Origin of the sequence: Aliivibrio sp. S3MY1, from assembly GCF_028765575.1 — a bacterium.
Taxonomy (GTDB): Bacteria; Pseudomonadota; Gammaproteobacteria; order Enterobacterales; family Vibrionaceae; genus Aliivibrio.
Genome location: NZ_JARACO010000013.1, coordinates 57672 through 105074, shown reverse-complemented (window position 1 = coordinate 105074; position 47403 = coordinate 57672). Strand labels below are relative to the sequence as shown.

The following is a 47403-nucleotide window of genomic DNA, read 5'->3' as shown; positions in this document are numbered from 1 at the left end:
GCCCTTGTTGCCATTACCAGTAACGTTATAATTAACTAGTGAGATAGCCGCAACACCATAAGCTTCTACAGTAAAGTCAGAGTTAATACCCACTTCTTTTGCTGTAACACCTGCAGATGCCAAAGCAACCGCAGCCCCTAATAACGTTGTTTTAAAAAATTTGTTTTCCATGGAATAAAACTCCTAAAAATGGATATCGCTGTATTGGTTATTTATTGGCTTTAAGTTGGCCGCCGAAAGCAATAAATAACTCTCCTAATTCACACAATTTTTAAATAAGAAAAATTCAAAAATCGTAATTACCTTATATTTTTCCCTGCATACACCAAGTGCATCCATGTAATTAAGACTAAACAGATCAAAAAAAACATAAAACAAAAACTTAATTTTCTATAAAAAAAATATGAGCGAGCGCAAACTTCTTTCGTGTTAGTGATTAAGATCAAATTAAACAGATTAATAATCATAAAAAAACATCTTTAAAAGCTAAATCAATACGTTATAAATATAAAAAAAGACTCAATGCGACGAGAATCTCGTTATTTTGAAAACGGTTGATTATCCTCTATAAATAGTTACAACCAGTATCGGTACAAAGATTTAAGTTATACCGACCAATAAAAACCATTAGTTTCAGAGATAAAAAAAAGGAGCTCTACGCTCCTTTTTTATTTAATGAATGGCTGTTTTATTGTTAATTTAGTAACTCAATTAACTGTTCTTCATTCATTACTTCTACTCCAAGCTCTTCCGCTTTGGTTAATTTAGACCCTGCAGCCTCACCCGCAAAAAGAATGTCGGTCTTTTTAGATACGCTGCCTGTTACTTTTGCACCTAATTCCTGTAGTGCTGCTTTAGCCTCATTACGTTTTAATTTATGAAGTGTCCCTGTAAGCACCACCACTTTTCCTGCTAATGGTTGCGGAACAGATTCATCAAGCGCTTTAATTTCAGGCCAGTGAATGCCCATTGCTTGTAAATCGTCAATAACTGTTTGGTTGTGTGGTTCTGCAAAGAAGTTTAAAACATGTTTGGCAACAACATCACCGACATCACTTACTTCGATTAATTGCTCAAGTGTCGCCGCCTGAACCGCCTCTAACGTGGCGAAATGTAGAGCTAAATTTGCAGCAGTGGCTTCACCCACTTCTCTGATACCTAAAGAGTATAAAAATCGAGGTAAGGTCGTTGCTTTGGCTTTATTTAAGGCATCAACCACATTTTGAGCTGATTTAGGTCCCATACGCTCTAGTACGGTTAAAATACCTGCTGATAATTTAAATAAATCAGCGGGAGTTTCGACCATTTCTTTATCAACTAACTGCTCGACTACCTTGTCGCCTAAACCATCAACATCAAGCGCTTTACGAGAGACAAAATGCTTTAGTGCTTCTTTACGTTGAGCAGGACAGACTAAACCTGCACCACAGCGAGTAACCACTTCGCCTTCGACTCTTTCAAGCTTAGAATCACAGGCTGGGCAGTTTGTAGGATAAATAATGGCTTTACTGTCTTCTGGGCGACGAGCTTCAACAACCGAAACAATTTGTGGGATCACATCCCCCGCTCGACGAATGATAACAGTATCGCCAATATGGACACCTAAGCGTGCGATTTCATCTGCATTATGCAGTGTTGCATTACTTACTGTGACGCCACCTACGAATACAGGTTCAAGTTTTGCGACCGGAGTAATAGCCCCGGTACGCCCTACTTGAAACTCGACATCATTAAGAACCGTCAGCTCTTCTTGTGCTGGAAACTTATAAGCAATCGCCCAGCGAGGTGCTCTCGCTACAAAACCTAGTTGTTCTTGAAGCTCAATATCATCAACTTTAATTACCACGCCGTCGATTTCGTATTTCAATGCATCTCGGCGCTCAAGAATGTCTTTATAGTAAGCTTTTACTTCTGCTAAAGAGCCGCATTGTTTGGTCTCTTCACACATAGGTAATCCCCAGCCTTTAAGCTGAACAAAACGCTGATAATGGCTTGCCTCTAATTCACCGCCTTCAATCACACCGACGCTATAAGCATAAAAACTCAGTGGACGTGTTGCGGTGATCTTTGAATCTAATTGACGTAAACTGCCTGCCGCCGCATTTCGTGGGTTAGCAAATGGCTTTTCTCCGCGTTTTAACGCTCGTTCATTTAAAGCATCAAAGCCCGCTTTTGGCATAAAGACTTCACCACGCACTTCTAATCGTGTTGGCCAACCTTCTCCTTGCAGCGTTAACGGAATACAACGGATCGTTCTTACGTTTTCAGTGATATTCTCTCCCGTTGAACCATCACCACGAGTTCCTGCTTGTATTAATTTACCATTTACATAGAGCAGACTAACCGCAAGACCATCCAACTTAGGCTCACAACAGAATAGAGAAACAGGTTTAGCAATAAGACGATCGTTCATTCTTTTTTCAAAGGCTTCTAACTCTTCGTCACTAAATGCATTATCAAGAGAAAGCATTGGGATCTCATGCTGAACTTGAGTAAAACCATTCAACGCCTCCCCACCCACACGTTGACTAGGTGAGTCAACGCTCACCAACTCTGGATGTTCAGACTCTATAGATAGCAATTGCTGCATCATGCGGTCATATTCTGCATCAGGCAGCTCAGGGCTATCTTCTACATAATAACGATAAGCGTGGTAATTCAGTTGTTGTTTTAGCTCATCTAAGGTCTGTTCAATACTCATGATTCATCAACTTCTTGTTCTGTTTTCTAAAAATAAAAAAAAGGCTCAAAAAGAGCCTTTCTCATTAATACTAATTCTATAGTAGATAATCTATTTACGGCAAAAAACTTTCGCTCTTCCCTTATATTCATCTATTTTATTTGGTGTCAGCATGGCTCTTTTTTCATCGAGAACATTACCACCAAGCTCTGAGCTTACTAACTGAGCCGTCTGTAACATCAGTTTAAAGTTATGTTCAGCATCACCAAAACACGGTAATGGTAAGAAGAATGAAATACCTGGTGTTGAAAACGCTTCACCTTCTGGTACTTGAAAATGCCCAGGCGAAACCATATTCGCAGCACTAAATAACACTTTTCCAGTTCCTGAAAGATCCGAATGGCGATGATAGATCCCCATATCACCAAACACTAATCCATTTTGCTCAAGACTATTGAACAAACGATTTCCGTTAAAGCGCTCTGTTCCCATTCCATGAACATTAATTACAATAACGTCTTCTTTCGGCTCAGGCTCAGATTCTGGTTCTGGCTTTGTTTCTATAATAGGCGCAACCACCGGCTCTTCTACTATTATTGGCTTTTCAATATGCAGTTCTGGCTGAGGCTGTTTTTCTTGAACGATAACGGTATCATCAATTGCCGAAAAGGAGATCATTGGCTCTTCTTCGATGATTATCTGTTCTTTTACCGGTATCTCATTAACGACGGCCTCTTGTATTTCAACAGGCTGCTCTTTAATCACTGCAATAGGCTCTTCAAGCGTATTTTCTTTATGCTCAAAATCAAAAAGAGGATCCGTTGAAAAAGCCGGTTCTTCACGTGTAAATGCAGGCTCTTTTCTCTCTGTTTGCGTATTAGCTTCTTCTTTTGCTTGATCAAAACCACGCATAGGAGCGACTTCGTCATCATCAATGTCTGAATCAAAATCGATGTCTACTTTTTTCCCAAATTTTGAGTTTGTTTCTTTTCGACTTGTCCATAAGCCATGAAACAATAACGCCGCAATGGCCAATGCCCCAACAAGTATCAACACTAATCGCAATTCTTGCATCGCTAACTCTCTGCTCTTCTGCTTTATTGAGCTTCCCTCTCTTATTGATTAAAAGAAAGAAGCTAACTTTAACTACTATATTAAAGTAGTTTAACTAATCACGTTAATCTACCACTACTTCCTGATAATGTACCAAATAATAGCCCCATTGTTGAATAACAAAATGAAAGTGGTGACATAAATCTTACATTTGAACAATTTAGACCGACTTTATTTACTCTAATTCCATTTATTTGTGCTTATTTTTGAGTATAGTGAATACATGATACACAACCGTAAATTTTGATTATGAATTCATTGAAACAAACTCAATCTGGTGTTCAGTACTTTTTTACTGGCATATCACTCGCTATGACGCCGGGTATTCGTCGCTTTGTGTTTATCCCTCTACTGATAAATTTTGTACTTTTAGGGGGATCGTTCTTTTATCTCTTCAATCAAATTGGCGGTTGGATTGAACAGATATTAGCTCAAATTCCAAGTTGGTTAAATTGGCTCTCTTATATACTCTGGCCACTTATTGTTATCAGTATTCTTGCCGTCTTTTCTTACTTCTTTAGTACCATTGCAAACTGGATAGCAGCCCCATTCAATGGGTTATTAGCGGAGCACTTAGAAGCAAAATTAACCAATCAACCAGCTCCGAATGGCGGAGTTCTTGATGCACTGAAAGACTTGCCACGGATCTTTACAAGAGAATGGCAAAAACTAAAATATTACCTACCAAAAGCATTAGGGTTATTTATTTTATTTTTTATTCCTGCGATTGGTCAAAGTATCGCTCCTGTTTTATGGTTTTTGTTTACCGCCTGGATGATGGCCATTCAATATTGCGATTATCCATTTGATAATCACAAAGTTCCATTTGAAACCATGCGAGACGATTTAAAAACTAATCGTGGAAAATGCTTATCTTTTGGTTCTTTAGTTACTCTGTTTACTATGACTCCAATTTTAAACCTATTTGTAATGCCTATTGCTGTTTGTGGTGCGACCGCTATGTGGGTCGACGTGTATCGTAATAAGCATACAAACCGTTAATCCATAACTTATAACCTTTTGATCCTTTCTCATTTGAGTAACTCTTCGTATTCTAAATAGGTAGAGTGACTCAAAAGAGTACAGACATCATAACCCATACAATCACGCTTACCGTGTAATGAAGGAACAGATCATGACAAAGATTTACGAAGATAATTCTCAAACGATTGGTAACACACCGCTAGTTCGCCTTAATCGTGTAAGTAAAGGGAACGTATTAGCAAAAGTTGAAGCTCGTAACCCAAGCTTTAGTGTTAAGTGTCGTATTGGCGCTAACATGATTTGGGAAGCAGAAAAAGCAGGCACGTTAAAAGAAGGTATTGAGCTTGTTGAGCCAACGTCAGGTAACACTGGTATTGCACTTGCTTTTGTTGCTGCTGCTCGTGGTTATAAACTGACACTAACAATGCCTGCATCAATGAGCCTTGAGCGCCGTAAACTGCTTAAAGCACTAGGCGCAAACCTAGTATTAACAGAAGCACCTAAAGGTATGGGTGGCGCGATAGCAAAAGCGGAAGAAATTGTAGCAAGTGACCCAAGTAAGTACCTTCTGCTTCAACAGTTTAATAACCCAGCAAACCCTGAGATCCATGAAAAAACAACAGGTCCAGAGATCTGGGAAGCAACAGAAGGTAATATTGACGTATTCGTTGCAGGTGTTGGTACTGGTGGTACATTAACGGGAACAAGTCGTTTCCTTAAACACACCAAGAATAAAGCCGTACTTTCAGTTGCGGTAGAACCCGCTGAGTCTCCAGTAATCGCACAGGCGCTTGCTGGTGAAGAAATAAAACCAGCGCCACATAAGATCCAAGGTATTGGTGCAGGCTTTATTCCAGGAAACCTAGATTTAGCATTAATCGATCGTGTTGAAGCCGTCACTTCAGAAGATGCTATTGAAATGGCTCGTCGACTGATGGAAGAAGAAGGCATTTTAGCTGGTATCTCTTCTGGTGCTGCTGTGGTTGCAGCGAACCGTATTGCTGAACTTCCAGAATTTTCAGGCAAACAAATTGTGGTGGTATTACCAAGTTCAGGAGAGCGCTACCTAAGTACTGCTCTTTTTGCTGGTTTGTTTACAGAACAAGAAAACGAACAATAAATCTACGTTTTTCATGTGTTCAAATCAATTTTTCCTCCAAAAAAGCCCCTTAAGGGGTTTTTTTGTTGATTTCATTTCACTCCTTAGTAATAATCTAGCCACTTTATTTTTAGGTATAAAATAATTACAATCCAAGATAAAGTATCAACATTAGACTCGTTTAATGTTACAAAATAAGAAAGAATATATAAATTACTGTCGTTAGCCTATTTACTCTTAGATGGATTGTTTCTAAGGCTGTGATGTGCGAAAGTACATTCATAAACAGAATTGGTTAACGACATTAATTCAACATAAAATATAAATCGGGGTATACACAATGTATTCACAAGACGTAGTAATCACTGCAGAAAATGGCCTTCACACTCGTCCAGCGGCTCAGTTCGTTAAAGAAGCAAAAGGTTTTGATGCAAAAATCACAGTTACTTCTAACGGCAAAAGTGCAAGTGCTACTAGCCTTTTCAAACTTCAAACTTTAGGTCTAACTAAAGGTACTAACGTAACTATCTCTGCTGAAGGCGCTCAAGAGAAAGAAGCGGTAGATCACCTAGTTAAACTAATGGACGAGCTGCACTAATCAGCTTTTTCTTTATTATTCTCATTCTCTAATTTGATCAATGTTAAGGTAAAGCTATGATTTCAGGCATTCTAGCATCTCCAGGTATTGCTTTTGGTAAAGCATTATTACTTCAGGAAGATGAAATTGTCCTAAACAAAACTCCAATCTCTGAATCTCAAGTAGAAGCAGAAGTTAAATGTTTCTTTGACGCTAGAGCTAAGTCTTCTGAGCAATTAGAAGCGGTTAAAGCGAAAGCGCTAGCAACATTTGGCGAAGAAAAAGAAGCTATTTTTGAGGGGCATATAATGCTTCTTGAAGATGAAGAGCTAGAAGAAGAAATCTTAGCCCTTATCAAAGACGACAAGCTTGCTGCTGATTTTGCAATTTACTCTGTAATTGAAGAACAAGCGTGTGCTCTTGAATCTTTAGATGATGATTATCTAAAAGAGCGTGCTACAGATATCCGTGATATCGGTAGCCGCTTTATTAAAAATGCACTAGGCATCAACATTGTTTCGCTAAGTAATATCAATGAAGAAGTTATCCTAGTTGCTAACGATTTAACGCCTTCTGAAACAGCGCAAATCAACCTAGACTACGTTCTTGGTTTTGCTTGTGACATCGGCGGACGTACTTCTCATACTTCTATCATGGCGCGTTCTCTTGAACTTCCTGCTATCGTTGGTACTAACGATATCACTAAGCAAGTGAAAAATGGCGACATACTGATTCTTGATGCAGTTAACAACAAGATTGTTATCAACCCATCAGAAGCAGAACTAGCAGAAGCTAAGCAAATTCGTGACGCACAAATTGCAGAAAAAGAAGAGCTAGCAAAACTTAAAGACCTACCAGCTATCACTCTTGATGGCCACCAAGTTGAAGTTTGCGGTAACATCGGTACAGTTAAAGACTGTGACGGTATCATCCGTAACGGCGGTGAAGGTGTTGGTCTGTATCGTACAGAATTCCTATTCATGGATCGTGATGCACTTCCTACTGAAGAAGAGCAATATGTTGCTTATAAAGAAGTAGCAGAAGCGATGCATGGTGAGCCAGTGATCATCCGTACTATGGATATCGGTGGTGATAAAGATCTACCATACATGGATCTTCCTGAAGAGATGAACCCATTCTTAGGATGGCGTGCAATCCGTATCAGTTTAGACCGTCGTGAAATTCTACGTGACCAATTACGTGGTATTTTACGTGCATCTGCACACGGTAAACTGCGTATCATGTTCCCAATGATCATTTCTGTTGAAGAAATCCGTGAGCTGAAAAAAGCAATCGAAGAATACAAAGTAGAACTTCGAGCTGAAGGCCTAGCATTTGACGAAAGCATCGAAATCGGTGTAATGGTTGAAACGCCAGCAGCTGCTGCAATTGCACACCACTTAGCGAAAGAAGTTAGCTTCTTCTCTATCGGTACTAACGATTTAACACAATATACTCTTGCTGTTGACCGTGGTAACGAAATGATTTCTCACCTATACAATCCACTATCTCCAGCGGTTCTGCTTGTAATCAAGCAAGTAATCGACGCTTCTCACAAAGAAGGTAAATGGACGGGTATGTGTGGCGAGCTAGCGGGTGATGAGCGTGCAAGTTTACTTCTTTTAGGTATGGGTTTAGACGAATTCAGCATGAGTGGTATTTCTATCCCTCTTGTTAAGAAAATCGTTCGTAACACAAACTTTGCAGCAGTAAAAGCAATGGCAGATGAAGCTCTTCAAATGCCTACCGCAGCAGAAATTGAAGCACACGTTGAAAAATTTATCGCAGAAAATACTAAGTAATAGTATAGTTGCAAAGAATTAAATATAGCCACTAAGTTTTAGTGGCTATTTAATATAAACTTTAGGGAGCTACACAATGGGTCTGTTTGACAAAATTAAAAACGCATTTTCTTCTGAACGCGCTGACGCTGGTGCTATCGACATCATCGCACCTCTTTCTGGTGAAATTGTAAACATTGAAGATGTGCCAGACGTAGTGTTCGCTGAAAAAATCGTTGGTGACGGTATTGCTATCAAACCTGCTGGCAATAAAATGGTTGCTCCAGTAAACGGTACGATCGGTAAAATCTTTGAAACTAACCACGCTTTCTCTATCGAATCTAACGACGGCATCGAGCTTTTCGTTCACTTCGGTATCGATACTGTTGAACTTAAAGGTCAAGGCTTTACTCGTATCGCTGAAGAAGGCCAAGAAGTTAAAGCTGGCGACACTGTAATCGAATTTGACCTTGCGTACCTAGAAGAGCACGCTAAATCAACGCTTACTCCAGTTGTTATCTCTAACATGGATGAAATCAAAGAGCTTACTAAGCTTTCTGGTGCTGTTACTGTTGGTGAATCTCCAGTTCTTAAAGTAACTAAATAATCTTTCCTAATCGACTGATTTAGTTTACACAAGACATGAAAAAGGCCGCTGTTATCTCTAAGAGAAAACAGCGGCCTTTTTGTATCTACTCTAATATAAAAAATTAAGTAAATACCATTATATCTAATGGTACCTACTTTAGTTTTAACTTTAGAACAGAATTATTTAACTTTTAGCTCAGCGAACATTTCTTGTGATGGCGCGAAGAAATAACCACCAGTAACCGCGTCTGTAAAACGCAATAGTTGATCTGTTTTCCCATCGATTTCACCGTACATGCTATCCAACATAACCTGGAAGTTATGTACTGAATGACAATAAGCAATAAACAGTAAACCATGCTCGCCTGAAACCGAGCCGTATGGCAAGCTATGACGTAAAATCTTAACGCCCTTACCATCTTCTTTAATATCTACTCGACCTACGTGAGAAGCTGCAGGAACGTCTTCTAGCTCTATTGAATCAGGCTTAGTTCGACCGATAACTTTTTCTTGTGCAGATACAGATAAACGGTTCCATGCCGGGAGCTTGTGAATGAATCGTTGGCACATCATGTAACTGCCACCCGCGAATTCACCATCAGCAATTAATGCCACTTCTGCACGCGCTTCATCTTTTGGATTTTCAGTACCATCAATAAAGTCGGTCATATCACGAGAATCTAAAAAACGATAGCCCGACACTTCTTCTTTGATTTCAACATGCTCAGAGAGCACATTCATCAATTTACGCAAAATATAGAAGTGTAGATCATGGCGGTTTGAGTGGATATGAATATAAACATCGCCATGGGTTGCTGGCGCGATAATCTCACCTTTACCTAATTGCTTAAATTTAGCCAATTCAGAAGGCATAGGTGCAGATAATGTAGACCAGAAATCTGCGCCAAAAGAGATAGCGCTACTTAAATTTGCGTCTGGTTGTTCTTCATTTAGTTCAGAGATTAAAGATGGCAGTGATTGTAACTGCTCAAGAACAAGCTGAGGATTACTGTTAATATTCATCGTTACATATAATGCAAAGCGATCAGGTTCTGGCAGTAATGCGGTTTGAGGTGTATAAGACATGAACTCAGTTCCTTTCTTAGATTGGATTAACTGAGCTCATTATATGAAATAAATTTTGAAATTGTTTGATAATAAATAAGAGTTCACGAAGAAATCACTTCAACAGACAGCTTAACCGTTTCATTTGCCGAAGAATCAGAGACCATATAAGATTCTTGATTGTTTAATTTAGCAATGATAGTCGGTGCACATAATACTCTCACCCTACCTTCACTTTCTTCTTCGACAACACGAAAGGCAATTTCTACATTTTCAGCATCTATGTTCTTGATCTCAGCCCAAGCTTTAACTTGAGACTGCTTATCAATCGAATTAAACACCAATGTTTCTTCCCCCAATACCAGTGAGGAGGATGAATTTGTCATATACTGTAAATTAGGGCGATTGATCTCTAACCCAACATCCAATTGCCAATCCGCCATTGCTAGCGGACTTAGTAAAGCACTAAATAATAACGCGCTTGTTGATAAATCCATCTTTGACTCCTCTTTAAGCCAAACTAAAACATATTTTTACTCTCTTACTACGAAGTAAAAAAATTAAAAACCAACTAAGCAATAAAATAAGCATTGCGCTACTTAATTGGAACTCTCCTCGATTAACTACCACCGATTTAATTAACATTATGAGATCTATTAATACCATCATAATGGTTAGCCATCGACCTTGCTTCCAAAGGGTTAGCATAAAAGGGCGTGTGGGCTTTTTAAAGCTACTTAACCACATAAAAAACACTATGGGTAAGCTTAAATATAAACTGGTATACAAGCTTGAATGACTTGGATAAAACAGAGCCAGTAAATCTGCACCTTGCTCACGACTTGCTCCTGCCATTACAAAAACAACTACAGAGCGAATTAATAGTGCCCAACCGAACCATAACCAAACTGGTGGCTTTAACCAGCCATGTTCATCATATGCATCAAACGAGTACAGCATTTATCTACCTTTGAACATTAAACAGACGAAAGAATTAACTAATAATCTTCTCAGTAGACTTGTCCAGATTACTGAAATGATTAAAAATAACGATTGAATAAAATAAAAACTTTGAGCTAGATACATCTTTAAATTCAAAATCTATATTGCCGTCACACTTTGTATCGTTTACATTTCAACGACGTATAAAGATAAAATTAAATATGAAAAATTAAGAATGCCGTATGAAAAATAACAATAAAGCACAGATATCTATAGAATCTCAACAAGAAGCAATGGCGATAGCTAAAGCTACACAAAAACCAGCACAAACAAAAGAACAAACTAAATTGATTGCGCAAGGTATCGAAAAAGGCATTGCGCTTTACAAGAAACAGCAAAAAGAAAAATCACGAGAAGCAGATAAGCTAAAGAAAAAGACACAGCGTCAAAAACAAAGTAAACACAACCACTCTGATGCAGAAGATAAACAAGCTCAGCAAGATCACATTAATAAAGAATCAAGCAAAAATTTACCATGGATTTTACTTGCGGTAAGCTGGGCTGCCTTTATTTACTACACATTTTTAGGTATGTAATACCATTCTGGATCAGTTGTTGTTCAGATAATTGCGTAGGATACGTCGATTTTAACTTGGCACGACAAACAAGCAGATACAAAAAAAGAGATGAGTTATAAATACCCATCTCTTTTTGTTATCTACTTAGATTAAGCTAAATTATTTATTCTTTATCTGCTTTTAATGACAGTATCCAAATTGATAGCACTGCAACCGCAGCAAAACCGCCAAGGATAATGCTCGGCATTGCGATGTAACCCAACGTATGCCAAATAACAGATTCTAATGTACTCATGCTATCTCCTTACCAACCTTCAATACCAGACATGTCAGGTAGCTTATGTGCAATACCTTTATGGCAATCTACACAGGTTTTATCACCTGATGCTAATGCCGTTGAGTGTTGTTTCGCACTACGAGGCCCTTGCTCCGAGAAATCCATGTAGTTAAATTCATGACAATTACGACACTCTTGAGAGTTATTCTCTTTCATTCGATGCCATTCTCGTTCAGCTAAATGACCACGACGCTCTTTGAATTTCTCTTCAGTATCAATTGTTTTCGTTACGTAATGCGCAAACAATTCTTTTGATGCTTGAACTTTACGTACAATTTTATCTGTCCAGTTATGAGGTACATGACAATCAGAACAGATTGCACGAACCCCAGAACGGTTTGAGTAGTGAATTGTTTCTTGGATCTCTTTAACGATAGGTGCGTGACAGCCAGAACAGAATTCTTCTGTATTGGTTGCTTCCATACCGGTGTTAAATGCGCCCCAGAAAAGCAAGCCACCGATAAAGCCCATAAATAGGACGATACCTACCGCGGCTTTACTTGGTGAAGAAAAACGCTTCCAAAATGCTTTTAATAGTTTCATGTATAGCCTCTCTTAACGGTACTGGCTAGCAACTAGCGCAATGAGTCCACACGTTCAAATTCATTCTCAACTAACGGCTTAGCATCAGCTTGAGGGACGTGACATTGTAGACAGAAGTAACGGCGAGGAGACACATCTGAAAGTACAGCATCTTCACGGTTTACGTAATGAGTTACACTGATCTTAGTCGCCCCCATTTCTTTTGCGTTTTTCCAACTATGGCATGATAAACACTTATTTGCGTTTAATGACACTTCATAGTTGCGAATAGTATGAGGGACTAATGGTGGTTGGTATACGTAATCACTGTCTAATGCGTGATCACGAGGAAAACGTTTAAAATCATCCGCTGGACGCGTTGTTTCTAATTCCGATGCACCACGTAGTGACTCAACTCCACCGATGCCACCTGGATTATGAAGTTCCGCTGTTTGTTCAGTTTCCGCTTGTACTGCTCCAGCAAACAAAAACCCTGCTGACATAAGCGCTATAATGAATTTTTTCATTCTAATTTCTCCGCCTTAAGGCAAACTCTTTGAAATAGGTTATTCACTTCTTAGCCAGTAACCTATCTATTATTAATTAAGCAATTTTAGTGATCTTAACTGGACACTTCTTATAATCTGTCTGTTTAGACAGAGGATCGGTTGCATCCAAAATCAATTTGTTAATTAAGATGCGAGCATCAAAGAATGGAACAAACACTAATCCCTCTGGCGGGCGGTTACGACCACGAGTTTCAACACGAACACGTACTTCACCACGTTTATTCGAAATTAACACTTCATCACCACGGCGTAGGTTACGTTTTTTTGCATCTGCTGGGTGAATATAACAAAGCGCATCAGGAACCGCTTTATAAAGCTCAGGAACACGACGCGTCATAGTACCTGTATGCCAATGCTCAAGAACACGCCCCGTACATAACCACATATCAAACTCATCACCAGGAACTTCTGGTGGCGCTTCATATGGGGCAGAGATAATTAATGCTTTACCATCAGGTTTTCCATAGAAGTCCCAATCTGACCCTTTTTTAGCGTATGGATCTGAACCTTCTTTAAAGCGCCATAATGTTTCTTTGCCATCAACAACAGGCCAACGCAAACCACGTACATTATGGTATGTATCATATGGTGCTAAATCGTGACCATGACCACGACCAAATGCGGCATACTCTTCAAACAGACCTTTTTGAACGTAGAAACCTTGAGCTTTGGCATCATCATTCAGCTCTTGAGCTTCTGACAATGGGAAGGCATCAACATTACCGTTTTTGTAAAGTACGTCATACATTGTTTTTCCACGAAATTCAGGTGCTTTTGCAAGCAGCTCTTCGCCCCACACTTCTTCTACTGTGAAGCGTTTTGAGAATTCCATGATTTGCCATAAATCAGATTTCGCTTCGCCTTTTGCTTGTACTTGTTGGTACCAAGCTTGAGTACGACGTTCAGCATTACCATAAGCACCTTCTTTTTCTACCCACATTGCTGTTGGAAGAATAAGATCCGATGCTTGCGCTGTTGCGGTTGGGTATGGATCAGAGCATACAATGAAGTTTTCTGGGTTACGGTAACCAGGTAAACGTTCAGTGTTAATGTTTGGGCCCGCTTGCATGTTGTTATTACACATTACCCAATAAGCGTTAATCTTGCCGTCTTTAAGCATGCGGTCTTGAACAACGGCGTGTGCGCCAGGCTTGCCGTTCAATGTGCCTTCTGGTAGTTTCCAGATTTTTTCTGAAATTGCACGGTGCTTAGGATTAGCAACAACCATGTCTGCAGGTAGGCGATGTGAGAATGTACCAACTTCACGAGCCGTACCACATGCTGAAGGTTGACCTGTCAATGAGAATGGGCTGTTACCCGGCGTTGAAATTTTACCGGTTAACAAGTGAATGTTATAAACAAGGCTATTCATCCAAACACCACGAGTGTGTTGGTTCATGCCCATTGTCCATAAAGACATTACCTTTGTTTTTGGATCGGCGTATTGCTTAGCTAAAGTGATCAAGTCTTCTTCTGATACACCTGACATTTCAGAGGCTTTCTTCGCCGTATATGGAGCAACAGAGGCTTTATATTCCTCAAAACTGATTGAGCTCATCGCTCCAGAGTTGGGGTTTTCCGCTTTCATTTGTAGCGGATCTGTATCGCGAAGACCATAGCCAATGTCTGTTGTTGCTTGCTTGAAGTTCGTGTGTTTATTTACGAAGTCCCAGTTTACTGCATCGTTTTGAATGATGTAGTTAGCAATAAAGTTAGCAATGGCAAGGTCAGATTGAGGCTCAAAAATGTACCCTTTATCTGCTAATTCAAATGAACGGTGATAATAAGTAGATAATACGTTCACTTTAACGTGTGGATTACTTAAACGACGATCTGAAATACGAGTCCACAGTACAGGGTGCATTTCAGCCATGTTTGAGCCCCACAGAACAAAAGAGTCTGCGTGTTCAAAGTCATCATAACAGCCCATTGGCTCATCGATACCGAATGTACGCATAAACGCACCTACCGCTGAAGCCATACAGTGACGAGCATTTGGATCGATGTTATTTGAACGGAAACCCGCTTTCATCAGTTTAACTGCAGCATAGCCTTCCATTACAGTCCACTGACCTGAACCAAACATACCAACACCTGTTGGACCATGTTTTTTCAGAGCTGCTTTCCATTTCTCTGCCATGGTATCAAACGCGACATCCCAAGAAACAGGAGAAAAATCACCGTTCTTATCGTATTGGCCATCAGTCATACGCAGCATTGGTGTTTGAAGACGATCTTTTCCATACATGATTTTAGATAGAAAATAACCCTTAATGCAGTTAAGACCTTTATTTACAGGCGCTTCTGGATCGCCTTGAGTCGCAACTACGCGACCATTCTGTGTTCCTACAAGAACGGAACACCCAGTTCCACAAAAACGACAAGGCGCTTTATCCCATTTAATTTTTGTTTGGTCAGAACTAACGATTAAATTCGTTGCCGATGCTGGTAAAGTAATACCTGCTACGGCTGCAGCTGATGCTGCGGCGTTTGCTTTAACAAACGCACGTCTTGTCATTTTCATGATTCATCCTCACATTGCGGATCAAAGTGCTCGATTTGGTGGAAAACTAAAGCGACATTTAGAATTCCTTCGAAGTCATTTATTTTATCTATTGAATCGGTGATGTACCCTTGGTTTTCTGTTTCAAGAACAACAATCAATTTGCCCTCTTCACTTTCTCCATGGATCTCTGTATTCGGTAGCGCCAGTATTTTTTCTTTTGTTTGTTCTAAAAATTCAGGTTTAACATGAACCACTAAACTTGAAATATGAACTTCATTTTCAGGCAAATTTTCTAACATTATTTTGCGTCTTCCAGGATCATGCTAATAGCCGATGTTGGACAAGCTGCTACACAGCCACCACATCCATTACAAGCATCAAAATTAATTTTAGGTTGAGCAACACTGCCCAACGTTAATTGAAAGCGAATGGCTTGTGTTTCACACATATCGCTACAACTACGACATTCAACAGATTGCTTTGCTAAACAGCTTTCATTTATTGATATTTGATGAGAGAAAGCTGGGGCAACAGTTAAATCAAATAAGTTTTCAGGGCAACTTTGAGCACATCCTTCACAGAAAGTACACTCCCCCTTTGTAAAGTCGACAATGGGAAAACCACCATCACCTTTAACAATTATGCTCTCTTCACAAGCAGCAATACATTTTTCACATTGAGTACATTGAGAAACAAAGCTTGTTTCATTACCCACCCAAGGGAGTCGCTGCTGTATTAAAGGATGTATCTTTTTCTTATTAGAGAAACGACTAAAAAGACTACGTTTAGAATGGTCAATTGCATTTTCTTGACTCATCTATTCACATCCCCCCTATCTATTCATATTTTTATATTTATATTTAGCATATTAAGTTTTGTCATATTTATTGATATACCTCATAATGGTTAAACAATAGGTATACTTGTTCTGGATCAATTTTTAAAACAATTAAAAACAACAGAATAGGCCTAACTTGCCTTTTATTAACCATAGGCCACCTACAACAAATATGAAACATAAGAAGACCTCAATTCTAACAAAAACCATTGCTCAAGTGATGTTATGGATTGTAATAATATCAATTGTGACAACTAGCCTAGCTTTGATGACATTATCCTCCAGTATAAAAGATGCTGAGGCCGTTAATATTGCGGGGTCTTTACGTATGCAAAGCTACCGATTAGCTTTTGATATTGAAACCAACTCACCAGAACTTATAGATCATTTAGAGAAATTTTCTGAATCGATAGAATCACCATCTTTTAAAACACTAGATCAATGGTTTGTTCCTGATGATATTAAAGGTTATTACGAAGATATTCGATTACAGTGGCATTCGTTACATCCCTCGCTACTTAGTGATAATAAACAGATATACCTTAATAAAGTCTCTAACTTTGTTGATGAAATAGACCGATTTGTATTTCGTCTACAAGAATTCTCAGAACGAAAATTGCAGCTTTTATCATTCATCGGTGCACTCGGTTTATCGTTAATCGTCTGTTTAAGTGTTTTTATTATCTTTTTTACGCAACGAAAAATCGTGAGTCCACTTCATCATTTAGTTGCTGCCAGTAAAGCAATGACCAACGGCAACTACTCCGTTCAAGTCAATTTAAAAAGTGACAATGAATTAGGCCAATTAAGTGATTCATTCAACCACATGGCAAAGCAAATTGATCTTAGCTATAGAGAGCTAGAAAGCAGAGTTGAAGATAAAACCAAGAAACTGAGCCAAGCCAACCGTTCATTAACCACGCTCTATCAATGCTCTCAACAACTATCAGCGTCTCAACTTGACGAACAAGTATTTAAAAATATTTTAGATACCTTTGTAAATATCGAAGGGATTACCAGTGCTCGATTAATTGTTGAAGAAGAATCTGGTGGGGACTGGGAAATTACCAGCGGTAAATCAAACACCTCCCCCTGGAGCTTGCAAGAGCTTTCGATTGATGGAGAACAACTTGGTTATTTACTGTGGCAATTTTCTCTTCCTTGCCCAGATCAAAAACTGATCATTAATATCGCGAATATTCTTGCTCGTGGCGTTTTTTATAATCAAGTACAAAAACAAACCCACCAATTAATTCTTTTAGAAGAGCGATCAGCCATTGCTCGTGAACTTCATGACTCATTAGCGCAATCTTTATCTTATTTAAAGATTCAAACCACCTTATTGAAACGACAATTATCAGCATGCGATTGCAAAAATACAGGCAATACATTAATAGAATTAGATGAGGGACTTAAAAGTGCCTATACTCAATTAAGAGAGTTGCTTAATACCTTTAGGCTAACGATTAATAAAGCCCACTTTGGTGAGGCATTACAAGAAATAACCACCACATTATCTGCTCAAACCGATATCAATATTAGAATAAATAATGAGCTTCCATCATTGCCAATAAATGCTCAACAACATGTTCATTTATTACAATTAATTCGTGAAGCGACATTAAATGCCATCAAACACTCAAAAGCTGATAATATTATCATTACGTGTTTTCAAGAAGGTGAGCAAGGCTACATTAACATTGAAGACGATGGGGTAGGATTTGACCCTAGTAAAGAAAAAATAAATCATTATGGATTAAGAATAATGCAAGAACGCGCTACCTGTGTTCGTGGTACTTTGTCCATATCCTCTGAATTAGAACACGGTTGTACAGTGAACGTTACGTTTCCACTTAACCAATAAAAATAGAAGGTATAAATTATGTGGAATGTTGTAATCGTTGATGATCACCCGTTAATGCGTCGTGGTATTGGCCAACTACTCTCTTTTGAAGAAGAGTTTACTTTAACAGGTGAAGCAAGTAATGGTACCGATGCTGTTGCACTAATCTCTCAAGATGAACCTGACTTAGTTTTACTTGATTTAAACATGAAAGGAATGTCAGGTTTAGATACCCTTCATGCATTAAGAAATGAAGGCGTTACTTGTCCAATCGTTATCTTAACGGTTTCAGACAATAAACAAGACATCAAAACCCTAGTTAAAGCAGGTGCTGATGGCTACCTATTGAAAGACAGTGAGCCCGATGAGCTAATTTCATTATTAAAAGATGCGATGAAAGGCGGAAAAGCTTACTCTGAACAAGTAAAAGCATGTTTGGAACAAGAAAATAACGGCGATGATAAATTAGCGAATCTAACCGCTCGTGAATTAGAGATCTTACAAAATGTAGCGAAAGGAATGCGTAACAAACAAGTTGCAGACAAACTCTTTATCTCTGAAGCTACCGTTAAAGTTCACATGAAAAGTTTATTGAAAAAACTGAATGTAAAGTCACGAGTTGCCGCGACATTAATTTACTTAGACTCATAATATGAAATTACTGATGGCAGGACTGTTAAGTCTCTTCTTATTGAGTGGTTGCCAGCTTACAACTCAACCAATGAACGATAAATCCGAAACCATTGCACTTCATTACCATGATAGTGTCGCTCAAGGTTGCACGGAAGTAGGTACAGTGACAGGAAGTGAAGGTCATTGGTATACCTTCTTCTTTATATCAAATAAAGACTTAATGATCGCCGCTGTCAATGACATGAAAAACGAAGCTCAGACGTTAGGAGCCAACACCGTAGTGCTTCAAGACCCAATGGCATTTAATACATCAGTCACCTTACTAGGCTCTGCTTATACTTGCCCATAGAACTAAATCTCATTCATAGAAAGCAAAAACGCCAACAATTATGTTGGCGTTTTTATTCAATCCTCAGCACAGAGCTAATGATATAATGTTGATGCGATCTCATCTTCTCGTGAGCATACCCAATCTGGATCATACGGCCCCCAATCTGAAAGACGATAATAACCATCATTATGACGACGACCATCTTGCACAAACATTAACTCGATACCAATCCCAGGCAAAGCTTTCAATACATCTTGAATTGTACGACGAGGCCAACCTGTTAACTCAACAAGCTTAGGCACATTTGGTCTTTCTAAATTATGTACCAACAACGCTAAATATAAGCGTCTGGCAAATACTGGATTCAACTCCATTGATACCTCCTGATTTAATAAGAGTAATTATTAATCATTCAGTATTAATGATGTTGAGATTGATCAATTAATTACGAAAATATACTTACAAATCTACCAATAAATACATAATCCCGCATTTATTGTAATTAATTTTCATAAACATCATTAACTATCACCCTATAATTAACCAATATTAACTTTATCTCCTTCTTCAACTGTGCCTCCATAATCAATAGCATCCCCACTTTTTACTGTAGGATCCCATCGTCATATTCCGTTTCAATTCATCTAATAAAGTTGTAGATTTTCTCTACAAAAATAGAAATTATGGCAAAGAAAAAGACGAGTCACTTAAAATTATAACCAATAGAATACTAAATAACGCACAGCTCTGGCGTATTTGCTCAAATCTCGTTATAAATAGACCATAATTAATAAGATAATGAAGAAAGTCATGACTGCAATTTACGGAATTAAAAACTGCGATACCATTAAAAAATGCAAAAAATGGTTAGAAGCAAACGACATCGATTTTACCTATCATGATTACCGCACTGACGGTATTGATAAAGAAATGGTTACCACTTTTGTTCAACAATTAGGGTGGGAAAACGTAGTAAATAAGCGTGGCACCACTTATCGTCAACTGAGTGACGAACAAAAAAACACGTTAAATGAAGAGAATGCGATTGAACTATTATTAGAAATGCCAGCTATGATCAAACGCCCTGTTCTTATTCATAATGATACGTACCATTTAGGCTTTAAGCCTGCGCAATACGAAGCGCTATTTACCATTTAGTTTACTGTGCCATTTAACTCTATGGCCAATTTAAAAGAAGTAAAGGAATACATAATGTCAGATACCCCAACATTAGCGCTTGCTAAAGATCTATTGAGTCGCCAATCCGTCACCCCTGAAGATGCCGGCTGCCAAGAATTAATGATTAAACGCTTAGAAGCACTTGGTTTTAGCATTGAAATCATGGTTTTTGAAGACACGACCAATTTTTGGGCTCGTCGTGGCACAGAAGCGCCGCTATTTACTTTTGCAGGCCATACCGATGTAGTACCAACCGGATCACTAGATCATTGGAATACCAAGCCATTTGAGCCAACCGTTATTGATGGTATGTTGTACGCACGCGGAGCCGCTGACATGAAGGGCTCGCTGGCTTGTATGGTTGTTGCCGTTGAGCGTTTTGTTGCTGAACATCCTGATCATAAAGGGTCAATTTCTTTTTTAATCACATCCGATGAAGAAGGCCCATTCATTAATGGAACCACTCGTGTAGTAGATACACTACAAGAGCGTAATGAAATTATTGATATGTGTATTGTGGGTGAGCCTTCCAGTACTGATCATGTGGGTGATGTGGTTAAAAATGGCCGTCGTGGCTCTCTTACTGGCAACTTAACCGTTAAAGGTATTCAGGGACACGTTGCTTACCCTCACATCGCTCGAAACCCGATTCATCAAGCAATGCCTGCATTAACTGAATTAGTCATGACTGAGTGGGATAAAGGTAATGATTACTTTCCCCCAACCAGTTTTCAAATTCCAAATATGAATGGCGGTACAGGAGCATCTAATGTTATACCAGGGGATCTTGAAGTCATGTTTAACTTTCGATTCAGCACAGAATCCACCGTTGAAAGCTTACAGCAACGTGTTATTGATACATTAAATAAACACGATGTAGAGTATGACTTAAATTGGATCATCAATGGCCTGCCATTCTTAACCGATACTGGCGATCTACTCACTGCCGTTGTCGATGCTGTTGATACGGTTAATCAGCAAAAACCTCAACTATTAACCACCGGTGGCACATCTGATGGTCGTTTCATTGCACAAATGGGAGCTCAGGTTATTGAACTTGGTCCGGTTAATGCCACTATCCATAAGGTAAATGAGTGCGTAAAAGTTGATGATTTAGAAAAACTGACTGATATGTATCAAGAAGTCTTAAATAATCTACTCGCGTAATCATCGATTAGCGCTATGATGGGAGGACGCTCCTCTCATCATAGCATTGGTACTTTATGACTTATCAAGAACTGACAGGCTTATCAAGCCAACACCTTTCTTTTATTACCCCTCACCGTCAACTTCATCATGATTGTGTTTCTTCATTTAATTCATTAGAAAAAGCAGCACTGGAGGCAGGATTTTCTCTGACTATTGCCAGTAGCTTTCGTGATTTTGAACGTCAACTTATGATTTGGAATAATAAATTTAATGGTATTCGCCCTATTTCTGGCAATGATGGACTACCACTAGATACCAGCAGCATGAGTGATATAGAGAAAATTCACGCCATTATGCGTTGGTCTGCCCTTCCCGGCTCTAGCCGTCACCACTGGGGAACCGATCTTGATATCTATGCTGAGAATACGCTTCCAGAGGGCGTAAATCTTCAACTTGAACCTTGGGAGTACAATACCGGTCACCAAGCTCAATTTAGTGAGTGGTTACAAGAGAATGCCTCACAATATGGCTTCTTTTTCCCTTATAACGCAGATAGAAAAGGCGTAGCTATCGAACCTTGGCATATTAGCCATAAAGAAAAAGGGACAGAATTAATGGCAATGTTAACGCCCGATATTCTGTTGCAAGCGTGGAAAGACGTCGACTTAGCAGGAAAAGACACTATCATTAAACATATTGATACACTATTTGTACGCTACGTTACTAATATCAATAAGGAGTGAATATGGAATGGTTAATGAACCCTTGGGTTATCATCGTGATTGTTTTAAGTGTGGTCATTGGTAATCTTGCTGCTTTAAAAGCAACGGCAAATATGAAATTTAAGCACACAAAAAAAACAGCCACTCCTCAAGAAAAAGAGGGGAAATCAGAGCAAGAAGCGACCATTCAGCATAAGATAAAAGATGAAAAAAAAGACGCCCAGTAAAATGAGCGCCTTTTGCTGATAACTTAACGGGTAAATTTACTCTTCAGACTTTTCTTCTTTCGGCATCTTATTTGATTTTTCAATCATAGCCGCTAGAACAGGAACCACGGAATCAAGGGTAGCTTCATCTACAGGTTTTCCTCCTGCATCTGTTACGTTAATTGAAGTACGGTTGCCTAAGTCACCTAATAAAAGATTATAAGTACGGCCTTCAAAAGAAAGTGGTTTTGTACCAATTTCTTCCCAGAACTCATCATCAGGCTCTTTATATTTAACTTCAATCGTACCTTGAGAGCGGTTTCTGTCTTCAATGGTTAATCCCATCATAGGCAATAGCTCACCTAGGCGCTCCCAGAAGATATTATATGGTGCACGAGCAATAATGATTGGTAAACCACTGCGATCAAGGCCCATAGAAATAGGAATTCGCTTCACTAACTCTTCCGCACGAATACGGGCTTCTTCTCGTAACTGCTCATCATAAGCTGATGTCACTAAATTGGTCATTAGAATATTATAACGAGCTTTATTAGCTTGAGTAACATCCATCGTCTTGCCATCTACTTGCCAATCAATCAGAGAAATTTGGAAACCAAAACTGTTATTCTGCTTTAACTTAACAATTTTATAGCGCGCACCAAATTCATGATCTTCATCTTCTGAATTCCATTTTAGCCAATTGGTTTCTAATTCAGAGTCATTTTGTGTAATTAAACCAATATCACGCTTCTCAATTAAAGTTAACACGGTTTGCCAAAGCTTATCGACGTCTTCTTTTTTTACAAGCCATACTGTCACCTCACCCTTTAGCTCTTCAATACGAGCGCCAGGGATCAATTCAAGAACTTGTTGAGGCGGTCGAATATCGACATCCTTGCCAATACCACCAACATATTCCCCTTTAGGGATATCATATTGAGGATAAAATTCAGGTTTGGCTTCTGCTGGTTGCTGCCACTCTTTTAAAGGTGGTGTTTCCAAGTACTTAAAATCTTGTTTAGCTTGGCGACGCTCTGTTGGACTGCTTGAGCATGCAGATAAAACCGCAATCATCAATGATCCAACCACAAAGCGAGTGTTCACTTTCATTTTCAATCCTATTACTTCAACACACCTGAACGGATCAAAGCTTGCTCAACAATTGGTTGTGCTGACAGGCTTAATTCCGTAAGTGGTAAACGAATATCTGGGTGAGTAATCATACCTAAGCGATGCGCAGCCCATTTTACAGGCATTGGATTCGCTTCAATGAATAAATCTTTGTGTAATGGCATTAAACGCTGGTTAATTATTTCTGCTTCTTCAAACTTACCTTGAGCCGCTAATGCGAACATGGTTGCCATCTCTTTTGCAGCAATATTTGCAGTAACTGAAATAACACCGTGGCCGCCTAATTTTACAAAATCAAGCGCCGTCGCATCATCACCACTCAGTTGGATAATATTGTCACCGCAAAGTTCACGAGTAATTGCAACTCTTTCTAGATCTGCTGTCGCATCTTTTAATGCAACAATATTGTCAAATTCAGATAAACGAGCCACTGTTTCTGGTAATAAATCAACCGCAGTACGACCAGGAACATTATAAAGAATTTGAGGGATTTCTGTTGCTTCAGAGATCGCTTTATAATGCAGGAATAACCCTTCTTGTGTTGGCTTATTATAATAAGGTGTCACACTTAAACAGCCAGCAACGCCTGAGTCATGAAAAAGCTTACTAAACGTCACCGCTTCATGTGTTGCATTTGCGCCAGTTCCTGCAATTACAGGAATACGGCCATCAGCAAACTCAAGAGTCTTCATTACAAGCTTGACATGCTCTTCTACACTTAATGTCGCTGACTCACCTGTTGTACCAACAGCAACGATGCCATTTGTACCAGCATCAATGTGGTAATCAACAAGATTTTTTAAACTAGTGTAATCGACTTCACCATCGGTATCGAGTGGTGTAACTAATGCGACAATGCTACCTGAGAACATATCCTTCTCCCTTTTTTCTTAGCCTGAATGTACGAATTGATTCTGTTATTCATTAATTTCACAACAAAGAGTCATCGTCCTTGACCACACGAAACACACTATGGTTTTCGTCTTCTATGTTATGAGCAGAATCATTCAATCAATATACCTCAAGGATATTACATAAAAGCCTCTGTTGTAGAGTCTTTTTTTTGACGATTGTCCACTATTGCTTGCTTATCACACAATCACTTGCGTGTTAGTATTAGGTTATCTTTTTCAATAACGAGTTTTTTATGCCTCAACACCTTGTAATTACCGCTGTCGGCACTGACAGACCTGGTATCTCTAATAAGGTGACTCGTCTTGTCACCGAATCAAGCTGCAATATTGTTGATAGCCGTATAGCGTCATTTGGTAATGAATTTACGCTTATCATGCTGCTCTCTGGTACTGCAAATGCGATTTCTCGTATTGAAAATACCTTACCTTTACTTGGGCAACAGCACGATTTAATCACCATGATGAAGCGAACATCACCTCATCAAGAGAAAGATATTTTTTATACTATTGACGCTTTTGTTGAATCTGAAGATCGCCCCGGCTTAACAGAGAAATTTACTGATTTTTTAGCCAATCGCGATATCGATTTAAAAACGCTTAGTGCTCAAACGCTTAAAAAGGGCGAAAACCAAAACACATTTCAAATTCACATTACCGCAGAAATTTTTAAAGAGTGCCACATCATTGAGATACAAGAACAATTTGAAACCTTATGTGCATCACTCAATGTAAACGGTAAGATAAATTTTTATAAAACTAATTAGAAAAAACACAGTTAAAAGGAAATAGTATGATCACGCCATTAGCAGCAGGCTCACCTGCACCCGACGTATCACTTATTGATCAAAATGGAGAATCAATTTCTCTTTCTGATTTAAAAGGAAAGAAAGTTCTATTTTATTTCTACCCAAAAGCAATGACGCCAGGGTGTACCGTTCAAGCTCAAGGTCTTCGTGACAGTAAAGCGGAGTTAGATGCCCATAACGTCGTTACACTCGGTGTCAGTATTGATCCGGTGAAACGCTTAGGTAAATTCATCGAGCGTGATGACTTGAACTTTACGTTATTATCAGATGAAGATCATGCTGCTGCAGATGCCTTTGGCGTATGGGGTGAGAAGAAATTCATGGGTAAAGTATACGATGGATTACATCGCATTAGCTTTCTGATTAACGAAGAAGGCGTGATTGAACACGTGTTCAATAAATTCAAAACCAAGACTCACCATGAAGTGGTATTGGACTATTTAAACAATAAATAAGTGAAACGAGAAAGCATCGTTTTAAAAGCTCAAAATAAAAAAGGCGGTGCTCATCAAAAGTACCGCCTTTCTTTTATTTATTTACTTTATGATGCTTTATTAAATACTTCATCTGTCGCAGGCAACGCCTTCCAAACCGCTTTAACCAATGTTGCTAACGGAATAGCAAAGAAGACGCCCCAAAACCCCCACAAACCACCAAATACAAGCACCGATACAATGATCGCCACTGGGTGCAGGTTAACCGCCTCAGAGAATAAGACGGGTACTAACACATTGCCATCTAATGCCTGAATGATCCCATAAGCAAGTATTAACCAGTAAAAATCAGGGGTTAATCCCCATTGAAATAACGCCACAATCGCAATCGGCACAGTAACCGCGGCTGCACCAATATATGGGATAAGTACTGAGAATCCGACCATAACAGCTAACAGCAATGAATAGCGTAAATCCATAATGAAAAAGGTTATGTAGCTGACACCACCAACAATGATAATTTCAACGACTTTTCCGCGAATATAATTACTGATCTGCTCATTCATCTCTACCCATACTTTAGTCGCTAAACGACGATTTTGAGGAAGGATATGGCTCATGGTTGCCACCATCTCTTCTTTATCTTTTAATAAGAAGAAAACAAGCAGCGGAACAAGGATTAAATATACCCCTAATGCAGCAATACTAACTAATGATGCCAATGAACCTTTAACCATGCTTTCACCCATGCCAAGTACTTTGCCACGTAATGTATCTAATAACGTGTCAATCAATTGAGGCTGAATGAACTCAGGGTAACGCTCAGGAAGGCTTGATAAAAAATTATGTAAACCATTAAACATTGACGGCATGTCATTTATTAAATTACCGATTTGATTCCAAATGTTTGGCACCAACCCGAAAACCGCCATCAACATCACACTGATAAACAGAATAATCACTAATATGACAGAAAGGGTTCTTGGTATGCCAAGTTTAGTGAGCTTAACCACTGGCCATTCAAGTAAATACGCTAAAACAATGGCGACTAGAAGGGGGGCAATAAGATGACCAAAGAAATAAATAGTAATAAAGCCGACAATAAGAATCGCAACCAAGCTCACCGCGTGTGGATCTGAAAAGCGGCGCTTATACCACTTTGTTACCATATCTAACATATTATATTCTACTTCCTAGTAACGGTTAAAAACGAACATGAGTCTGTTTTTTCTAAATGAATATCAAATGAGTGTTGTTCAAAGTACTTCATGATATCGGCTAACGATGTTTTGTCGACGACTTTGAGGTGTAATTGTTCATCTCCACCCAAAGAGTGACTTTCTCGTTTTGCTAATAGTAATGACATTGGGCAACGATGTTGTGATAAATCTACGCTTCTGGTTTCCATTCAACGACTCTATAGATATGATAGATTCCAATTAAAAGAGTATAAATCACATAATTAAAACAAAAAAGAAACCAATTTCAAATGTGATACTCTTACTACAGCTCAATTAGGTTATTATTTTCTCTACAACTTATCCAGATTAGTATTGTTAAAAGGATTTGCAAAAACAACATGTTCAAACTAAAAAAAATGGCCAGCGCTTTATTGATCACATCAATACTGACAAGCACGCTTCCTGTTTATGCAAATAACGACCTTAATCTCCCTGATATTGGTACGACGGCAGCATCAACGCTGACCATAGACCAAGAACTTATTTATGGCGATGCCTATATGCGCATGCTTCGCGCAAGCCAACCCGTTATTAATGACCCCGTTTTAGCGGAATATGTTCAAGATCTTGGCCATCGATTAGTTGCTAATGCCAGTGATGTCAAAACACCTTTTCATTTTTTTCTAATAAATAACAGAGAGATCAACGCCTTTGCCTTTTTTGGTGGTTATGTCGCGCTCCATTCTGGTTTATTTTTACACGCACAATCAGAAAGTGAACTTGCGTCGGTGGTTGCTCACGAAATCGCCCATATAACTCAACGTCACCTTGCTCGAAGTATGGAAGATCAGGCAAGACGCTCACCTGCAACCATGGCGGCTCTTATTGGGTCATTACTGCTCGCTATTGCCGCCCCAGAAGCAGGGATAGCCGCGATTCATGCCACTACTGCTGGTGCAATGCAAAGTTCAATTAACTACACTCGCAGTAATGAAAAAGAAGCTGACCGATTTGGTATCGATACCTTGGCAAAATCTGGTTTTGATGTTTCCGCGATGCCGCGTTTTTTCTCTCGCTTAGCGGATCAATATCGTTATGCAAGCACACCACCACCCATGCTGCTGACTCACCCATTACCAACTTCTCGTATTACAGACAGTCGTGAAAGAGCGCAACAATACCCAATGCGTAGAGTGAACACTTCATTACACTATCAACTAGCTCGTTCACGTATTGTGGCTCGCTACGCAGGAATTGATAGTAATGCCGCTTTAGATTGGTTTTCACGTAAATCAAAAACACATAATAGCGAGATTAAAAATGCCTTACATTACGGCAAAGCATTAGTCTATATTGATTCAAAGCAATACGCGAAAGCACAACCATTACTTAGTGATTTATTAAAAAATGACCCTCTCAATGTTTTTTATATTGATGCGGCAACCGATTTAGATCTGTACACAAAAAAGAATGTGCAAGCCATTACGCGATTAGAAAACGGCTTAGTTCAGCTACCAAACAACCCGGTATTAACCATTAACTATGCTCACGCTTTATCTGAAAGCAATAAGCCAGCAGAAGCGGTTCGTGTATTGCAGCGTTATACTCATGATAATCCAGACGACCCAACAGGATGGCAATTGTTAGCCAAGGCTTATCATGATAATGGCAGTGCCAATGGTGAATTAGCAGCAAGAGCTGAAGTCTACGCCCTTAAAGGAATGTGGAACAAAGCATTAAATAATTACACTCAAGCAAGTCAACTGGTTGAGTATGGAAGTTTAGATCAAGCAAGATACGACGCCAGAATCGATCAGCTTCGTCTATCACGAGAGCGTTTCAGCACTTTATAATCAAAAGGAAAAAGTATGTCTGTTATTATTTATCATAACCCTCGTTGCTCAAAAAGCCGTGAAACATTAGCGCTATTAGAAGCTCAAGGCGTAACCCCAAGCGTTGTGAAATACCTAGAAGAAACACCAAGTGTCGATGCCTTAAAAACACTATTCTCTCAATTAGGATTCGATTCTGTTCGTGACATGATGAGAGTAAAAGAAGCTGAATATAAAGAACAAAATCTAGGAGATAGCTCAGTGACAGACGAGCAACTCTTTGAAGCGATGGTACAAACACCAAAACTGATTGAACGCCCTATTGTGGTTAACAACAACCAAGCAAAAATAGGTCGTCCACCAGAGCAAGTTTTAGAGATTTTATAGTATTAAGCGGGAAACTAAACATGGATCACGTTGAAATGAGCGCAGAAACAAAGCGCTATCGTTTTCTTGCACTATTTTGTAACTTAGCACTACTTGTGTTTGTCGCTCTTTGGCATAGCACTCTCTCCCCTCATTCATTGATTAACCCATATGGCATTATGGTGGCATGGATTATTCCAATGCTTTTTCCACTAAAGGGGATCATTCAAGGTAAGCCTTACACACACGCATGGGCTAATTTTATTTTAATGTTCTACTTTTTACATGGTTTAACCATTCTCTGGCTTGATGAAGGAGAGCGTTATTTAGCACTAATTGAAGTCATCCTCACCTCTGGAGCATTTATTGGTAATATTTATTACGCTCGCTTACGAGGCAAAGAGTTAGGATTAAAACTAAAACGTTTGTCTGAAGTCGAGAAAATAGAAAAAGCCAAATATACCGAAAGTAAATAAAACAACTCTAATTAAGGTTGAACTTACAGACACAAAAAAGGTGACTATATTTTATAGTCACCTTTTTTATTTATACTTATCAATAGGATGTATATTTTAACTTGCGCTCAATTTATACTTATGAACAACTGGCTGTACTTTTTCAGCTCCAACTTGCATCTCTTCGCTCACGATAGGCATACCGTCGTCTAATACTTCCTCTGTCATAACATCACTTTTAATTTCATCATCTACAGCGACAGCAACTGGCTCTTCTAGAATGAGTGAAATACGAGAATTCTTACTTAAAAGTTCATCATTAAATTGTTGATAGTCACCTAGCAAGCTTAATGCGTAAGTCACTTTATCGCCTTGGATCGTATTTATCTGCACACTGGCTACTGAGTTCATTTGCTTTAATTGCTTCTCAATAGTGAAAAAAGAACGTGCCGTATGAATCCCTTCAATCGATACCGTTTCTAATTCACTCGCCACTGCACCTAGTTTTTTAGTGTATGTTTTAGCAAAATAATCGCTCACTTCATTGATCATATCAGCTAACTGAACAGAGCCGGATACTTGACCTTCAATCGACTTTTTCGATGTCTTCACTAGGTTCTGAGGCGTCGAATCAAATAACGTCCATGTAGATCTATTACCACGTACTTTTACGACTAAAATCGCTTGCGGATTATAGCGTTCACTCGCATCAGCAATTGGTTTTTTAAAGTTACCCCATAAATCTGGAATTTCTATTGAAGTTACATCATCGAAGTCCCCTACAGGGAACATAACAGGTAAGCCTCTTTCATTCGCAGCATCTTTAATTCGAGTAATTAAGCTGTTATTTGATTGCTCCCAAATAATACTTCTTTGGTAATTGTATTCATTCACAATCCAAACCAGTACCGATTTTCGAGGAGTCTCCCAAATACTGGTTTCAGTTTGAGTTAATAAACTCAATACCATTTTAGAGTTGTACCCTAATTTAATTGCGCGCGGAGCATTATCATAATCAACAAAGCTCATTTGCGTTACGTAGCGATCACTCTGCGTTAATGCTTTTTTTATCACTTCATTATCAGCGATCGTTTGTTGCCCTGATACTTTAACTAATACATTAACTAAGCCTTCTTTTTTCGCTAAGCTTTCTGCTTTTTCAGAGCCCGTTAATTGTACTTCGGTATGATAAAGATCACTTTGTTGCTGTGCAAAAACAGGTCCTGCAATCAGACAAACAACTAAACATAAAATACGTAACATCAAACAACCTATAAATACTTTTATAATTGTCGCTGATAATAAGGGCTATCCCATTATTCAGCAAGGATTCGAATTGACTCAGATCTAACTTTCAAGCTATTAGTGTAATACTTTCTTAAGAATTTTTATTTTTTCACGAGATAAATCAAGATATTTATTAAAAAAATAGTGATAGAATCCCTCAAATTCATTACTGGACATGAAAATGCTATACAATTTGTTCCAAGGCTTTCAAATGCTATTCGTTGCATTTGGTGCTCTCGTTCTTGTTCCCCTCTTGACGGGTTTAGATCCTAATGTTGCTCTATTTGGTGCTGGTGTTGGTACCCTTCTCTTTCAATTAGTTACTCGTCGCTCTGTCCCTATTTTTCTTGCTTCGTCTTTTGCTTTTATTGCTCCTATTATTTATGGCACCCAAACGTGGGGCATTCCCGCAACAATGGGTGGATTAATGGTTGCAGGCTTAGTGTACGTTGTATTAGGAGCCGTCATTAAAGTTAGAGGTGTCGCATTTATTCATAAATTATTGCCTCCAGTGGTCGTTGGTCCTGTGATCATGGTAATTGGTCTAGGTTTAGCCCCAACCGCCGTTAACATGGCGTTAGGTAAAACCGGTGATGGTGGATTTCAGCTTGTCGATGGACAGGTTGCATTTTGGATTGCTGCAGCGTCATTATTTACTACCATTGGTGTCAGTGTTTTATCTAAAGGATTTTTCAAATTACTGCCTATCCTTTCAGGTATTATTGTTGGCTATTCATTAAGCTTACTTTGCGGTATCGTCGATTTTACGCCAGTACATCAAGCCGCTTGGTTCGCTCTACCTAACTTTACTTACCCTGAATTTAATATCAATGCGATCTTATTTATGATCCCAGTGGCTATTGCGCCAGCAGTTGAGCACGTGGGTGATATGCTAGCGATTTCAAACGTTACCGGTAAAGACTACCTTAAAAAGCCAGGCTTACATCGCACAATTACAGGTGATGGCATTGCAACAATGGCAGCCTCTCTTATCGGTGCGCCACCAAATACAACTTACAGTGAGGTTACCGGTGCGGTAATGCTAACCAAAGCATTCAATCCAGTCATCATGACATGGGCTGCTGTATGCGCCATTGTTCTTGCTCTGGTTGGTAAGCTTGGCGCAATACTACTAACGATCCCTGTTCCTGTAATGGGGGGCATTATGATCTTGTTGTTTGGTTCTATCGCAACGGTTGGCCTAAATACCCTGATTAAAAACCAAGTAGATCTTCATAAAGCACGTAATCTAACAATTGTTGGTGTGACTTTAGTATTTGGTATCGGTGGTATGGCGGTAGGTATCGGTGACTTTAACTTACAAGGCGTAAGTCTTTGCGGCATCGTTGCTATTGCACTTAATTTAATTCTTCCTGATGACCTAGGTGAAAGCCATATTGTCGACAATGCACAAATGGAAGAAGACAAATAAATCTTGGTTTTAAAATCTAGATAAAGAAAAAGGCTTGATGAGTATAATTCATCAAGCCTTTTTAAATTCTTAATTTTTAATGTTCTAAACTAGAAGATTATAAATTATTTAGTACCGAAGATCTTATCGCCAGCATCGCCAAGACCCGGAACAATGTAGCCCTTGTCATTTAACTTCTCATCGATAGCTGCCGTGTAAAGCTCAACATCTGGATGTGCTTTTTCTAACGCTTCAATACCTTCTGGAGCAGCAACAAGTACAAGTACTTTAAAGTGCTTACAACCTTTCTCTTTTAGAAGATCTAACGTTGCGATCATAGAACCACCAGTCGCAAGCATTGGATCAACAACAAGAGCAATACGCTCATCGATATTAGACGCTAACTTGTTAAAGTATGGTACTGGTTCTAGTGTTTCTTCATCACGGTAAACACCAACAACACTAATACGTGCACTTGGGATATGCTCAAGAACACCATCCATCATGCCAAGACCTGCACGAAGAATTGGTACTACTGTTACTTTTTTACCTTTAATCTGATCTACTTCAACAGGGCCGTTCCAACCGTTGATGGTTACTTTTTCTGTTTCAAAATCTGATGTTGCTTCATAAGTCAGTAGGCTACCTACTTCAGTTGCTAATTCGCGAAAACGCTTAGTACTGATCTCACCTTCACGCATTAAACCGATTTTATGTTTTATTAGCGGATGTTTTACTTCAACAACTTTCATTTCTGACTCCAGATATATTAATCAAACCTTTCAATTATACATGCTTTTTTCATTAAGAATAATTTCTAATAACAAAAAAAGTGTCCACCTGACTAAAATAACTTACTTGCTTATTTTTAATTACAAAGTTTCTTCAATTTTCCTTACGCAAACGTTTCCCTTTTTACATTGTGCTGTTAGAATGGCGCGGATTTTTGAAATCCAACCTATGGCGAGGACACCTCCGTGAGCGACAACAAAACTTCTCTTAGCTACAAAGATGCTGGTGTAGACATTGATGCTGGTAATGCACTTGTTGATCGAATTAAAGGCGTAGTAAAACGTACTCGTCGCCCTGAAGTAATGGGTGGCATTGGTGGTTTTGGTGCGTTATGTGAACTTCCAACTAAATATAAACACCCTGTTTTAGTTTCTGGTACTGACGGTGTTGGTACTAAGTTACGTTTAGCGCTTGACCTAAATAAGCACGATACTATCGGTATCGACTTAGTGGCAATGTGTGTTAATGACCTAATTGTACAAGGTGGCGAACCTCTGTTCTTCCTTGACTACTATGCTACTGGCAAACTTGATATTGATGTTGCAGCTCAAGTAGTCACCGGTATCGGTGAAGGTTGTATTCAAGCAGGTTGTGCATTAATCGGTGGTGAAACTGCTGAGATGCCTGGCATGTACGAAGGCGAAGATTACGACGTTGCTGGCTTCTGTGTTGGTGTTGTTGAAAAAGAAGATATCATTGATGGCACAAAAGTCGCTGCTGGTGATGCACTAATTGCAGTAGGTTCAAGCGGTCCACACTCAAATGGTTATTCATTAATTCGTAAGATCCTTGAAGTTTCAAACGCGGACCTTAGCGAAGAGCTAAACGGAAAAACCGTTGCTGACCATCTTATTGAACCAACAAAGATCTACATCAAATCAGCACTTAAAATGATTGCAGAGCATGACATTCATGCTATCTCTCATATTACCGGTGGTGGTTTCTGGGAAAATATCCCACGAGTGCTTCCTGAAGGCACAAAAGCCGTTGTTGATGGGAAGAGTTGGGAGTGGCCTGCTATTTTTAACTGGCTACAAGAAAAAGGCAATGTAGAAACCTACGAAATGTACCGTACCTTTAACTGTGGTGTGGGCCTTATTATTGCACTTCCAAAAGAACAAGCTGAACAAGCGGTTGCGCTACTAAATGCCGAAGGTGAAAACGCTTGGGTTATTGGTGAAATCGCTGCTGCTGAACAAGGTGAAGAGCAAGTAGAGATCCGTTAATCGGTTGCCAAAAACTTTGAACTAGTTCATAAAGCATAAATAGAAAGGTGATCAATTATTCGATCACCTTTTTTATATCTGTCATTTGTGCTCGAATGGTTATCATTACTTAGTATTAAACAAAATAAGATCATTATAATGAAGAATATTGTTGTATTAGTCTCAGGAAGTGGCAGTAATCTGCAAGCGTTTATTGATGCTTGTGGTAATAACATTCCAAATGCCCGTATTGCTGCGGTCATTTCAAATAAAAGTGACGCTTATGGATTACAGCGAGCATTAAATGCAGGGATTAATGCCCATTGTCTAAGTGCTGTTGGTTATGAAAGTCGTGAACAGTATGATGAAGCATTAATGACACTCATTGATATCCATAAACCAGATGTGATAATCCTTGCTGGGTTCATGCGTATTTTAAGTGAAGACTTTGTTTTGCGTTATCAAGGTAAAATGCTAAATATCCACCCTTCTCTTTTACCAAAGTACACAGGATTACATACGCACCAACGTGCGATTGATGCTGGAGATAAAGAGCATGGCACAAGTGTTCATTTTGTCACCCCAGAATTAGATGGTGGTCCGGTTATACTTCAAGCAAAAGTACCTATTTTTGATAATGACACCGCAGATGAAGTCGCATCTCGCGTGCAAGCTCAAGAGCACCTTATCTACCCGATGGTTGCCAATTGGTTAATTGAAGAGCGATTAATCATGCAGGATGGTAAAGCGATACTTGATGGTAATGTCTTAGGTTTATCAGGATTAGAAACTGAATAATAAAAATGCCCATCAAGATGATATTGATGGGTATTTTTATGCATAGCGTTTACGCATTAATTGGGCATTCTGATGGCGGTGGCGCCATTTCTGGCACCGTATCATGATTACCCGCAGTTAATTCACCAAAATGAAACAGCGCATATTCGCCGACTTTCATTTTATGCCACTCTTCATTATCGGTTAATGGGCGAGTTACCACGACTGAAACCACATCATTCGGTGTCGTTTCTTGATGGAAATCTATCGTCACATCTTCATCAATCAATGACGCTTGACCAAATGGTGCACGCCTTGTAATCCAATGTAAGTTGTTTGAACAGTAAGTCATCAGGTACTCACCGTCACTCAAGAGCATATTAAACACCCCTAAACTTCGAAGATGATCACTGCATTCAGAGACAAATTTGAACATCAGCATCATATCTTGAGGTGGTTCAGGATATTTATCTTCAAGTTGATTCAGCAACCAACAAAAAGCACGTTCACTGTCAGTTTCTCCAACTGGTCGAAAACGCCCTGTCGATAATTCATTAAAACCCGTTAATTGACCATTATGGGCAAACGTCCAATACTTTCCCCATAACTCTCGTGTAAATGGGTGGGTATTCTCGAGATTAACATCCCCACGATTTGCTTGGCGAATATGACTTATTACCGCTTTACTTTTTATTGGGTAATCTTGAACTAACTCAGCTATTTTTGAGCGGCAGCTTGGCTTTGGGTCTTTAAATGTGCGAAATCCTTTCCCTTCATAAAAAGTAATTCCCCAGCCATCACGATGAGGGCCGGTATTGCCACCACGTTGAACTAAGCCTTTAAAGCTAAAACAAATATCGGTTGGTACATTGGCACTCATTCCGAGCAATTCACACATATTTGCGCGACTCCTTTATTCGCAATCAAACGGTTCACAATGACTAGAAATCATTGTGAACCGTTTCAGATGAGCTATTTTTCCATTTCTTTTTCAATTAATTGAATCACAATATGGATAATTTTAATGTGGATCTCTTGAATACGATCAGCGTATCCAAAATGAGGTACGCGGATCTCGACATCTGCAAGACCTGCCATTTTTCCACCATCTTTGCCCGTTAGAGCGATGGTTTTCATGCCTTTCTCTTTTGCCGCTTCAATAGCATTTAAGATATTGCCTGAATTACCTGAAGTCGATAAACCAAATAATACATCTCCTTTAGAGCCAACAGCTTGAGTGTAACGAGAAAAAACATGCTCATAACCAAAATCATTACTAACACAAGATAAGTGGCTAGGATCAGAAATAGCAATACCTGGGTAACCTGGACGGTTTTCACGGTAACGACCTGTTAGCTCTTCAGCAAAATGCATCGCATCACAGTGAGATCCACCGTTACCACAAGACAATACTTTACCGCCTTGTTTAAATGAATCTGCAATCGTTTTAGCCGCTAACTCAATTTGAGCAAGGTTTTTATCGTCAGCTAAAAAGTCATTCAGTACTTGAGCGGCTTCTGTTAATTCAGAACGGATCAGATCTTGATAAGACATAGGATACTCTCTTTTATTATTTTCCCTAACTGGGGTTAATCTCAGTGTACCTACCCAGCTAAATCTTTAAAAGAGATTCACCTTATATTTCTTCTTTCTAGCGCATAAATTCTGCAATTCATCCCTGATTAAATTAGATATCGCGCACTCAAAAACAAATATTGTTTATTAATTACTCAAGCCAGATCACTTTTTAAGTATTGAGGTTATTTACTTTTCATTAACATTGGATCTACACTTAACATAACTGGTTAGACCTGTTGTTAAGTTGAACTCAAAAATAACATTACGACCGAGTATCGTAATCACCTCTGTTCCTACAAACAGAGCAGCGCCGGAAAAGGAGAATCACATGGCCCTGACATTTTTAGCGACATTCATTGCACTTGCTGCATTAAGTTATCATAGACAATCCCTGCGAACCGCTACATTGGTCATCGCAAGTATTCTAGCGGTTAGTTCAGGATTGGGTTATGCAGGCTTTGCTACTTGGGGGGTCTTCTTAGTCATTGCAGCACCATTGAACACCCCTTCAATTCGACGATCTATTTTCAGTAATAAAGCACTCGCTATGTTTAAAGGCGTAATGCCTGAAATGTCGCAAACTGAAAAAGACGCGATTGAAGCCGGTACAGTATGGTGGGAAGCGGAGTTATTTAAAGGTAATCCAGATTGGAAGTTTCTACATAACATTCCCAAAAATACGTTATCCGCTGAAGAACAAGCCTTTATGGATGGTCCAGTAGCTGAAGTGTGTCGCATGGTAAATGATTATGAAGTAACGCATGAGCTTGCCGACCTACCCCCTGAAGTTTGGCAGTATTTGAAAGACCATAAGTTCTTCGCCATGATCATTAAGAAAAAATACGGCGGTTTAGAGTTTTCAGCGTATGCACAATCTTCTGTTCTACAAAAACTAACTAGTGTATCTGGTGTTCTTTCTATTACTGTTGGAGTGCCTAACTCATTAGGTCCTGGTGAGTTACTGCAACATTATGGTACAGAAGCTCAAAAGGACTACTACTTACCTCGTCTAGCTGAAGGTAAAGAGATCCCATGTTTTGCGTTAACAAGCCCAGAAGCGGGTTCTGATGCGGGATCAATTCCTGATTTTGGCATCGTAACTAAGGGAATGTGGCAAGGAAAAGAAGTTATCGGTATGCGCCTGACTTGGAATAAGCGTTACATTACCCTAGCCCCTGTCGCTACCGTTTTAGGTTTGGCATTTAAATTACAAGATCCTGATGGCTTATTAGGTGATAAGAAAAACCTCGGCATTACTTGTGCCCTTATCCCTACTGATTTAGAAGGCGTTAACATTGGCCGTCGTCATTTCCCATTAAATGTGCCATTCCAAAATGGCCCAACACAAGGTGACGATCTTTTTGTTCCATTAGACTACATCATTGGTGGACAAGAAATGGCGGGGCACGGCTGGCGTATGTTGGTTGAATGCCTATCTGTTGGTCGTGGTATCACTCTACCATCAAATGCCACTGGTGGGGCTAAAATGGCCGCGCTTGCAACAGGTGCTTATGCTCGAATCCGCCGCCAATTCAAACTTCCAATTGGTAAAATGGAAGGGATTGAAGAGCCATTAGCACGTATGGCAGGTAATGCTTACATGATGGATGCTGCAAGTGCACTTACTGTTGCTGGTATCGTTCAAGGTGAAAAACCATCAGTTATCTCTGCGATTGTTAAATACCACTGTACTCACCGAGCACAACGTATTGCTATTGATGGCATGGACATCGCTGGCGGTAAAGGGATCTGTTTAGGTAGCTCAAACTTCTTAGCGCGTAGTTACCAAGGCTCACCAATTGCGATTACCGTAGAAGGGGCAAACATACTGACTCGCTCAATGATCATTTATGGTCAAGGGGCTATCCGTTGTCATCCTTATGTTCTTGAAGAGATGGATGCCGCTTACTTAGAAGATAAACAAGCGTCTCTTGAAAAATTTGATGCTGCAATCTTTGGTCACATTGGTTTTGGTATTAGTAACTTTGTACGCTCACTATGGTTCGGTTTTACCGATGGCCGTGGTTCTAAAACACCATTTAGTGATGAAACAAAACGTTATTACCAACAAGTAAACCGCTACAGTACAAACCTTGCATTATTATCAGATATTTCAATGGCAGTTCTAGGTGGTAGCTTAAAACGTCGCGAACGTATGTCAGCTCGTCTTGGTGATATTTTAAGTCAACTTTACTTAACGACATCGGTTCTAAAACGTTTTGATGACGAAGGTCGCCAGAAAGAAGATTTAGCATTAGTTCACTGGAGTGTTCAAGATTCACTGCACCAAGCAGAGCAAGCGATTGATGGGTTACTAGCAAACTTCCCAAACCGATTTGTGGCAGGTGCAATGCGTTTGATCCTATTACCAACAGGTCTACGTCGCCAGCGCCCAAGTGATAAACTTGACCATAAACTGGCTCGTATTCTCCAAGAGCCATCGGGTGTACGTAGCCGAATCGGCCGCGGATTATTCTTAGAAGCAAGCCGATTTAATCCAGTAGGAAAAATGGAAGAAGCGTTAATTGATATCTTAACTGCCGAACCAATTTATGACCGAGTATGTAAAGAGTCAAAACAACGCTTACCGTTCATGCAATTAGATCGCGTCGCTAAAGTGGGATTAGCGCTAAATATCATCTCTGATAAAGAAGCACTGTTGCTTCGCAAAGCAGAGAAGAGCCGCTTAGCGACCATCAGTGTTGAGGACTTTGATCCAAGTGAGCTTATCGTAAAACCGCAAACTAATGATTTTGAGCAGAGTAAAATAGCTTAATATAGCCAGAAATAGATAGCAAAAGGCCAGAGTAAAATACTCTGGCCTTTTTAATTGAGATAATTAAGAGGGTTATTTATGTAGGTTTACTATTAACTTTAAATAAATAATTTCTTCAATGGATAAATAATCAATACTGTTGTTGTTCATTCCTAATGAGCCACAACTGAGTAAAGAGCTTATTTTCATGCCTTTATTTTTTGTGAGCATTTCGCTAAAAGCAGCTTCTAGTATTAATTTTTGTTTATCCAAAACATCCACCCTCATTAACAGTTGATAGGAGTATATTTAATAAGCAGCCTCGGTGCAAACTTTATAAAAAAGCAAATGATAAACCAGAAATAAATGTAATAAAATAAAGATTTAATAATAAAAAATCGCAATTAAGCGATTTTTATTCATTTTATTTACTCTAAATATTTACCTTTACACTTTCGGAGGAGGAGGCATCGACAATTTTTCAGATTTAGGCGACGCTGCTTTTTGCGCTTTAATCGCTTTTACTTTTTTCCATCCAAAGATCCCTGCAAAAATAAGAAGAATAATGAACACATTTCCAACGACGACATAAATCCAAACCCATTTACGCGCCTCAGCTCGCTCGATTTCTAATTTTTTCTGCTCTTCAATTTTACGTTGCGCCGCTTCTTCTTTAATTCTTGCTTCATAGGCCGCTTTTAAATCAATCGGTTCAGTAACACCATAGTTATGCTTTCCAAGGTAAAACTGAAGCGGACGATTTGTCGCTAAGTCCGTTGTATATACCCAGCCAGACCACGTATTTTTACCTGGTAAATAGCTATTAGGTAAATCAAAATAAAGTTTACTCTCTTCTTTCTCTGCTTGAGATTGAGTCACTGTTACTGCTTTATTTGGATCAATTTGTTCAATATGAGCGGCGAGTGAGCCCGCTTTAATTAATCCGCCTTCAGTATCAATAGTCATCGAATGGCTGCGACTTTCATTACGAGCCTGAGTAAAACTGGCACGAATAGGGGTTGGATAAACTAATACATCTTGCTCTACAGTTCTAAGAAAAACGCCATTGCGAGATTGAATTCGAACCCTGTATTTACCCGGTTTAATGTTTATTGGTAGATTAACAGTAAATACACCATCTGCAGCAACTTCATCAAGATCTTGACCATCATCTTCAAAAGTCCCTAGAACCTCAGCTAAAGGGCGTGCCTCTTTCACTAACTCTTTTTCATTTGCAAGATAAGGTGTAAACGTCACATTCAATTTTATTCGGTTTAAAAAGTCTCGTAATACTAATGGCTTGCCATCTTGTAATAATCGAGCGGTAAACTTTAAACTTTCAGATTGGTAAAGTTTTTTCGGTAGCGTATCTACATTAAGGGTCAAATTAGATAATATTTTTATTTTATTATCTGGTGTGATCTTACCTATCGCTTGCCATGGACCGGGCATTGGGTTTTCAATGGAAATGATGTCCATACCACTTTCTTCATACCAAGCAACATATTCAGGGTGCTCCCACGCATAATACTTAGCACCATCCGGACGAACGAGTGTTACTGCTTGAGATGCTTTCTCTCTATACACTAAAAAAGAGACTTGTTTTATGGTTGGATCAACTCGAAAACGGTTATCCAACCACGACATTTCAGAACTCTTTGCCCAAGAAACCATTGGGACAAACAGCACTATCATCAATAACCGCCACATATTACACTCCTAACTACGCCACAAACAGGCATCACCAACTATATCCAAACGCTTTTCATGCGCTTCTATTTCATCGGCCGTTGCACGTAAAACCTTTAATCCTTTTCTTCCTGAATTCAATCTTTTAATACTTTCTTCAGAAGAATCTGATTGGTTTTCTGCATTAAAACTCAAACTGGTTTGCCCACCGGTCATTAGCAGATAAACATCAGCCAAAATCTCTGCATCGAGTAAAGCGCCGTGAAGTGTTCGGTGTGAATTGTCTATTCCATAGCGGTCACAAAGAATATCCAGATTATTACGCTTACCAGGGAAGATTTTCTTCGCCATGGCCAAGGTATCGGTAATTTTACAATACTGATCAGTCGTACCTATCAGTTTGTTTAATTTACTGAACTCATAATCCATAAAGCCAACATCGAAGGGCGCGTTATGAGCGACTAACTCTGCCCCTTTGATGAACGCTAAAAACTCATCATGAACGTCTTTATATTCAGGTTTGTCATACAAAAATTCATCGGTAATACCATGAACATCAATCGCTTCAAGATCAATTAATCGATCAGGCTTGATATATACATGGAAGTGATTACCAGTTAACTTTCGGTTGATGATCTCGACCGCACCAATTTCAACAATACGGTGACCTTCATAAACTGGGCCACCAGTAAAGTTCATACCGGTGGTTTCTGTATCGAGAACAATAATTCGATTCGGGGAATTGTCGCTAGTATTCATAGGCTCATTTGTGTCAGACTATTTCTAAATTCTTCTAATGATAACAGAGATAATGAAGCAGGTTGAAATTTTCACAGATGGTTCTTGTTTAGGCAATCCAGGTCCTGGTGGTTACGGTATTGTGATGCGCTATAAAGGCACAGAAAAAACCTTTGCCAAAGGGTTTAATCAAACGACCAATAATCGCATGGAAATGTTAGCAGCCGTAATTGCTCTACGTAATTTAAAAGAGCCATGCTCTGTGGTATTAACGACAGACAGCCAATACGTTCGCCAAGGGATCACTCAATGGATCCATGGTTGGAAAAAACGCGGTTGGATAAAAGCGGATAAAAAACCAGTAGTAAATGCTGATCTTTGGAAGCAATTAGACACAGAAGCAGAACGACACACGATTGACTGGCGCTGGGTTAAAGGCCATGCCGGACATCGTGAAAATGAAATGTGTGATGACCTAGCAAGAACAGCGGCTGAAAACCCGACTCAAGATGATACGGGTTATCCTGGTTAATTTGATTTAATCTTACCCTGACGTGTTTGAGCGACTGAAATAGGAGCCAATTTCGGCTTCTTTTTCCAAGGCGATTTAATTGGGCGCAATGGATAAGTGCGCTTTCTGGCAACAATAAAATAGATACCACTGATCGGTTTAACGGAATCCCCACCTAAATTTTCAAACCATGTCCACATTGTGCGATAGCGAGTTAAAGGCGCTAAAGCAAAGCAGTCACTGTATACCACCTCAAAATTTAATACGCTAAGCCAATCTTTAATTCGGTGAGGAGTAAACATACGCCCACTCCATGGCAAATTATTTTTCCGCCAAGGGAATAAGCTCGCAATTCCTATGGCACTCATAGGATTAAAGCCCGTTAAAATAATATAGCCATCATTAATTAAAACTCGATCGACTTCCCTTAATAACTGGTGTGGATCAGAGGAATAATCAAGCTGATGAGCAAGCACACACGCATCAATACTTTTTTCTAAAAAAGGCAATTGAGGAAGCTCAGAGCTAATATTCTTTAATGAATTTTTGTTATCTAGGTTTACTTGGTGTTTAATATTACAAAAGCGACTATCAAGCTCAGCACTTAACCCACCAATTTTAAGCATGTGGTAACCAAACAGTTTAGGGCTCCATTCATCAAGACGAGACTGAATTAGCTCACCGATCCACTCACCGTGAGGAATGTCTGACCATGAATGCGGCCTTTCAATCTTTTTATCAAGCAGTGCTGGCTTAATCAATATCGTTACCTATAACTATTTATGACACAAAATTTGGAGATAAGGTTAATGCTATCAATAAAAAGCATACCTGCATTTAATGATAATTACATTTGGCTAATTCACAACACTGATAATCATTGTGTTGTGGTAGATCCAGGAGATGCAGCTCCTGTATTAGCATGTATTAAAGCACACAATTTTATTTTAGATGCTATTTTGATTACTCACCACCATCATGATCATATTGGCGGTGTTCCTGAGCTTGTTCATCAATTTCCTAATATAAATGTGGTTGGCCCAGAAAATGAACCGATCCCAACCTTAACTCATCCCGTTCGTGACGGTGACTTCGTTGAAATATTTGACGAAAAGTTCATGGTACTTGGTGTTGAAGGTCACACCAATGGCCATATTGCTTATGTCGGTGATGAAAAACTTTTTTGTGGTGATACGCTTTTTTCTGCTGGCTGCGGTCGTTTATTTGAAGGCACCGCACAACAAATGTTTCACTCTTTACAAAAATTAGCGGCACTACCCGATGAGACAGAAGTGTACTGTGCTCATGAATATACCGCTTCAAACTTAGCGTTTGCTCTCACCGTTGAGCCTGATAATGATTATTTACAACAATACAGAGAAAAAGTACTTAAGCTTCGCGCCAATGGAAAATCAACCATTCCATCAACATTACAACGTGAAAAATTAATCAATCCATTTTTAAGAACCAATGAAACCAGTGTGAAACAGGCAGTGGCGAGTAAAGTGCTTAACAATACAGACGTTGAGACTTTTGCCGCATTAAGAAGATGGAAAGATGAGTTTTAAGTAGGAAACTTGTCTGAAGTGTGGTTGCAACGTATTATCCGTGTCCAAATAAAAAATATGAATGCCAATATCATCAATTTAATGTTGGCATAAGCACACTGAAGGCACTACACAATGAAATTTAAACTCCATTGGATTGGATTAGCATTACTCGCTGGCTGTCAAACAGCTCCCCTACCTGAAGAGACGCCATCTGACAATAATTCAGGGAATTCATCAGCAGTAGTTGCCCCTTCAAAAACGGATTCCACTCCTGCTAAAGTAACCCCTATTGAAAAACCAGCACCAACCCCTCAAGAGCAGGAAGACGTCTGGCAGCGTATCGCTATGCAATTGGATATGCCCATTCCTGAGCATGAATCGGTTGATTACTATCGTAACTGGTACATCAAACATCCAAGTCATTTACGTACAGTAGCAAAGCGAGCAAAACCTTTTCTATACATGATCACGGTTGAGACCGAAAAGCGCGGTTTACCAATGGAATTAGTATTACTTCCTATTGTAGAAAGTGCGTTTGACCCATTTGCTTACTCTCATGGCAGTGCGGCTGGTTTGTGGCAATTTGTACCTGGTACTGCGGACCGTTTCAAATTAGAGCGCAACTGGTGGTATGACGGTCGTCGTGATGTTCCTGCGGCAACAAACGCCGCCTTAGATTATATGGAATATTTTGACCGCCGTTTTGATGGTAACTGGCAGCATTCAATTGCTTCGTACAACAGTGGCGCTGGTCGAGTCTCTCGCTCAATCACTAAGAACAAAAAGCTTGGTAAACCAACTGACTTTTTCTCATTAGATTTACCAAAAGAAACCAGTGGTTATGTACCGAAGCTACTGGCTTTGGCTGATATAATTAAAAACCATGAAAAATATGGTGTTGAACTACCGCCAATTGCAAATAAACCCGTATTAGAAATGGTTAACCCAGAACAACAACTCGATCTTGCTATCGCCGCTGAGTTTGCTGGAATTACCATTACTGAATTACAAGGCTACAACCCAGCTTATAATCAATGGGCGACCTCGCCTGATGGGCCATATCATTTACTTTTACCAATTGAGCACGTCGCGCAATTTAAGGTAAATTTAAAGAAAAATGGCGATAAAACCATGAAAGTTGTACGTTACAAAGTACAACCAGGCGACACCATTAGCCAGTTAGCAGTAAAACATAACACAACAACTAATATCATCGAACAAACCAATGATTTAAATGGCTCGAGTATTCGTGTCGGACAATATTTGTTAATCCCAACCGCTTCTCAAGGCAACAAAACGTACGCATTAAGTGCCCCACAACGCTTAAAGAAAACCCAAGAAAAAGCGAAGGGTAAATATAAACTGAGCCATAAAGTAAAAGATGGCGAAAGTTTGTGGGGCATCGCGCGAGATAACTCGATTTCATACCGTGATTTAGCTAAATGGAATGGCATGGCACCAAAAGATTCTTTACGTGTTGGCCAAAGCTTAGTGATTTGGAAAAACAGTTCAGATGGCGCAATCATTCGAACTGTACATTATCAAATCAGACAAGGTGACAACCTAAGCTCTATCGCACAGAAATTCAGTGTCTCTGTGACAGATATTATGAAATGGAATAACATCGAACGTGGCTCTTACATTAAGCCAGGACAAAAATTAAAACTTTACGTTGATGTTACTAAGGTAAACGTATGACACCTTCTTCAAATCCATTAATTTTATTGGTCGATATTTTTCGCTCTCCCGCCGATTGCTTTGCTGCATTATATGAACGTGGGAAATGGGCTTGGCTGCCTTATGTTTTATTGATATTCGCACCATTCATGTTTTGGGGTACCTATTTTGATCTTGTCAATTTTCAATGGGTTACCACTAACTTAACCACACAAATAGAAAGTATTGGCGGGCAAGTTCAAGGCGAATGGCTAACCAAAGAAATTTTATTAGCCGGTGAAGTGATTAATGATGTGATGGGCCGAACGGCAACTATTTTATTATTAGCACTATGGTTTAAGCTTGCAACCAAGCAGAGCCAATATCAACACGGTTACTTCAAATGGGTTGCTGGCAGCACTATCGTGATATTCCCTGCGTTAATTGGCGATATTGCAAGTTATGCTAGCCTGCTGCTTAATCACGCTAACATCATGCCTTACGCTGCCGATTTAAATAGCTTAAATGGGTTAATAAAGCTCCCAATGACTGATCATTGGTCAGCTTATGCGAGCTCTTTCCCACTGCTTATGCCTTGGTATATTGCTTTAAGTTATGCCGCATTAGGTGCATGGACAGATTTAGATCGTTCAAAAGCGCTTATCATAGCAATCCTTCCTTGGGTTAGTTGCTTTACGCTTTGGGGTTTTGTTACTGCTTTTTCAAGCTAAAACTGACCAATAGTGGATTATGATCAGAAGCGTTACTCTTTATTGAGTGCGCTTCTTTTATTTCTAAACCACGATAAAAAATATGATCCAAAGGCAGCCCGGTAATAAAGCGCATTCTTTCATCTGGGATAAAGACCACTTCTTGTAAGCCCAGTAACTGCACTTGTTTTGTTAATTCAGTTAAGCGAGCATCACTCCAAGTATTAAAGTCTCCTGCGACAATTAAAGGACCTTGATGCCCTTCCACTTCTTTAGAAAGTCCTTCAATTTGATTTTTATAATCTTCGGTTCCTAACGTAAAGTTAATCGCGTGAATGTTGATTACCATCAGGGCTTCACCATTTGACAGTCGATATTCAGATAACAGTGCCGATTTAGGTAAACGAAGCCAAGGCTCTATGGCGGTATGCGCACACACTTTGGTCGCTGGCGCTTTTGCTAACGTTAATACGCCTGCGCTGGTATCAAAAATATCAAACGCACGTACTAGCTCTGCTGAATACGATTTATCAATAACAAATTGCTTTAGTTCTGGGATTAAACTGGCTTCTTGTAATAACACTAAGTCGGATTGAACTGATAATTTATTAAGTGCTGCTTTCCAATTGTCTTCTTGTTGTTTGTAAATATTCCACACCAATACATTCAGTTGACCATTACGATCAATGGGTTCAGAAACATCAAACTGATCGCAGCCTGATTTATATTGCAGAGGTGTTTGTGAGGAGGCAGTAGAAAGCTCGATAAACTCAGGCGCTACTGGCACGGTGAAAATAATAGCCTTTGCTGCTAGTGTTAAACCAACAACCACTGCGGTACATAATAGTAAGAGTGTTTTCTTTCTCATAAACAAAAAAAGGAGTGAATCATCACTCCTTCCTTAAATAGTAATAATGCTAACTAGACTAGCAGATACTTTTGAGCATTGACATTACGATTAAATGGCGTCTTCGTCTTCTTCACCCGTACGGATACGGATAACTCGACTAACATCAGTGATAAAAATTTTACCATCACCAATTTTACCCGTTTGTGCCGTTTCAATAATCGCATCAACACATTGATCAACGACATCATCAGTAACGACGATTTCTAATTTCACTTTAGGTAAAAAATCAACCATGTACTCTGCACCGCGGTATAGTTCAGTATGGCCTTTTTGACGGCCAAACCCTTTCACTTCAGATACCGTCATGCCTGTGATACCAACATCAGCAAGGCTTTCTCGTACATCATCAAGTTTAAATGGCTTAATAATGGCTTCGATCTTTTTCATATTAGTCCCTTAACATTCATATTTAATATCAGCCTATTATCGTTGAGCCAAAGCGAACATACAACCTAGGAATCACATTACTTAAT

Annotated in this window: 52 protein-coding genes and 1 pseudogene; 26 read left to right on the top strand and 27 right to left on the bottom strand. The window is 39.3% G+C overall.

Going from position 1 to position 47403, the window contains the following annotated elements; all coding sequences use genetic code 11:
• From PVK62_RS10590 to zipA, 3 genes and pseudogenes are all read right to left on the bottom strand, one after another.
• Nucleotides 1-171 (bottom strand): annotated as a pseudogene (locus tag PVK62_RS10590) (porin); the annotation flags it as partial.
• Between the two features lie 523 nt (nt 172-694).
• Nucleotides 695-2701 carry an NAD-dependent DNA ligase LigA gene (ligA, locus tag PVK62_RS10585; RefSeq protein ID WP_274444334.1) on the bottom strand — a complete coding sequence of 669 codons (2007 nt, stop codon included), beginning with the start codon at nt 2699-2701 and terminating at the stop codon, nt 695-697.
• A gap of 90 nt (nt 2702-2791) precedes the next feature.
• Entirely contained in the window at nt 2792-3754 is a 963-nt protein-coding gene (gene zipA / locus PVK62_RS10580; protein WP_274444333.1) for a cell division protein ZipA, read from the bottom strand.
• Between the two features lie 288 nt (nt 3755-4042).
• On the opposite strand from zipA, the gene cysZ reads away from it, so the two are divergent.
• The 5 genes from cysZ (at nt 4043) to crr (ending at nt 8841) form a co-directional block, all read left to right on the top strand.
• Nucleotides 4043-4795: a sulfate transporter CysZ gene (cysZ, locus tag PVK62_RS10575; RefSeq protein ID WP_274444331.1), complete on the top strand. Its 753-nt coding sequence runs from the start codon at nt 4043-4045 to the stop codon at nt 4793-4795.
• A 133-nt stretch (nt 4796-4928) separates the two neighbouring features.
• Nucleotides 4929-5897, top strand: coding sequence for a cysteine synthase A (cysK, locus tag PVK62_RS10570; RefSeq protein WP_274444330.1), 969 nt, complete (start codon nt 4929-4931; stop codon nt 5895-5897).
• Between the two features lie 319 nt (nt 5898-6216).
• A complete protein-coding gene (ptsH, locus tag PVK62_RS10565; RefSeq protein ID WP_005420435.1) occupies nt 6217-6474 on the top strand; it encodes a phosphocarrier protein Hpr in 258 nt (85 codons plus the stop codon).
• A 56-nt stretch (nt 6475-6530) separates the two neighbouring features.
• Nucleotides 6531-8255, top strand: a complete 1725-nt coding sequence (gene ptsI / locus PVK62_RS10560; RefSeq protein WP_274444329.1) for a phosphoenolpyruvate-protein phosphotransferase PtsI — start codon at nt 6531-6533, stop codon at nt 8253-8255.
• Nucleotides 8256-8331: 76 nt separating this feature from the next.
• A complete protein-coding gene (gene crr / locus PVK62_RS10555; protein WP_274444328.1) occupies nt 8332-8841 on the top strand; it encodes a PTS glucose transporter subunit IIA in 510 nt (169 codons plus the stop codon).
• Nucleotides 8842-9002: 161 nt separating this feature from the next.
• Here crr and PVK62_RS10550 read toward each other — a convergent pair whose 3' ends face one another.
• The 3 genes from PVK62_RS10550 to PVK62_RS10540 form a co-directional block, all read right to left on the bottom strand.
• Nucleotides 9003-9908 (bottom strand): Dyp-type peroxidase, encoded by a 906-nt coding sequence (locus PVK62_RS10550; protein WP_274444326.1) that lies wholly within the window; start codon nt 9906-9908, stop codon nt 9003-9005.
• An 83-nt stretch (nt 9909-9991) separates the two neighbouring features.
• The gene (locus PVK62_RS10545) at nt 9992-10384 is read right to left on the bottom strand and encodes a hypothetical protein (RefSeq protein WP_274444324.1); all 393 of its coding nucleotides are present in this window, start codon (nt 10382-10384) and stop codon (nt 9992-9994) included.
• 13 nt (nt 10385-10397) lie between these two features.
• A complete protein-coding gene (locus tag PVK62_RS10540; protein WP_274444323.1) occupies nt 10398-10847 on the bottom strand; it encodes a DUF2919 domain-containing protein in 450 nt (149 codons plus the stop codon).
• A 224-nt stretch (nt 10848-11071) separates the two neighbouring features.
• On the opposite strand from PVK62_RS10540, the gene PVK62_RS10535 reads away from it, so the two are divergent.
• Entirely contained in the window at nt 11072-11425 is a 354-nt protein-coding gene (locus tag PVK62_RS10535) for a DUF2956 domain-containing protein (protein ID WP_274444322.1), read from the top strand.
• A 145-nt stretch (nt 11426-11570) separates the two neighbouring features.
• Here the strand turns inward: PVK62_RS10535 and PVK62_RS10530 are convergent, their stop codons facing one another.
• From PVK62_RS10530 to napF, 6 genes are all read right to left on the bottom strand, one after another.
• Nucleotides 11571-11702: a TIGR02808 family protein gene (locus PVK62_RS10530; protein WP_069593672.1), complete on the bottom strand. Its 132-nt coding sequence runs from the start codon at nt 11700-11702 to the stop codon at nt 11571-11573.
• 9 nt (nt 11703-11711) lie between these two features.
• Nucleotides 11712-12287, bottom strand: coding sequence for a NapC/NirT family cytochrome c (locus PVK62_RS10525; protein WP_274444321.1), 576 nt, complete (start codon nt 12285-12287; stop codon nt 11712-11714).
• Between the two features lie 32 nt (nt 12288-12319).
• Nucleotides 12320-12793 (bottom strand): nitrate reductase cytochrome c-type subunit, encoded by a 474-nt coding sequence (locus PVK62_RS10520; protein ID WP_274444320.1) that lies wholly within the window; start codon nt 12791-12793, stop codon nt 12320-12322.
• Between the two features lie 76 nt (nt 12794-12869).
• Nucleotides 12870-15359 (bottom strand): periplasmic nitrate reductase subunit alpha, encoded by a 2490-nt coding sequence (gene napA, locus PVK62_RS10515; protein ID WP_274444319.1) that lies wholly within the window; start codon nt 15357-15359, stop codon nt 12870-12872.
• Nucleotides 15356-15628 carry a chaperone NapD gene (locus PVK62_RS10510; protein ID WP_274444340.1) on the bottom strand — a complete coding sequence of 91 codons (273 nt, stop codon included), beginning with the start codon at nt 15626-15628 and terminating at the stop codon, nt 15356-15358. The genes napA and PVK62_RS10510 overlap by 4 nt, the downstream gene beginning before the upstream one ends.
• 11 nt (nt 15629-15639) lie before the next feature.
• A complete protein-coding gene (napF, locus tag PVK62_RS10505; RefSeq protein ID WP_274444318.1) occupies nt 15640-16158 on the bottom strand; it encodes a ferredoxin-type protein NapF in 519 nt (172 codons plus the stop codon).
• Nucleotides 16159-16351: 193 nt separating this feature from the next.
• Here napF and narQ point away from each other — a divergent pair, with 193 nt between their 5' ends.
• Genes narQ through PVK62_RS10490 form a run of 3 tightly spaced genes read left to right on the top strand, consistent with a single transcriptional unit; the run spans nt 16352 to nt 19004 of the window.
• Nucleotides 16352-18043, top strand: a complete 1692-nt coding sequence (narQ, locus tag PVK62_RS10500; protein ID WP_274444317.1) for a nitrate/nitrite two-component system sensor histidine kinase NarQ — start codon at nt 16352-16354, stop codon at nt 18041-18043.
• Nucleotides 18044-18061: 18 nt separating this feature from the next.
• Nucleotides 18062-18673 (top strand): response regulator, encoded by a 612-nt coding sequence (locus tag PVK62_RS10495; RefSeq protein ID WP_274444315.1) that lies wholly within the window; start codon nt 18062-18064, stop codon nt 18671-18673.
• Between the two features lies 1 nt (nt 18674).
• Complete coding sequence (locus tag PVK62_RS10490) at nt 18675-19004, top strand: DUF4156 domain-containing protein (protein WP_274444314.1); 330 nt, start codon at nt 18675-18677, stop codon at nt 19002-19004.
• Between the two features lie 74 nt (nt 19005-19078).
• Here PVK62_RS10490 and PVK62_RS10485 read toward each other — a convergent pair whose 3' ends face one another.
• Nucleotides 19079-19360: a winged helix-turn-helix domain-containing protein gene (locus PVK62_RS10485; protein ID WP_122034264.1), complete on the bottom strand. Its 282-nt coding sequence runs from the start codon at nt 19358-19360 to the stop codon at nt 19079-19081.
• 436 nt (nt 19361-19796) lie between these two features.
• Here PVK62_RS10485 and PVK62_RS10480 point away from each other — a divergent pair, with 436 nt between their 5' ends.
• The 4 genes from PVK62_RS10480 to PVK62_RS10465 are packed head-to-tail and all read left to right on the top strand — an operon-like array spanning nt 19797 to nt 22263.
• The gene (locus PVK62_RS10480) at nt 19797-20144 is read left to right on the top strand and encodes an ArsC family reductase (RefSeq protein ID WP_274444311.1); all 348 of its coding nucleotides are present in this window, start codon (nt 19797-19799) and stop codon (nt 20142-20144) included.
• Between the two features lie 54 nt (nt 20145-20198).
• On the top strand, nt 20199-21332 hold the full coding sequence (dapE, locus tag PVK62_RS10475) for a succinyl-diaminopimelate desuccinylase (protein ID WP_274444310.1): 1134 nt from the start codon (nt 20199-20201) through the stop codon (nt 21330-21332).
• Nucleotides 21333-21388: 56 nt separating this feature from the next.
• The gene (locus PVK62_RS10470; protein ID WP_274444308.1) at nt 21389-22057 is read left to right on the top strand and encodes a M15 family metallopeptidase; all 669 of its coding nucleotides are present in this window, start codon (nt 21389-21391) and stop codon (nt 22055-22057) included.
• A gap of 2 nt (nt 22058-22059) precedes the next feature.
• A complete protein-coding gene (locus tag PVK62_RS10465; RefSeq protein WP_274444306.1) occupies nt 22060-22263 on the top strand; it encodes a DUF2897 family protein in 204 nt (67 codons plus the stop codon).
• A 36-nt stretch (nt 22264-22299) separates the two neighbouring features.
• On the opposite strand, the gene bamC is transcribed toward PVK62_RS10465, so the two are convergent.
• Both bamC and dapA read right to left on the bottom strand, forming a co-directional pair.
• The gene (gene bamC, locus PVK62_RS10460) at nt 22300-23352 is read right to left on the bottom strand and encodes an outer membrane protein assembly factor BamC (RefSeq protein ID WP_274444304.1); all 1053 of its coding nucleotides are present in this window, start codon (nt 23350-23352) and stop codon (nt 22300-22302) included.
• Nucleotides 23353-23363: 11 nt separating this feature from the next.
• A complete protein-coding gene (gene dapA, locus PVK62_RS10455; protein WP_274444303.1) occupies nt 23364-24245 on the bottom strand; it encodes a 4-hydroxy-tetrahydrodipicolinate synthase in 882 nt (293 codons plus the stop codon).
• Nucleotides 24246-24520: 275 nt separating this feature from the next.
• On the opposite strand from dapA, the gene PVK62_RS10450 reads away from it, so the two are divergent.
• Nucleotides 24521-25051 (top strand): glycine cleavage system protein R, encoded by a 531-nt coding sequence (locus tag PVK62_RS10450; protein ID WP_274444302.1) that lies wholly within the window; start codon nt 24521-24523, stop codon nt 25049-25051.
• Between the two features lie 29 nt (nt 25052-25080).
• Nucleotides 25081-25548, top strand: a complete 468-nt coding sequence (gene bcp / locus PVK62_RS10445; protein ID WP_274444338.1) for a thioredoxin-dependent thiol peroxidase — start codon at nt 25081-25083, stop codon at nt 25546-25548.
• A gap of 86 nt (nt 25549-25634) precedes the next feature.
• Here bcp and PVK62_RS10440 read toward each other — a convergent pair whose 3' ends face one another.
• Together PVK62_RS10440 and PVK62_RS10435 are read right to left on the bottom strand one after the other, a co-directional pair.
• Nucleotides 25635-26705, bottom strand: coding sequence for an AI-2E family transporter (locus PVK62_RS10440; RefSeq protein ID WP_274444300.1), 1071 nt, complete (start codon nt 26703-26705; stop codon nt 25635-25637).
• An 8-nt stretch (nt 26706-26713) separates the two neighbouring features.
• Nucleotides 26714-26935 carry a sulfurtransferase TusA family protein gene (locus PVK62_RS10435; protein WP_274444299.1) on the bottom strand — a complete coding sequence of 74 codons (222 nt, stop codon included), beginning with the start codon at nt 26933-26935 and terminating at the stop codon, nt 26714-26716.
• Nucleotides 26936-27106: 171 nt separating this feature from the next.
• Between PVK62_RS10435 and PVK62_RS10430 the strand changes: the two genes are divergently transcribed.
• The 3 genes from PVK62_RS10430 to PVK62_RS10420 are packed head-to-tail and all read left to right on the top strand — an operon-like array spanning nt 27107 to nt 29382.
• Nucleotides 27107-28561 carry a beta-barrel assembly-enhancing protease gene (locus PVK62_RS10430; RefSeq protein ID WP_274444298.1) on the top strand — a complete coding sequence of 485 codons (1455 nt, stop codon included), beginning with the start codon at nt 27107-27109 and terminating at the stop codon, nt 28559-28561.
• A gap of 15 nt (nt 28562-28576) precedes the next feature.
• Nucleotides 28577-28927, top strand: coding sequence for an arsenate reductase (glutaredoxin) (gene arsC, locus PVK62_RS10425; RefSeq protein ID WP_274444297.1), 351 nt, complete (start codon nt 28577-28579; stop codon nt 28925-28927).
• 20 nt (nt 28928-28947) lie between these two features.
• Nucleotides 28948-29382, top strand: coding sequence for a DUF2069 domain-containing protein (locus PVK62_RS10420; protein WP_274444296.1), 435 nt, complete (start codon nt 28948-28950; stop codon nt 29380-29382).
• Between the two features lie 96 nt (nt 29383-29478).
• On the opposite strand, the gene PVK62_RS10415 is transcribed toward PVK62_RS10420, so the two are convergent.
• Entirely contained in the window at nt 29479-30624 is a 1146-nt protein-coding gene (locus PVK62_RS10415; protein WP_274444294.1) for a DUF2066 domain-containing protein, read from the bottom strand.
• Between the two features lie 205 nt (nt 30625-30829).
• Here PVK62_RS10415 and PVK62_RS10410 point away from each other — a divergent pair, with 205 nt between their 5' ends.
• On the top strand, nt 30830-32080 hold the full coding sequence (locus tag PVK62_RS10410) for a uracil-xanthine permease family protein (RefSeq protein ID WP_274444292.1): 1251 nt from the start codon (nt 30830-30832) through the stop codon (nt 32078-32080).
• Nucleotides 32081-32184: 104 nt separating this feature from the next.
• Here PVK62_RS10410 and upp read toward each other — a convergent pair whose 3' ends face one another.
• Nucleotides 32185-32811: a uracil phosphoribosyltransferase gene (gene upp, locus PVK62_RS10405; protein ID WP_274444291.1), complete on the bottom strand. Its 627-nt coding sequence runs from the start codon at nt 32809-32811 to the stop codon at nt 32185-32187.
• Nucleotides 32812-33036: 225 nt separating this feature from the next.
• Here upp and purM point away from each other — a divergent pair, with 225 nt between their 5' ends.
• Together purM and purN are read left to right on the top strand one after the other, a co-directional pair.
• Nucleotides 33037-34077 carry a phosphoribosylformylglycinamidine cyclo-ligase gene (gene purM, locus PVK62_RS10400; RefSeq protein WP_274444289.1) on the top strand — a complete coding sequence of 347 codons (1041 nt, stop codon included), beginning with the start codon at nt 33037-33039 and terminating at the stop codon, nt 34075-34077.
• 138 nt (nt 34078-34215) lie between these two features.
• Nucleotides 34216-34854 carry a phosphoribosylglycinamide formyltransferase gene (gene purN / locus PVK62_RS10395; protein ID WP_274444288.1) on the top strand — a complete coding sequence of 213 codons (639 nt, stop codon included), beginning with the start codon at nt 34216-34218 and terminating at the stop codon, nt 34852-34854.
• Between the two features lie 49 nt (nt 34855-34903).
• Here purN and PVK62_RS10390 read toward each other — a convergent pair whose 3' ends face one another.
• Nucleotides 34904-35731 carry a class II glutamine amidotransferase gene (locus PVK62_RS10390; protein WP_274444287.1) on the bottom strand — a complete coding sequence of 276 codons (828 nt, stop codon included), beginning with the start codon at nt 35729-35731 and terminating at the stop codon, nt 34904-34906.
• Between the two features lie 74 nt (nt 35732-35805).
• Nucleotides 35806-36387, bottom strand: coding sequence for a D-sedoheptulose 7-phosphate isomerase (lpcA, locus tag PVK62_RS10385; RefSeq protein WP_274444284.1), 582 nt, complete (start codon nt 36385-36387; stop codon nt 35806-35808).
• Between the two features lie 352 nt (nt 36388-36739).
• Between lpcA and fadE the strand changes: the two genes are divergently transcribed.
• Nucleotides 36740-39187: an acyl-CoA dehydrogenase FadE gene (fadE, locus tag PVK62_RS10380; protein ID WP_274444283.1), complete on the top strand. Its 2448-nt coding sequence runs from the start codon at nt 36740-36742 to the stop codon at nt 39185-39187.
• Nucleotides 39188-39259: 72 nt separating this feature from the next.
• Here fadE and PVK62_RS10375 read toward each other — a convergent pair whose 3' ends face one another.
• From PVK62_RS10375 to dnaQ, 3 genes are all read right to left on the bottom strand, one after another.
• Nucleotides 39260-39448, bottom strand: coding sequence for a hypothetical protein (locus PVK62_RS10375; RefSeq protein WP_274444282.1), 189 nt, complete (start codon nt 39446-39448; stop codon nt 39260-39262).
• A 165-nt stretch (nt 39449-39613) separates the two neighbouring features.
• Entirely contained in the window at nt 39614-40876 is a 1263-nt protein-coding gene (locus PVK62_RS10370) for a TIGR03503 family protein (RefSeq protein ID WP_274444279.1), read from the bottom strand.
• Nucleotides 40877-40885: 9 nt separating this feature from the next.
• Nucleotides 40886-41614, bottom strand: coding sequence for a DNA polymerase III subunit epsilon (gene dnaQ, locus PVK62_RS10365; RefSeq protein ID WP_274444278.1), 729 nt, complete (start codon nt 41612-41614; stop codon nt 40886-40888).
• Nucleotides 41615-41651: 37 nt separating this feature from the next.
• On the opposite strand from dnaQ, the gene rnhA reads away from it, so the two are divergent.
• On the top strand, nt 41652-42125 hold the full coding sequence (rnhA, locus tag PVK62_RS10360; protein WP_274444277.1) for a ribonuclease HI: 474 nt from the start codon (nt 41652-41654) through the stop codon (nt 42123-42125).
• On the opposite strand, the gene PVK62_RS10355 is transcribed toward rnhA, so the two are convergent.
• Nucleotides 42122-42862, bottom strand: a complete 741-nt coding sequence (locus PVK62_RS10355; protein ID WP_274444337.1) for a methyltransferase domain-containing protein — start codon at nt 42860-42862, stop codon at nt 42122-42124. The genes rnhA and PVK62_RS10355 overlap by 4 nt on opposite strands.
• A 51-nt stretch (nt 42863-42913) precedes the next feature.
• Between PVK62_RS10355 and gloB the strand changes: the two genes are divergently transcribed.
• From gloB to PVK62_RS10340, 3 genes are all read left to right on the top strand, one after another.
• Nucleotides 42914-43672: a hydroxyacylglutathione hydrolase gene (gloB, locus tag PVK62_RS10350; protein WP_274444275.1), complete on the top strand. Its 759-nt coding sequence runs from the start codon at nt 42914-42916 to the stop codon at nt 43670-43672.
• A gap of 114 nt (nt 43673-43786) precedes the next feature.
• On the top strand, nt 43787-45352 hold the full coding sequence (locus tag PVK62_RS10345) for a LysM peptidoglycan-binding domain-containing protein (RefSeq protein WP_274444273.1): 1566 nt from the start codon (nt 43787-43789) through the stop codon (nt 45350-45352).
• A complete protein-coding gene (locus tag PVK62_RS10340; protein ID WP_274444271.1) occupies nt 45349-46041 on the top strand; it encodes a YIP1 family protein in 693 nt (230 codons plus the stop codon). Before PVK62_RS10345 ends, PVK62_RS10340 begins: the two co-directional genes overlap by 4 nt.
• On the opposite strand, the gene PVK62_RS10335 is transcribed toward PVK62_RS10340, so the two are convergent.
• Both PVK62_RS10335 and glnB read right to left on the bottom strand, forming a co-directional pair.
• A complete protein-coding gene (locus PVK62_RS10335; protein ID WP_274444270.1) occupies nt 46022-46888 on the bottom strand; it encodes an endonuclease/exonuclease/phosphatase family protein in 867 nt (288 codons plus the stop codon). The genes PVK62_RS10340 and PVK62_RS10335 overlap by 20 nt on opposite strands.
• A 90-nt stretch (nt 46889-46978) precedes the next feature.
• Complete coding sequence (glnB, locus tag PVK62_RS10330; protein ID WP_060991646.1) at nt 46979-47317, bottom strand: nitrogen regulatory protein P-II; 339 nt, start codon at nt 47315-47317, stop codon at nt 46979-46981.
• Nucleotides 47318-47403 lie beyond the last annotated feature (86 nt).

Excerpts from the sequence above, each read along its gene's own strand:
- PVK62_RS10440 (WP_274444300.1), bottom strand. The coding sequence starts at position 26,705 with ATGTTAGATATGGTAACAAAGTGGTATAAGCGCCGCTTTTCAGATCCA.
- PVK62_RS10390 (WP_274444287.1), bottom strand. The coding sequence starts at position 35,731 with ATGTGTGAATTGCTCGGAATGAGTGCCAATGTACCAACCGATATTTGT.
- ligA (WP_274444334.1), bottom strand. The coding sequence starts at position 2,701 with ATGAGTATTGAACAGACCTTAGATGAGCTAAAACAACAACTGAATTAC.
- PVK62_RS10550 (WP_274444326.1), bottom strand. The coding sequence starts at position 9,908 with ATGTCTTATACACCTCAAACCGCATTACTGCCAGAACCTGATCGCTTT.
- PVK62_RS10370 (WP_274444279.1), bottom strand. The coding sequence starts at position 40,876 with ATGTGGCGGTTATTGATGATAGTGCTGTTTGTCCCAATGGTTTCTTGG.
- rnhA (WP_274444277.1), top strand. The coding sequence starts at position 41,652 with ATGATAACAGAGATAATGAAGCAGGTTGAAATTTTCACAGATGGTTCT.
- PVK62_RS10480 (WP_274444311.1), top strand. The coding sequence starts at position 19,797 with ATGACTGCAATTTACGGAATTAAAAACTGCGATACCATTAAAAAATGC.
- gloB (WP_274444275.1), top strand. The coding sequence starts at position 42,914 with ATGCTATCAATAAAAAGCATACCTGCATTTAATGATAATTACATTTGG.
- crr (WP_274444328.1), top strand. The coding sequence starts at position 8,332 with ATGGGTCTGTTTGACAAAATTAAAAACGCATTTTCTTCTGAACGCGCT.
- lpcA (WP_274444284.1), bottom strand. The coding sequence starts at position 36,387 with ATGTCTTATCAAGATCTGATCCGTTCTGAATTAACAGAAGCCGCTCAA.
- cysZ (WP_274444331.1), top strand. The coding sequence starts at position 4,043 with ATGAATTCATTGAAACAAACTCAATCTGGTGTTCAGTACTTTTTTACT.
- narQ (WP_274444317.1), top strand. The coding sequence starts at position 16,352 with ATGAAACATAAGAAGACCTCAATTCTAACAAAAACCATTGCTCAAGTG.
- fadE (WP_274444283.1), top strand. The coding sequence starts at position 36,740 with ATGGCCCTGACATTTTTAGCGACATTCATTGCACTTGCTGCATTAAGT.
- PVK62_RS10430 (WP_274444298.1), top strand. The coding sequence starts at position 27,107 with ATGTTCAAACTAAAAAAAATGGCCAGCGCTTTATTGATCACATCAATA.
- PVK62_RS10485 (WP_122034264.1), bottom strand. The coding sequence starts at position 19,360 with ATGGAGTTGAATCCAGTATTTGCCAGACGCTTATATTTAGCGTTGTTG.
- PVK62_RS10535 (WP_274444322.1), top strand. The coding sequence starts at position 11,072 with ATGAAAAATAACAATAAAGCACAGATATCTATAGAATCTCAACAAGAA.
- zipA (WP_274444333.1), bottom strand. The coding sequence starts at position 3,754 with ATGCAAGAATTGCGATTAGTGTTGATACTTGTTGGGGCATTGGCCATT.
- ptsH (WP_005420435.1), top strand. The coding sequence starts at position 6,217 with ATGTATTCACAAGACGTAGTAATCACTGCAGAAAATGGCCTTCACACT.
- PVK62_RS10470 (WP_274444308.1), top strand. The coding sequence starts at position 21,389 with ATGACTTATCAAGAACTGACAGGCTTATCAAGCCAACACCTTTCTTTT.
- PVK62_RS10435 (WP_274444299.1), bottom strand. The coding sequence starts at position 26,935 with ATGGAAACCAGAAGCGTAGATTTATCACAACATCGTTGCCCAATGTCA.
- PVK62_RS10415 (WP_274444294.1), bottom strand. The coding sequence starts at position 30,624 with ATGTTACGTATTTTATGTTTAGTTGTTTGTCTGATTGCAGGACCTGTT.
- purN (WP_274444288.1), top strand. The coding sequence starts at position 34,216 with ATGAAGAATATTGTTGTATTAGTCTCAGGAAGTGGCAGTAATCTGCAA.
- napF (WP_274444318.1), bottom strand. The coding sequence starts at position 16,158 with ATGAGTCAAGAAAATGCAATTGACCATTCTAAACGTAGTCTTTTTAGT.
- PVK62_RS10340 (WP_274444271.1), top strand. The coding sequence starts at position 45,349 with ATGACACCTTCTTCAAATCCATTAATTTTATTGGTCGATATTTTTCGC.
- bamC (WP_274444304.1), bottom strand. The coding sequence starts at position 23,352 with ATGAAAGTGAACACTCGCTTTGTGGTTGGATCATTGATGATTGCGGTT.
- napA (WP_274444319.1), bottom strand. The coding sequence starts at position 15,359 with ATGAAAATGACAAGACGTGCGTTTGTTAAAGCAAACGCCGCAGCATCA.
- PVK62_RS10525 (WP_274444321.1), bottom strand. The coding sequence starts at position 12,287 with ATGAAACTATTAAAAGCATTTTGGAAGCGTTTTTCTTCACCAAGTAAA.
- PVK62_RS10490 (WP_274444314.1), top strand. The coding sequence starts at position 18,675 with ATGAAATTACTGATGGCAGGACTGTTAAGTCTCTTCTTATTGAGTGGT.
- cysK (WP_274444330.1), top strand. The coding sequence starts at position 4,929 with ATGACAAAGATTTACGAAGATAATTCTCAAACGATTGGTAACACACCG.
- PVK62_RS10335 (WP_274444270.1), bottom strand. The coding sequence starts at position 46,888 with ATGAGAAAGAAAACACTCTTACTATTATGTACCGCAGTGGTTGTTGGT.
- ptsI (WP_274444329.1), top strand. The coding sequence starts at position 6,531 with ATGATTTCAGGCATTCTAGCATCTCCAGGTATTGCTTTTGGTAAAGCA.
- dnaQ (WP_274444278.1), bottom strand. The coding sequence starts at position 41,614 with ATGAATACTAGCGACAATTCCCCGAATCGAATTATTGTTCTCGATACA.
- upp (WP_274444291.1), bottom strand. The coding sequence starts at position 32,811 with ATGAAAGTTGTTGAAGTAAAACATCCGCTAATAAAACATAAAATCGGT.
- dapA (WP_274444303.1), bottom strand. The coding sequence starts at position 24,245 with ATGTTCTCAGGTAGCATTGTCGCATTAGTTACACCACTCGATACCGAT.
- PVK62_RS10410 (WP_274444292.1), top strand. The coding sequence starts at position 30,830 with ATGCTATACAATTTGTTCCAAGGCTTTCAAATGCTATTCGTTGCATTT.
- PVK62_RS10530 (WP_069593672.1), bottom strand. The coding sequence starts at position 11,702 with ATGAGTACATTAGAATCTGTTATTTGGCATACGTTGGGTTACATCGCA.
- PVK62_RS10450 (WP_274444302.1), top strand. The coding sequence starts at position 24,521 with ATGCCTCAACACCTTGTAATTACCGCTGTCGGCACTGACAGACCTGGT.
- PVK62_RS10345 (WP_274444273.1), top strand. The coding sequence starts at position 43,787 with ATGAAATTTAAACTCCATTGGATTGGATTAGCATTACTCGCTGGCTGT.
- dapE (WP_274444310.1), top strand. The coding sequence starts at position 20,199 with ATGTCAGATACCCCAACATTAGCGCTTGCTAAAGATCTATTGAGTCGC.
- PVK62_RS10420 (WP_274444296.1), top strand. The coding sequence starts at position 28,948 with ATGGATCACGTTGAAATGAGCGCAGAAACAAAGCGCTATCGTTTTCTT.
- PVK62_RS10520 (WP_274444320.1), bottom strand. The coding sequence starts at position 12,793 with ATGAAAAAATTCATTATAGCGCTTATGTCAGCAGGGTTTTTGTTTGCT.
- PVK62_RS10540 (WP_274444323.1), bottom strand. The coding sequence starts at position 10,847 with ATGCTGTACTCGTTTGATGCATATGATGAACATGGCTGGTTAAAGCCA.
- PVK62_RS10545 (WP_274444324.1), bottom strand. The coding sequence starts at position 10,384 with ATGGATTTATCAACAAGCGCGTTATTATTTAGTGCTTTACTAAGTCCG.
- arsC (WP_274444297.1), top strand. The coding sequence starts at position 28,577 with ATGTCTGTTATTATTTATCATAACCCTCGTTGCTCAAAAAGCCGTGAA.
- PVK62_RS10495 (WP_274444315.1), top strand. The coding sequence starts at position 18,062 with ATGTGGAATGTTGTAATCGTTGATGATCACCCGTTAATGCGTCGTGGT.
- PVK62_RS10465 (WP_274444306.1), top strand. The coding sequence starts at position 22,060 with ATGGAATGGTTAATGAACCCTTGGGTTATCATCGTGATTGTTTTAAGT.
- glnB (WP_060991646.1), bottom strand. The coding sequence starts at position 47,317 with ATGAAAAAGATCGAAGCCATTATTAAGCCATTTAAACTTGATGATGTA.